This window comes from Legionella jordanis (assembly GCF_900637635.1).
Taxonomy (GTDB): Bacteria; Pseudomonadota; Gammaproteobacteria; order Legionellales; family Legionellaceae; genus Tatlockia; species Tatlockia jordanis.
Genome location: NZ_LR134383.1, coordinates 1,084,557 through 1,142,227, shown reverse-complemented (window position 1 = coordinate 1,142,227; position 57,671 = coordinate 1,084,557). Strand labels below are relative to the sequence as shown.

Below are 57,671 nucleotides of genomic sequence, written 5' to 3'. Positions count from 1 at the left end.
TGAATTGTCAGCTTGCAGGCTGATTGACACTTGATTGATTGCTCTTTAGGCAATAAACAGCAAGAAGAGGCTGAGTGTCTATCACTTTGCGAGTGCAATCAAAGTCAAAACCAGAAAACACAATAAATTGAAACGAGATAAATTATCATTGAAAACCAATGAAACGGGATCATCTATATCCGCACCCCGGGTACTCAGCCAAGCAAATCTCCAAATACCTATTGCTGCAAAAGGAAGGGTTAATAAGAAATAGAAGGATTCTTCACGAGCATAGATGGTGTATAAAAGGTAAGTCGCAAAACTTGCGACAGCCGTAATCGCTATCAGGATATCTAAAAAACGCGAAGAATATTTTTTAAGTACGGCCCGTGTCGAGAGTAAATGCAACTGTTTTTCAAGACGACGTTTGCACAAGGCAATAAATAAGCTGATTAAAGTGGCACTCACCGCCAGCCACAAGGAAATGGGCAAACCAATGCCGATGGTTCCAGCCAGCACCCTGAGTAAAAAGCCGCTGGCGATACACAGAACATCCAGTACGGGGATGCTTTTCAACAGATGGTTATAGGCTAAGTTTATTAATAGATAAATGCCTAGTAAAGCGGCCAGAGTGCTTGAGATTGCCCAGGCAAGAACCAGGCCTCCTATCAAAAGGATGGCCAGCAGGCTTAGGGCAAAATCAAGAGATACTTCTCCTGAGGCCAGTGGACGTTCACGTTTTTGCGGATGCAAACGATCTTCTTCTCTATCTTGAAAATCATTATAAATATAAACTGCGCTGGCTATTAAACAAAAAGACAAAGCAGCCAACAAAGCATCCGGCAAAAACTCCGGAGCCCCTGCGTAAACAACACCAAGCAATACAAAGGCGGCTTTCGTCCAATGAGACAATCTTAGTAATTTGAACAGATTTGTTAGCGACGTCATAAACCTTTAGCCCGATGTTTCTTATATAAGTTCCGTCACTATAACATCGGTTTTTCAATAGGTTAATAGAAAAAATATTGAAATAGCCATATTAAATTTGCTATGAAGTCGTTAAAAATTATTCATACTTTTTTTGCTTAGGCCGATAATTAATAAAAATTAACCACTTCAGATTGCATTTAATCAAAGATCTCGTAATATAAAAAATTAGGACGATATTTCAACACATGGAATGAGGTGACTATGCATTTTGTACTCTCAGATCAATTTTTAACACTGCTACAGTCGGTTCGAGCAGACTACATAAGTCTCACCAAAACTAACCTGGATTCTGAAGGTCCCAATCGCTTCAGCATGTTTTTAGGGGCTAAAGATGTAAAAACACGGAATAAACAGATTAATTTTATCGAACAATGGTTAATTGCATTGGATAAAGAGCTGCATCCTGAAAGATTACTGCTTGAAAAACTAGCTTCCATTAAAGGAACTCCAACTGACGAACACTCCGACTTGTCGCAAGAAGAAAAAAGCATTTCAGAAGAGCAAATGATACAAATAATGGAGTATCTGAATTCCGCCGAATGGAATTCAGCCATGGAAGAGAAGTTAACCAGTTTACAGGTGTTGGTCACTATTGTGCTTTACATTAACTCACAAATTGATCCCACTTACTACATGCGTTCCCCCGAGAATGCTGTCTTAACGCAACTTCTGAATAAGTGCTTAGGAATTACACAAACAAATATCTTTGATGAAGACACTCGAGCTTGTTGTTTATTAGCAGCCAAACGGTTGCTGAATGAAAAGGGACGTTTTGAAGCAGTCAATGCACTCATTGAGCCTCGATTTAGTGAAAAAGAATGGGATGGCCTTCTAAATTTCGTCATTAGCCAGTGTGATGGCTTACATCCAAAATATAAACAAGATTTCCCCATAATGCATGCCATGAAACCCCTCCTCGGGAAACCTCTGGAATTGGCAGGATACACCACTGGCTACATCATGGGGGAAATGGTAGGAAAATCGACAAAACTCGTCCGCAGTCGGTTGGCCATAACGGCATTTTTAAGCAGCAGCCTACTATACTTCATGGGACCGCCTGCAGCAGTTGGAATTATGCTTCTGGCTCCCACTTATGCCGATCGTATCGTTAATACATTTTGTGGAATTACTTTCGCCTGGGTTCTAGGCCAAGCAGGGAGTATTGCAGGACAGGGAATCGGGATGGGTCTCGGGTTATCCCTGGATCTCAGCTGGAAATTAGTTTCTAAAACTTGTAACGTAATCAGCCAGATTTACTCCACGGGTGAGAAACAAAAACCCAGTGGGGTCTGTTTGGTCAATGGCCATTATGTCATTGATGGAATTGAAGTTCAGCAAGTTGATCCCAGTGTTTTGGAATCATTGAGAGACTGCAATATGGTTCATGTTGAAGCGAATAATGACGCTTTAGAAATTACTTATAATGGTGAGAAAACCACTCTTCCATGGAAAGGACAAACACCTGCCTATCTAGAGGAATTGAAAAAAGTCCTTCTGGCTCATCAAACTCCCATGTCAGAACCATTATCATTAACGGATAAGGCAGCAGTAAATGATCATGTTCCCGAATTAAGTGAATTTTTACTGGACAATTATCAGGCTAAGCAGGAAACAACCCCACCCTTGGTTATTAATTAATATTCTCGGCGGCTTAAGCCGCCAGCCAAACTCTGCTCATTGGCGTTTAGCCAGGTATTTTATATCTTTTGCAAAATTAGATGCTTTAGATGGGATTTGGACTGTCAATAAATTGCTGTTTCACTTGAAATTGAGACTCAAGGTGTTCACCTAAAGCTTGAATGCCGTAGCGTTCGGTGGCGTGATGACCGCAGCTGAAATAATGCACCCCTAGCTCTTTGGCTTGATAATAAGTCCGTTCGGAAATTTCTCCACTGATAAAAGCATCTACACCTAATTTATATGCCTCTTCGATTAAATCCTGTGCGGCTCCGGTGCACCAGGCAATACGTCTAATTTCATGAGGACCTGAGTCAATGTGTATGGGTTTTCTCGCGAATTTTTGCTCAAGTTCAACAGCAAACTCTTGGCTGTCTTTCGCTGCTCTAAACTCGCCAGCCCATAATAGATTTGCTGTGTTCCCAACACGATGCATTGTAACGGCATCTGGATTCAAAAGCTTGGCCAAACAAGCATTATTCCCCAGCTGCAGGTGACAATCCAGGGGTAAGTGATAGGCAAATAAAGAAATATTGTGCTGAAGTAATTTGGCGATGCGCTGGCGTTTCATACCAACAAGAGCTGCGTCCTCTCCACGCCAGAAATAACCATGGTGAACCAACAAAGCATCTGCCTTTTGGGCAATAGCTTGCTCGATCACATCGGCTGACGCTGTAACAGCCGTACAAATGCTGTTGATTTCGCTTTTTCCTTCCACTTGCAAGCCGTTGGGCGCGTAATCTTGATAATTAGCGCAAGCCAACAGTTCATGCAAGTAAGAAGTCAATTCTTCACGTTCTATCACCGGGATGAGGCTCTTCTGATATCTGCGCCCAGACTTGAGAATTTTTCCTCAATGCGCTCATAACCGCGGTCTACATGATAGACGCGCTCCACTGTAGTTTCACCCTCGGCCGCAAGGCCTGCTAAAATCAAGCTGGCTGAAGCTCGTAAATCCGTCGCCATCACGGGGGCACCCGTTAGCTTCTCCATGCCAGTAATCATAGCGGTATTACCATTCAAGCGGATTTGCGCACCCATTCTTTGCAATTCCTGTACGTGCATGAAGCGGTTTTCAAAAATATTTTCGATTACCGATGAACTGCCTTCCGCAACAGCATTAAGAGCCATAAATTGAGCTTGCATGTCCGTTGGGAAAGCTGGATAAGGAGCTGTGGATATGTCTACTGCTTGAGGACGTTTGCCATTCATATTTAAAGTAACCCAATCCTCTCCAATCGCTAATTCAGCGCCAGCCTCTTCAAATTTGCACAGCATGGACAGTAAATTGTCGGGTTTCACCTTACGTACGGTCACCTTGCCTTTGGTTATAGCTCCAGCTGTCAAATAGGTTCCAGCCTCAATCCGATCGGGCATGACGCTATAAGAGCCGCCCGATAAAGCTTCTACGCCTTCAACTTCAATGGTTCCAGTACCAGCCCCTTTGATTTTAGCTCCCATATGATTTAAGAAGTTAGCTAAATCCACGACCTCAGGCTCACGTGCAGCATTTTTAATTACCGTCTTCCCTTGAGCAAGTACAGCCGCCATCAACACATTTTCAGTGCCTGTGACAGTAACCGTGTCAAAAATCAGTGTTTTGCCTTGCAAGCGCCCCTTTTTACATCGGGCTTTGATGTAGCCATTTTCCACAGAAATATCAGCACCCATCGCTTTTAGCGCTTTCAAGTGTAAGTCCACAGGACGAGTACCAATGGCACAACCTCCGGGGAGTGACACATCAGCCTGCCCAAACCGGGCGAGTAAAGGCCCCAACACCACTATTGAGGCGCGCATAGTTTTGACCAGCTCATAAGGAGCTACATAATCATTCACTTTAGAGGCGTCAACCTGGACGCTCATTTTTTCACCTACGGTGAGTTGTGCACCCAGCTGCCCTAACAGCTCCATCATGGTCGTGACGTCTTTTAGATGAGGCACATTGGCGACAGTAACATTGTCACTTGCCAGAAGAGTGGCAGCCATAATGGGTAAGGCTGAATTCTTTGCTCCTGAAATGATCACGTCACCGTGTAAGGCTTTGCCACCATTAATAATAAGCTTATCCATGATCGTTCTCCCACTCTTCCTTCGTTAAAGTCTTCATACTGAGCGCATGAAGACTACCGGTCGTAATGTATTCTTTCAATTTGGCATAAACCCATTGTTGTCTGGCCACTTTTGTCTTTCCCTGAAAAGCATTTGAGACAATAGTCAGCTGATAATGGTAGCCATCCCCCTCTACCCGCACGTATTCCACTTCGCCTGTTTCCAGCAAGCGGTTTTCCAATTCTTTATTACTTATCATACAACTTTTCCCGCGGAATTTAACTTTGCCCTAAGATCGAACCCACACCACAAAACTCGGCCAATGTTTCGACCGCCTTAGGTATATTGTGAATCTCACAGCGTTTCTTTTTGGTTGCACTCAATCGTTTGGCCTCAATTAGTAAAGCCAAACCAGCACTATCGCAATGCTTTACGCCACTTAAATCGAGCTGAATAACATCCTCCTTCAGCTCCCGAAAATATTTGACCAAGCGTTCACAATCTCTTGAAACGGTTGAAAAGGTCATTTCCGCTGATGGTTTAAAAGCTTGTTTATCCACTATGCTGCCTTTTTCCCTGATTGCTGGTGCAATTGTTTAATAATATCCTGCATACTTGAGCTTCTTAACGCTTCTGCAAATTGGGAGCGAAAGCTTTGCAATAAACTCACCCCTTCAACACTGAAATCATAAATTTTCCAGCTGCCATTTTTAGAAACCAAGCTGTAGCTTAAAGGAATGTTTTTACCCTTTGAGCGGACAATTACGCTATTGACGCGTAAAAATCGACCATCAAGAGAACCTCTCACCGGTAAAAATTTAATGCTTTCATCGGTGTACTCGGATAAAGGACTGGCATAAGTGCGAATGACTAATTGAGTAAATGCCTCGGAAAATTCTTGCCTTTCACTGACAGAAGCTTTGTTCCAGGCTTGACGTCCTAATACAGAACGAGCCATGCCATTAACATCAACATTGGGCAGTAAATAGCGCTGCACCGCCTGCTGTATAATGCGGGGATTGGATTTTAAAGAAGCCTTATTTTCCTTCAGGGTCGCAATAATTTGATTGGCTGTATTTTCCAACATAGGTATCGGAGATGCCTCTGCCCAAAGAAATTGACCAAATGCCAAAGCCATAACAGCGGTTAATACCCTAATCGCTCTCATAATTCACCTTATTTTTTATTAATATTAAATAAAAGTTGACCAATTAAATTTTCCAAAATCACAGCCTCTTGTGTCTTAGCAATAACATCACCATCACGTAAATAAGGATGTTCGTGATTTTCATCCTCAAAACCCGGGACAATGCTCACGTAGTTGGAGCCAATTAAGCCTTCAGTCAAAATGCGGGCTGAAGCATCTTCAAAAGGAATGGGTTTATCGTTGCGTAGCCGCATGGTTACTTTGGCATTTAATTCACCTGGCTGTAGTTCAATGTTGGTGACTTCACCAATTTTAACACCAGCCACCGTTACCGGAGCCCTGACCCTTAATCCACCAATATCCGTAAACTCAGCTGTTACGGAATAACCTTTTTGTGAAACCAGGGTCGTTAACCCGCTCACCTTCATCACCAGAATAAGTAAGGCAAATAAGCCTAGCGCCATAAAAATTCCTACGCTTATGTCTATATAACGCTGCCTCTGATTATTCATTTACCAACCTCCGATCATCATCGCCGTCAAAATAAAATCAAGACCAAGCACTGCCAAGGACGAATAAACTACAGTGCGAGTGGTTGCCTGACTTATGCCTTCCGCGGTAGGAATACAACTAAAGCCTTGAAATACAGCTATCCATACAACAACAAAAGCAAATACTACGCTCTTTATAATGCCGCTTAAAATATCTAGGCGAAAGTTAATTGAGGCCTGCATATTAGACCAAAAACTTCCAGCATCAACCCCTAACCAATCCACGCCGACAAAATAACCTCCGTAAATAGCCACGGTAGTAAAAATTAAAGCGAGCAGAGGCAAGGAAATGAGTCCTGCCAAAAAGCGCGGGTAAATTACCCGACCGAGAGGGTCTACACCCATCATATCCATACTGGCCAATTGCTCGGTGGCTTTCATCAACCCAATTTCAGCAGTTAATGCTGAACCAGCTCGACCAGCAAACAAAAGCGCACTGATGACTGGCCCTAATTCTCTTGTAATGCTTAAAGCCAAAAGTTGCCCCAGTTGACTGCTGGCGCCAAATTTTTGCAGGGTATTATACCCTTGCAAACCAATCACCATCCCTACAAATAAGGCGGAGACCACTATAATCAGGCAAGACAATACGCCCACGAAATAAAGCTGCCTTCTTAAAGAAGGCCATAATCTCGCTAAATCAGGGTTTCTGAAAAACATTCTTAATAAAAAAAACCCTGAATTGCCAAGTACTTGTATATTATTAACACTACGCTGCCCCAGCCGTGCGAAGCCTTCAAGCATCGAGTAACTCCTCTGTATATGGGCGAGCAGGATAATGAAACGGCACAGCGCCATCCGCTTCCCCATGCATAAATTGTTTAACTTGAGGTTGAGTTGATTTTTTTAATTCAAGAGGCGTGCCATGTCCAATGATTTTCCCTTCAGCAATGAGATAAATGTAATCTGCAATCGAACAAGTCTCTTCCACATCATGGGACACAATAATGGTCGTAGTTTGTAACAGTTGATTCAATCGTTTGATTAAACGAACTAAAACACCCATGGAAATGGGATCTTGCCCAGTAAATGGTTCATCATACATCATCAACTCAGGATCCAGGGCAATGGTCCTCGCCAGTGCCACACGCCTGGCCATTCCGCCAGACAATTCATCAGGCATCAAATGGGCAGCTCCTCGAAGGCCCACCGCTTCCAACTTCATCAAGACGATGTCTCGCAGCATGGATTCGTTTAAATCCGTATGTTCGCGTAAAGGAAACGCAACGTTTTCAAATACCGATAAATGGGTAAACAAGGCACTGCTTTGAAACAGCAGGCCCATTTTACGGCGAGCGAGATAAAGTTCCTTGTTCGACAACTGATGGATATTGGTAGCATTGACTAATATTTTGCCTTCATGCGGATACAGCTGGGCTCCAATCAAACGCAACAGAGTAGTCTTCCCGCTGCCACTTGGTCCCATAATTGCTGTGATTTTACCGCGCTCCATCACCATATCAATAGCATTAAAAATGGCACGATCACCTCTTGAAAAACTAAGATTAGTAATTTCCACCAGATTATCTTGCATTATTCTTATTCCGGATGAAGGGAAAAAAAAGATTATACACTTGATATTAAGGTTTTTGCGAATAAAAAGCTGAATTTATAAGGACTGGCAATTTTTGCTTCAATGGTCGAATTCCCTCTGACTGTCAAGGCATCAATTACTGTGTTACACTTTGCCACCAGTCAAAGATCATACTTAGAGAATGAATTTTTGCAAACTAGGCCTTGCCGTCATCGAAACCGAAGCTCAAGCGGTATTTAATTTAACCCAGCGAATCGACGAGCGCTTTGAAAAAGCCTGTGAATTATTATTAGATTGCAAAGGACGGGTTGTGGTGACGGGTATGGGCAAATCCGGCCATATTGGCAATAAAATTGCTGCCACTCTTTCCAGCACCGGAACACCGGCTTTCTTCATGCATCCTGGTGAAGCCAGCCACGGTGACTTGGGGATGATTACAAGGCAAGATAGCGTGATTGCCATTTCAAACTCTGGCTTTACCAATGAAATTGTTACCCTGCTCCCCTTGTTAAAAAGACTTGAAGTCCCTCTGATTACGTTAACCGGCAACGCTGAATCCACCATTGCCAAATCAGCCGATGTGAACTTGGATGTTAGTGTTCATCAGGAAGCATGTCCTTTAGGCCTTGCCCCCACCACCAGTACTACGGTTTCTCTGGTAATGGGTGATGCTTTGGCCATTGCCCTGTTGCAAGCTAGAGGCTTTAGCGCTGAAGACTTTGCTTTGGCTCATCCTGGTGGGGCTTTGGGCAGAAGGCTTTTACTGCGTATTGATGAGTTATGTCACGAGGGGGATGAATTACCCGTTGTGCTTGAACAGGCAACCATCCGCGAAGCCTTGATTGAGGTGACCGCAAAAAAATTAGGCATGACTTGCGTGATTAATGAAAAAGGCTATCTTGTAGGGGTCTATACCGACGGTGATGTTCGAAGGACTCTTAATCAGAATTATGATATTAATACTACTTCTCTTTCAGCAGTCATGGGTCGAAACTGCAAGACCATTAAAAAAGGATTACTAGCTGCCGAAGCACTAACGATTATGCAAAAGCATAGCATCACCTCGCTTGTGGTAGTTGATGATGAGAACAAACCCATCGCCGTTGTCCATTTACATGACCTGCTTCGTGCTGGTGTTTTTTAGAGATAACTATGAATGAATTGATTAAAAAAGCTCAAAAAATTAAATGCCTTGTTTGCGATGTCGACGGGGTTCTTACCGACGGCCTTCTTTACATTGATAATTACGGCAATGAACTTAAAACTTTCCATGTCCAGGATGGCATGGGTTTAAAATTGCTCATGGCAGCTGACATCCAGGTTGCTGTCATTACCACTGCGGTTAATGCAGTTATTGATCACCGCATGAAACAACTTGGCATTAGTCATTATTTTACCGGCCAGGTGGACAAACGCAACGCGTTTGAAAAACTGAAAGAAACCCTTGGTTTTGAATACGACGAATTTGCTTACGTTGGAGACGATTTACCCGATTTACCGATTATTCAAAAAGTAGGCTTGGGAATTGCCGTAGCAAATGCCGTGGAACAAGTTAAGGAATTCGCCTTTTGGCAAACTGAAGGATGCGGCGGGCGGGGGGCTGTGCGCGAAGTCTGCGAGCTCATTTTAAAAGCACAAGGCAAACAGGAGATTGCCCTTACAAGGTATCTTGCCTCATGAATGCTGCAAAGCAAGCTTTTTGGTTATTCAGCACCTTAATTGTCCTGGCTTGCTCTGGATGGTATTTTGCAAGCTCAAACAATCTTGTGCAACTGAATGACCAAGCGCTCTCGCAATCTCCAGACACCATCGTAACGAATCTTGTTGTGCGTCGATTTGATGAAGAAGGTAAGCTTATCAATTATCTGCATTCTCCCGAAATGAAACATATTCCTGCTGATAACACCAACCTGTTTAAAAGTCCAAATATTTTAATCGTCCAACCGGGGCAACCCGCTTGGGAAATTAGCTCCAAATACGCCAAATCCATCCACGGTGGGGATAGGATTATTTTTCGTCATCAGGTTATAGTTCACCAGAACCAGAGCGAACACACCCAGGAAAGTACAATGAAAACAGAAGAACTGTTATACTTCCCTAAGGAAAAGCTGGCCACAAGCGATTTAGCCGTTCTGTTTGAGCAACCGGGTACGGTGGTAAAATCAAACGGCATGAAAGCTTATTTGGCCGAGAAGAAAGTTCAACTATTAAGCAGAGCCCACGCAACCTATGAACCCAAACAAGGTTAATCTAATCAGCTTTTTGCTTATTCTTTTATTGGGAATAAGCTTGAATAGTTTTGCTTTACCGGATGATCGCGAAAAAGTAGCTGAGTTATCTGCCGATACTGCTGATTTAAATCAGCAAAACCATCGTGGCGTATACCAGGGCAATGTCAGTTTTGATCAAGGAACAACCCATTTAAGAGCGGCTAAAGCCATTACGGAAGGCAATGCCCAAAATAAATTAAGTTTAGCCATTGCTATGGGGGATGAAACTGCTCAAGCGCATTATTGGGTAACGACTGCTTTGGACAAACCTCCACTACACGCATACGCCGACATGATTCGATATTACCCGGATCGCCACTTGGTGGAGCTAATTGGCAATGCCAAAGTTAGCCAGGGCGACAATTCTTTTTCAGGTCCAAAAATCAGTTATGATATAGAAAAACAACAAGTTATCTCGAAAGGGGATGGTCGGAACCGTACAAAAATCATCATTCATCCCGAGAAAAAAACATGAGCTTGTTGTCAGCAAACAATTTAAAAAAATCATTTAAAACCCGCACCGTAGTCAATGACGTTAGCATTCATATCAATCGAGGAGAGTGTGTCGGTCTCCTGGGTCCGAATGGAGCAGGAAAAACCACTTGTTTCTACATGATTGTCGGACTTCAATCTTGCGATAAAGGGCAGATTATTTTAAATGACAAAGACATCACCAAAGCGCCTATGCATCAAAGGGCTCGATTAGGTATTGGTTACCTGCCGCAAGAAGCATCGGTATTTCGTAAAATGACTGTGGCCAATAATATTCTATCCATCTTGCAATTAAGAAAAGACTTAGACGACAAAGGCAGAGACAGTAAACTTCAGGAATTGCTGCAGGAATTTCATATATCCCACATTGCCAATAGCCTGGGAATGAGTCTTTCAGGCGGTGAGCGCCGCCGGGTTGAAATTGCACGCGCCCTGGCCATTGAGCCTGATTTTATTTTATTAGACGAACCCTTCGCCGGGGTTGATCCGATTTCAGTATTAGACATTAAAAAAATTATTATTCACCTTTGCGACAAAGGCATTGGTGTTTTAATTACTGATCACAATGTGCGTGAAACTTTAGACATTTGCGATCGCGCCTACATTGTGAGCCAAGGGAAAATATTGTGCGAAGGGACGTCAGAAACCATTCTCTCCAACCAGCAAGTTCGAGCTGTTTATTTAGGCGAAGAGTTTTCTTTATAACCCGGCCATTCCTAAAACAGCATAGAATGAAGGATAAATCAGAGGCTTTGCTAATCTCTGGCAAGCCTCTCAATTAAACCTCTGGCGCTTCAAAGTAAGATCTAGAACTGTAATTCAAACTCGCGCTCATGAGAAGAAGAGTTCTCTAGAGTATATTCTTCGGGATTAAGTCCATAATGTTGTTGCAAAAACTGATTTATTTCATCCTCCAGTCTTGAACCATCTTCAGTAGCATGTGGTTTGAATTCAAGGGATAAGCTGGTTTTCATCATCGCTGAGGCTTCTTCTGCCGTGATGAATTGATTGCCTATGAATCTAAAATTATGCCGGGAAACATTAGTGATGCTCTTATCGCTGTAATTGCTTATTTTGCCCCTGCTTGAAAATTTAGAACAGAATTGCTTAAAAAAATTAAGTTTCAAATTTGCATCATCACCGCGTTTAGTAATTGAAATTTTCACATCATTTCCTTTCATTGAATTACACAATAGATGAAAGCAAGGTGCAGACCTTGCTTTACAGTTTAAAGAAAAAATTTATTACTGTTTTCCTTTTGCTTTTCTTCATTCTCCAATAAATGGGAAGGCCTTGGAAAGAATCGATCCCTGGCTTCTGTTTTATAGCTAAATAGAGCCGACTCCTCCTCCGAAGGACAAGGCGAACAAGATATCCCTTCTATGCGGCTTATTAAGAGTGATTCTAATTGTTCCAGAGGCATATTTTCATCTACTTTCTCATCGGAATGACAAGCTGTAGGTTGATGCAAACCTGCATTTTTTTTGTAGAACTGGTTTCTTTTAATCTCTGCTAAAGCGGTTAGTAACAAAGCCTGTTGGTTAAGCGCTTCAACAGGTGGGTAGGTCAGGTATAGGGAACTTAAAGCAATTTTTTTATTTTTGAGCAATTCTCTAATTCTCTCTAACTTACTAGACTCAGGCATAGGGTAATTAAATAGCTCTTTCACAATAAGATGAAAAGAAGCCTCTGGACTGCAATTCTCCAACAATGCTATTGCCCCTTCATACAGAGAGGTCGTTACCCTACCCACGGATGCATTAATGTGATGCGAAGATAACACAAGCCTCTCAAGGTATGCCGGCAAGTTGCGTCCCAATTCTCTAAACGGTTCCGGGTTTTCGCAAAAATCCAATCCTCCCAGGGTCAGCGAAGACAATCTTTGGCAATCTTTTAGTTGACTGAGTAAAGGTCGTGGGAAAAATCGACTGGCAATAAAAACAAAACATTCAAGTTTTTTCATTGTTTCCATCAATAGACGGAATGAATCTTTAGAAGGTTCTACACTAAAATTGATAAGATGCAGGGTTGTAATTGCATTTTTAACGGTTAAGGCGCCCTTATTATTCCCTTGGGCCAGCACCTCAAGTAGACCCGATAAATGATCTATCCCAAGGGCAAGAAATTCAAAAGTCGCTAATCTTAAACTGTTGAGGGAATTATTTTGCTTTAACGCTTGCACCAAAGGCTGCAAATCTGTTTTGGGTAAAATCGAAATCTCAAGGGATTCGATTGAACAGGTTGGCAAAAGTAGAACTTGGCTGAGCTCTATGAGGGCCTGGTTTAATTCATTAACACCATTCAAACCAAAATTTAACTTGATGTTCCTAACACGCTGACTTTTTTTTACCTCTTTAAAAAGAGCTTTCATCAGGGATTGTCCGAGTGACTTAATCTCAATTTCAACCGGTGCCTTGCTCTGTTTCAGAGTCTCCTGAAATAAGACAATACTCCCCTCATCTTGAGAATTTAATTCATCGGAATCTTGAACATAAACTGTGGTAAAATTCCGATCTTCTCCTGCAGGAAAAATTTTTAAAACCATACTCTTAATCAATTGAATAATTTTGCTGTATTATCCTTTCAAGTGCACAACAAATTCAAGCCATAAGCAGTATAACCAAAAAAACCTAATGATGCTTAACGCAAATCTCTAATCCATCCATTCCCTATGATAAAATGCAGCATAAAGCTTAACCTTCACCATTGGATCCATTTGCCATGTTGCTTGTCATTGATAATTACGATTCATTTACCTACAATTTGGTACAGTATTTTCAATGCCTCGGGCAAGAAGTATTGGTGTATGCAAACGATGGCATCCTCCTTGAAGCAATTGAGCAATTATCACCTGAATACATTGTCATCTCCCCAGGCCCAAAAGGCCCGAAAGATGCCGGAATTTCTTTAGCCGTCTTGGAGCATTTTTACAAGCGGTTGCCAATTTTGGGAATTTGCCTTGGACATCAATGCCTCGGGCATTTTTTTGGTGCCTCAGTGGTTAAAGCATCGACCATCATGCATGGCAAGACCTCTGCCATTGAACATCACAAACGCGGGTTATTTCGGGGCCTACCAAGTCCTTTTCAAGCCACACGCTATCACTCACTCATGATAGATCCGCCCACCCTTCCAAGCTGCCTGTCAGTTGACGCCTGGGCAGATGATCACATAATGGCAATTTCCCATCGTCAATATCCCCTTTATGGTCTACAATTCCATCCGGAAGCCATTCTGAGTGAGTATGGATTTGAATTATTAAAGAATTTTTTAGAGCATGAACATCAAACCGTTTTTTGAAAAATTAATCGCTCATCAGGACCTTAATGTTGAGGAAATGCAATCCTTTATGCGCGCCTGCATGAGAGGTGAATTGAGCGATGTACAGATTGCAAGCTTTCTTAGCCTCATGCGCATGAAAGGCGAGACTGTAGAAGAATTAACATCCGCAGCTACAGTCATGCTGGAACTCGCTCATGTCATTGAATTGGGTGACGGTTTAATTGATATCGTAGGCACCGGTGGCGATGGTAAGAATACCTTCAACGTCTCCACGATCAGCAGTTTTGTCGTTGCGGCCGCTGGAGTTAAAGTAGCCAAGCATGGGAATCGCTCTGTGTCGAGCAAAAGTGGTAGTGCCGATCTCCTCTCACACGCCGGTTTTCAAATCGAATTGAGTGATGAGGCACTTCAACTGTGCATGCAGGAATGCGGTTTAAGTTTTTTATTTGCCCCTCATTTCCACCGGGCGATGCAGCATGCCCGCAATGCCAGGCAGCAACTGGGCATTCGTACACTGTTTAATCTCCTTGGGCCATTGATCAATCCGGCTGGCGTAAAAAGACAGGTGGTTGGCGTCTTTCAATCGCGCTGGCTAGAGCCTCTGGCTAAGGTTTTGGCGAATTTGGGAAGTGAGCGTTCGCTCGTCATCAATTCACAGGACGGCCTTGATGAGGTGAGTATTTCAGCCCTAACGGATGTAATCGAATACCGAGGCGGCGAATTTAACTCCTGGCAAATTAACCCTAAATCGTATGACTGTTTTAGTGAGAATCTTAATGCCATTATCGTGGATTCACCCGCCCAAAGCCTTTTTTTAGCCGAACAAGTTCTAAATGGAGAAAAAGGCCCCGCCCGCAATATCGTTTTATTAAATGCAGCAACGGCTTTATATTGCGCGAATGATCAATTAGCATTTGAGCAGGCGCTCGAACAAGCAAAGCAAGCGATTGACAGTGGCGAGGCAGCCAAGCGATTTAAGCATCTTAAAGAACTAACCCAAAGGGCCGGTCAATGAGTATCCTCGACAAAATAGCAGAACGAAAAAAACAAGAAGTAGCCGAAGCAAAACAGCGCCACCCCTCCATTCAATTAGATGAAGCTTCTCCCCCGAGAGATTTTCTTGCCGGATTATTGACCAAAAAACCCTCAATTATAGCGGAAATAAAAAAGGCATCACCCAGTAAAGGTTTGATTCGTGCAGATTTCGATGTCGCTGCTATCGCCAAAATCTATGAGGAAGCAGGTGCGAGTTGCCTATCGGTGCTTACAGATAAAGATTTTTTCCAAGGTGACTCTAGTTATATCAACATTGCTAAAAACCATGCAAGCCTTCCGGTATTACGCAAAGACTTCATCATTGATGGTTATCAAATTGATGAAAGCCGCGCTTTGGGAGCCGATTGCATTCTATTGATTGCAGCCATGCTGGATGATTATCAGCTTAAGGATTTTTGCAGGCAGGCGATTGAACTGGGTATGTCTGTCCTGGTTGAAAGCCATACTTTAGAAGAACTGGAACGTGCAATCGAACTTCCAACCCCGTTAATGGGTATTAACAACCGCAGCCTGCACAGCTTTGTCACAGATATCCATACGAGCCTTGAGCTGGTTAAACACCTGCCAGAGGGCAAAATCGCCATCACCGAGAGCGGTATTAATACCAGAGAGGACGTCAGGCTGATGTTAGAGCACGGCATTCAGACATTTCTAATTGGTGAGAGTCTAATGCGCGCTGAAAACATTGGCGAAAAACTTAGAACACTGCTCATATAATTCCCGGTCATGCCTTTTATTTGTATTACTGTGCTAAATTTAGCATAATGCAAAACCATTTTTTAAGACCTGAACAGTCTATGACCGAAAACAGCATAACGATTGATCTTCTAAAACAACTGGTTAGTAAAGCAGAACTCAACCAGGATGGCGAGACGGCCAACTACATTCCTGAGCTGGCAAACGTTAACAAAGATCTTACCGCCATTGCCGTACAAACACTAAATGGTGAACAGTTATCCTACAGCAATGACTCTTTGGCTCCTGTAACCCTGCAAAGTACTGGCAAGATGATTACTCTCATAGGTCTTCTTGAGGAATTTGGCCTTGAGCAGGTGTTCCAGTGGGTAAAAGTTGAACCCTCGGGTGATGATTTTGCCTCCATTACCCGACTTGAGCAATTTGGCCCTAAACCATCGAATCCGATGCTCAATGCAGGCGCCATCACCTTATGCTCCCACATTCCTGGCAAAGGGGAACAGCAATTTGCCTGGCTCGAATTTTGGGTTCAAAAACTGTTTAACCAAAAACTGAGCATTAATCCACTGGTTTTCGCTTCTGAAAAAAGAACGGGTAATCGCAATCGCTCACTGGCTTATTTACTTAAAAGCCGCAACAATTTAGCCGCTGACGTCAATGAAACGCTTGATTTGTATTTTGCTCTTTGCTCCTATGAAGCAATGCTTGAGCAAATGCTTTATCTGCCTACTTTGCTTGCCAATCTTGGCAGAGATCCCATTACACAGGAGCAGATCATTTCAGGTGAGACTTGCAAAATTACCCTCGCCATTATGGCCACCTGCGGCTTATATGATGAGACGGGCACACATATGGTTAGAACTGGAATGCCTGCCAAGAGTGGCGTTTCTGGTTATACCATCGCAGTAGTACCTAAAAAAGCAGGAATTGTTGTGTTAAGCCCTCGGGTCAATGCTAAAGGAAATAGCATCCGCGGCGAAATTATGCTTGAAGAGTTATCCAAAACAATGGACTGGCATTTTGCAACTCCCTAACCCTCGCTTTAGATTTCCGTAGCTTTACTTGGCTACGGTTTTACTATACGGAAGCATCAAAAATGCACCCATCCCAGATGGTTCAAAAAGTTCCTGTTTTATTTAGTCTCTATTAATCACCAGGCCCCACCTATTAAGTATATTAAAAACAAATATTGATCTTCGTGGTAATAAAATTATATTTTTGAGCATAATACATACATTTAGATGGTTTATTGCTATAGTTAAGGGATATTTTTGAGCAATAGGTAGAATGATGGGTGTATTTTTAGATGTATATCATAAGACCGGAAAAAATATTCAGCAATTTCAAACAGCACTAGCCGCCAATCGCATTAATATTCAGGATCTGATTCACACTGAATCAGCGGAGTCCGATCTGTTCCTGGCTTGCGATTTTGAGTATTTGGATCTCATGCAATTTTTATTGGAACATGGCGTAAATGCAAACGCTCAAAGAAGCAATGGCCAAACGGCTTTAAATAAAGCAGTAGAACGCAGGAGATTGGATATCATTGATCTGCTGCTTGCCCACGGTGCAGATGTTAGTATAGAGGATAAAAATCATCTAACTGCAATCGATCATGCCAAGAAAGGGCGAGATAAGACCTACTATCATGACCAATTTCCCTATGCGAAACAATTAAAACAATATTCCTGGCTTATTGATGATTATCAGCATCTGCAAACCATTATTCAACGCTTGCAAGCTCATGCAAAACCATCCACTCCCCCTGCTCATTTGAAAGATTTTAAAACCTTGGTCCAAGAAGGAATTCAGATTGCCAATATGAGTGAGTTGAGTACTTCAGCATTGGAGCGCTTGGCAATCGAACTGCAATATAGTTATCGCCATACGGCAACAACTGAACCAATCAATTTACACCTGCATTCGAATATGTCACCTGTAGAACTGATTCAAACTGTGTTTAAGGATTACCCCGGGGTCATATTGGGTGAAAATCACGAGGCTAAATCATCCAAACGATTCATCATTGAACATTTGGATGAAATAGCCGCTCAAGGGGTCAGCGTCATTTTTTTTGAACACATTTTGGTGGAAGAGTGCTCACAAATTTTGGATGAGTACTTAAACTCAAACAACAATGAACCAATTCCTGAGCCACTCAAAACCAAACTGGAATTGCAGGACTTTCATCGCAACCTAGCTGAAAGCCCTTATAACTTCACAAGCTTGGTGACAGCCATTAAGCAATTTAATTTAGCCAATCCAGATAAAAAATTTCGTATGGTTTTGTTTGATACTGAGCAATCTTATAAAATAAAGAGCGAAAACCCTTCCAACACTACCCGCCAATTGGTGATGAATTATGTTGCTCATGTAGCGATTGAGAAAGAGAAATTGCGCCATGAGCAACTTAACACCGGGAGGCCCTTCAAATATCTTGCTTTTGTAGGTGAAACTCATTGCAACACCTATCATCAAGCAGTCGGCCTTGCCAATTATCAACAGGTTCCAGGCATTGTTCTTAGCCAACTGGATGAAACATCTTATCCCAGCAGAGCCCCTCTTGTTGTCCCCGATTACCGGTATTGGATGTATTCAACAAAAGAGGTAGAAGACTCAGTGAATCTTGGGGCTAAAATTAACTATTCCTGCATCAAAAATCTATTGCAATACATAGACAGGATTGCTCCCCTACTGGCAGAGGACGAAAAGCTTCGGGTTAGTCTTGAAGGGATCCAAGTCAAAGCCATGAAGTTGAAAATTAAATGTGACAATTTGGATTTTGGAGCATATCAAACCCTGATGCAGCAGCTGGTTAATATTTCTCCTGGCGAATTGAAAGCTGAGTACACCCACAATTTGGAATTAAGCAATCGATTAAACAACATCATGCAAAAAGGCCTGTGTCGAAGTGAAGAAGAAAAGCAAGAGGCCTTAAAATGGATGTGGTTTTTAAACCGTAATCCTCTCAGGACTAAAGACAATGCCAATGAATTTAAGCAGCTAATAAAAATGATAGAACAGTTTGAACTAAGGGAATCCTTGAGAAATGAGCAGCAACAAGTCTTGTTTTTAATCCATTTGATAGAGCAAGAAATGATTCAGTGTATTGAACAACCTGGATACGCATTGAGTACCCTGTATCAGACTCAGCAAAACTTGTTAAGCCAGGAATTGCTTAAGCACGCTAATGCTTTAGCGATGCAAACCGTTCCTGAAGGGGAATCGAGTATTGCTGTGGATATTAAAAATTACTACCAGCAAATTAACAGTATGATTAAATCATCAACACAGAGAATCAAACCATTAACGAGCGTCCCTCAGCCAAAGACTTTTCCCGTCCGAGTATGGGCGAGCGCCATTGTGGAAGATTTTCACCGTATTTTAGCCAGTGAAAAGCAATTAAATGAGCTGGACATTGAAATGGCCGATCAAGCGCATGCACGATTCCTATTCCCTCTGTACCATGTTGATGCAGGTAAAAGACGCGAAGTTCTCGCAGCGGCTGTACAAATGATTCTGCAACGCTACCCTGAAAAGCAAAAAGAGTATTTGCACTATTTTCATTGGCAATTAAGCAAGCAACAGCAAGGAAATGCTGAGCAGATTAAGCAGGATATCAATTTTCTAATTGCTTGCGCAAAGCAATCTTCGATAGAAATAAAACCGGAACAACTAACAGATGAGTGGCAGTATATTTTTGCAAATACTGGTGCTCGGCCTATGGAATTATTTTCTTTAATTGTGGAAGCCGATGTCCATCGCGAACGCTCGCCTAAGCAATATCTGGAAGTTTATGCCACATTGGAACAAGACTACCTGCGCTTGGCAGGCGAAAGCAATGCCTCTTTTGCAAAGCAACAGATTTTTGGCAGAATTCAGGAGTTATTAGGTATAGCAGTGAAAAACAGCCAAAATTCAACCAATACCAATCAATCGAATGTTACGATCGGCTTTTTTGGGCAAAACCTCCAGGCGGCTCAAATTCAAAGGCAATGCTTATTAGTGAGATCCTTCTTGAGCCAACACTATAATGAACTTGCTTTGGCCTTCCCGCAGTTAAATTGGCCATTTATTGATAATACCAATGTCAGACTAGTGAATCTTTCGATTAGTCTCCAAGACAATCAGTGGCTACTCCATTTATCCATGCAGGTTTTAAAACCTGTAGCGAATTCCAATAACAATAATGCCCAGGCTTTTGTAGATGAAACCGTCTCATTTTTCATACCTCCGGCGATGATCACTGCAGTACTCAACCTGCAAAAACCCGAGGCTATTATGAACGCTATGTTTAATGCCCCTATTGGTGCAATTTATCTTGCGCAAGATGCAGACAACAACAATATGGTTTTATACATTAAACACGCTCAAGGCATTGCAAATTACTCATTTGCAGTTATGGCCAACCAGCAATTAATTGATCAGGCTCATCAGCAGAGTTATGAAAGTCTGAACCATTTTCTTTCTTTAGCTCGTAATTTTTATCAACTTCCCGGGCTTTTTCAGATTAGTACTGTTCAACTATTTAGCAATTCTGTTGCTACGGATTTCGTGCAATCATCATCTCATCGGCCAGGTTAATCTCTTCCAGCCAAAGCAGCTTTCATGCTCTGGCTGGATTCAGTCGAATAAGTGATTACCCCATGAATTTAACATTAACCAATAAGTAGCTTTAAGAAAGTAATTCTAGGTCAGTTATTCTCAAAAAAATAAAAAAATTATGAGACAATCACGAGAAGCCTTACTAATCCCTGCTTTATCAATTGAATCTTTGCCGGGTTATTTAGTTTTGGAAAATTTTAACCCATGTTTAATTGAGTGCGACTATGACTATTTGGATAGATGGTGATGCCTGTCCCAAGGCCATTAAAACTGTTTTATTCCGGGCAGCCGTAAAACGGTCTGTATTGGTAATTATTGTAGCTAATCATTTTGCTCAAATACCATCTTCAGAGTTTATAAAAAGCATCAAGGTGGAATCAGGCTGTGATAGAGCCGATCAATACATCATTTCACAGGTCAAAGCGAATGATTTGGTGATTACAGCCGATATTCTGCTGGCAGATCTCGTGATTGCCAAGGAAGCTTTTGCCTTAAATCCTCGAGGTCAGCTCTATTCATTGAATAATATTAAACAGCATTTAAGCATTCGTAATTTAAATCAAACACTGAGGGAAGGCGGCATAATTGGAGGCGGAGAAGATAAATTGAATGCAAAAGACATACAATGCTTCTCAAATCAGCTGGATCGAATCCTCACTCAGCGCACAAAAATTCAATCATGATGTTGGGGCACAGAAGGGAATGCGAGGGGATTATTTAATCTGGACTATTCAAAAACAAGGACTAATATGGTGGGCGATGCTAATTATTTCGACCATGATGCAGACATCGGTATTATTGGCCGCGGCAACAGCATGGAAGAAGCTTTTGAAGAAGCAGCCCTCGCCATGTTTTCCCTGATGGCTGATTTATCAGCCGTCTCCTCAAAACAAGCCATTAAGATGACCTTCGAAGAAGATGATAAGGACTTGGCCTTTGTAACCTGGTTGAATCTTCTCATTGCCGAGGCACAAGCAGAGAACCTCATTCTGTCTTCGTTTAAAGTCAAAACACAAGGACATATCTGGTATGGTGAAGCAACAGGAGAGCCTTGGAGGCAGGAAATAGAACGAGGAATTGACGTTAAAGGCGCCACATTAACCTCTTTGTCTGTTAAAGAGGTTAATGGAAAATGGGAAGCTCGATGCGTAGTGGATGTATAGACTAAACGGTAATAGCGCTTTTGGGGAACTGAATCCATGGACATGACAAGAGTAAAACAAATCGATGATTATCGTTGGGTTCCAGTTGAAAATCCGGAGAAAGTTATGATTTATGGCAGCGAAAGCTTGGTTCGCGCCCTTGATGAAAAAGTTCGGGAACAGATTGTTAATGTGGCGGGCTTACCGGGATTGGTTGGTCGCGCAATGACCATGCCGGATGCGCATTGGGGCTATGGTTTCCCAATTGGCGGTGTCGCTGCATTTGATGCTAACCAGGGGGGGTTATATCCGCCGGCGGTGTGGGTTTTGATATTTCCTGCGGGATCCGCTGCTTACGCAGCAATCTGTTTCTTGAAGATATATTAGGCTCGATTGAAGAGGTCGCAGAACATTTGTTTTCTGCAGTTCCTTCCGGAGTAGGCTCTGAGGGGAGTATTCGCTTATCTTTGCACCAGTTGGATGAGCTGATGACCCAAGGCGCACACTGGGCGTTAAACCAGGGATATGGAGTAGAGGATGATTTGTTGTTTATTGAAGAAAACGGTTGCGTTAAAGATGCTTTGCCTCAATACGTCTCAGAACACGCCAAAAAAAGACAATTGCATGAAATGGGGACACTTGGTTCAGGAAATCATTATTTGGAAATTCAGCTGGTAAAAACGATTTATGACAAAGAGACGGCGAACGTTTTTGGCCTTAAGGAAAATCAAATCCTGTTGGCAATTCATTGTGGCTCACGAGGCTTAGGGCATCAAATCGGCTCCGATTACCTTGTTTCACTTGCCAAAGCAGCCAAACAATTTAATCTTCATCTGCCGGATCGAGAACTGGCTTGTGCCCCTATCCTTTCAGAAGAAGGGCAACGCTACTTAGGAGCCATGCGTGCAGGTATAAATTGCGCTTTAGCCAATCGCCAAATCATCGCCCATCTTGCCCGCGAAGCAATTAATGAAGTCCTCCCTCAAGCCAGGCTAGACACTCTGTTCGATGTATCACACAACACCTGCAAGCTTGAAAGACATATGGTTCAGGGCAAAGAAAGAGAGCTTTATGTTCATCGAAAGGGAGCAACGCGTGCCTTTGGACCTCATCATCCAGCCCTGCCCTCTCGTTATCAAGAGGTTGGCCAACCCGTTTGCATTGGCGGCAGCATGGGCACAGGATCCTACATTCTAGCTGGAAATTCGCCACAGGAAAACGATGCGTTTGCCTCTGCCTGTCATGGTGCAGGTCGTCAAATGAGCCGAAGGCAAGCCTTAAAACATTGGCAGGGAAAAACGTTGATCGAACAATTGAAGAAAGAAGGGATATATATTCGCAGTTCCTCCATGCGAGGAGTCGCTGAAGAGGCTCCGGGAGCTTATAAGGATGTTGATGAAGTGGTTAAAGCAACCGAACAAGCTGGTTTAGCGCGTCGGGTGGCTTTTTTAAAGCCACTGGCCTGCATCAAAGGCTAACGTTCTCTTGTCCAACTGCTATACTACGACTAGTTTTATAGAATTTAGTCCATGACCATTTCTCATTCTGAACATTTAGCCTGGGCTCACCCATTGGTTCGCGAATGGTTCCTTAGCAAATTTTCCCTTGCCACAGAACCTCAAAAAATGGGTTGGCCGTCTATTTTAGCTGGCAACACTTGTCTAATTTCTGCCCCAACCGGATCAGGAAAGACATTGGCTGCCTTTTTGGTTTGCATTGATCAATTGGTTCGCCAGGCCATTGCAGGTGACTTGCTTAATCAGACGCAGGTGATATACATCTCTCCTTTGAAAGCACTGACTAATGATGTTCAGAAAAATCTTCTTGGCCCTCTGGATGAAATTTTGACCCTGGCTAAAGAACGGAACTATTCCATGCAGGAGATCCAAATCGCCGTTCGTACAGGGGATACGCTTGCGAGCGAAAGGCAGGCGATGCTGAAAAAGCCACCTCATATTTTAGTCACAACACCCGAATCATTTTATTTATTGCTCACGGCGGAAAAAAGTCGAGCTTTGCTGAGAGACATTCAGACGGTCATTGTTGATGAAATTCATGCTCTTGCAAACAGCAAACGCGGAACCCATCTGTCTTTGTCACTGGAGCGTTTGGAATCCATCACCGCAAAGCCCCCTTTGCGCATAGGTTTATCAGCAACCCAAAAGCCTTTGGATACAGTGGCTGCTTTTCTGACAGGCAATAACAGGCCACAGCCAGCCATTGTTAACATCGGCCATGCAAGGCAGCTGGATGTGCAAATTGAAGTGCCTTCCAGCGAATTAGCCCCCGTCGCATCCAATGAAATGTGGGGTGAAATTTATGATCGTCTCGCCGAGTTATCGCGTCAAAATCGCTCTACCCTTGTCTTTGTCAATACGAGACGTTTGGCTGAACGTGTTGCACATCATTTGTCAGAGCGATTAGGAAAAGAACAAGTTGCCGCACACCATGGGAGTTTATCACGCAAATTAAGATTGTCTGCCGAAACCAAATTAAAAAATGGTGAATTAAAAGCATTAGTTGCCACGGCCTCTCTCGAATTGGGTATTGATATCGGTAATGTGGATTTGGTTTGTCAAATCGGCTCCCCCAGAGCGATTGCCGTGGCCCTGCAGCGAATTGGACGTGCAGGCCATTGGCATGGGGCCATCTCTAAAGGTAAATTATTTGCAACCACCAGAAATGAGTTGCTGGAGTGCGCCGCCTTAGTTTATGCCATTCGCGATGAAGATTTAGATACACTCCTAATACCAGATGCGCCTTTGGACATTTTGGCGCAACAGATAGTTGCCAGCTGTGCGACTGGAGATTGGCAAGAAGAAGACTTGTTTCAATTAATAAAAAAAAGCTATCCCTATCAACATCTCTCAAGGGAACACTTCGATGCCATTTTGGAAATGTTGGCAGAGGGCATTGCCGGCTCGCGGGGACGTTACAGCGCCTATTTGTTTCGCGATCGGGTCAATAACATTGTAAAGGCTCGCCGGGGAAGTCGCTTAGCTGCAATAACCAGCGGAGGGGCAATTCCTGAAAATGGCCTTTTTAGCGTTATCGCTGAACCTCACAATGCCATGGTGGGCACCCTGGATGAAGATTTCGCTGTAGAAAGCAACCGGGGGGATGTCATCCTTCTCGGAACCACTTCCTGGAAAATTAAACGCATTGAAAGTGCAAAGGGGCAAGTCCTGGTTGAAGACGCGCATGGAGCGCCCCCAAGTGTCCCCTTCTGGCGTGGTGAAGCACCAGCCCGTACAGATGAATTATCACTTAGAGTGTCCAATTTAAGAAAAATCCTCGACAAGATGTTGCCTGCAAGCCTGAATCCAAAGGAGGAAATTCAGCACCAAAGCGAAGCCTCCCAAGCCATTCTCTGGCTAAAAAAGCACTGCGGATTAAGCGATGCTGGGGCCGAGCAGGTGATTGAATACATTCTCGAAGGACGCGCGGTCCTTGGGACTGTACCGAGCCAGGATACTATTATTGCTGAACGCTTCTTTGACGAATCTGGAGGGATGCAGCTGGTTATTCATTCACCCTTTGGTGCAAGAATTAACAAAGCCTGGGGGTTGGCCTTAAGAAAACGGTTTTGCCGCTCTTTTAATTTTGAATTGCAAGCTGCAGCAACCGATGATGGTATTAATATTTCTTTAACAGAACAGCACAGTTTCCCTTTAGCCGACGTGTTTAGCTTCCTCCATCCTAACAGCATCAAAGAGGTCCTGACACAAGCCATTTTGCAATCTCCGCTTTTTCCTACCCGTTGGCGCTGGGTTGCCGTTAGATCCCTTGCTTTGCTGCGCTTTAGAAATGGCAGGAAGGTTCCTCCCAATATCCTTCGTATGCTTGCAGATGACTTGTTAGCAGCCGTATTTCCGGATGCGGCCGCTTGCCAGGATAACCTCGCTGGAAAAGAAATTGAACTGCCTGATCATCCTTTAATTGTTGAGACAATGAAAGATGCATTGACCGAGGCCCTCGACATTGAAGGATTTAAAAAAGTGCTACATGGAATCAACAATGGGAGCATCAAATGCCTCGCTGTAGATACAGCAATACCCTCAGTTTTCTCCCATGAAATTTTAAATGCCAACCCTTATGCCTTTCTGGACGATGCTCCATTGGAAGAGCGAAGGGCCAGAGCAGTTGAAATGCGCCGAGTTCTTCCGGAATCCATTCTTAGGGAAGTGGGAACCCTTGATCAGGCCGCTATTGCTGAAGTTCAGCAACAAGCCTGGCCAGATTTAAGAGATGCCGATGAATTGCATGATTTATTACAAACCGTAATTGCATTGCCCATTGAAAATTTTCTACAAGGTAAGAATGCATTAGCTATCACACCGCTATCTAAAACAGAAATTGATCTTAAAGCCTTCGAAAGATTCAAAGCCTTGTCCTCGTGGGAAGAGTTTTTTAAACAATTGCTGGCTCAAGGTCGAGCCGGAAGAATGCAATATCAGAATAAGGAATTTTGGCTAGCTACTGAACGGAAAACCAGTGTCAAAAGCATTTATCCAGATGGCCAATTTTTAGATGCGCTGGTTAATTTAAAAGAAAAAGACATTGAGCGCAGTGAGATTATTCTTAACATGGTTAGAGGCTGGATGCAGCAACTAGGTCCTATTCAATCTCAGGAATTGGCAAACATGCTGTCCCTGGATGATAAGGATATTGAGCAAGCTTTACTCCAACTTGAAGCCAATGGAAGCATTTTGCGGGGCCATTTTAGACTAGGTAAAGATCAGGAGATTGAATGGTGCGAGAGACGTCTTTTAGCACGCATACATAGCCTTACCATTGGCAAACTACGCAAAGAAATTGAACCGGTCAGCCCAGCCCAATTCATTCATTGGCTTACTATTTGGCAACACGTGAGTCCTGGAAGCCAATTACGGGGCGAACATGGCTTGCTTGAAGTGATTAAACAATTGCAAGGTTTTGAAATTCCAGCCAATGCCTGGGAAAAGCAAATTTTATCCAAACGGGTTACGGATTATAATCCAGAGCTCCTTGATCGTCTCTGCCTAACCGGACAAGTGGGTTGGGGCCGATTTTCAATGCACCCCGCCCTGGTTACCCAGCTTGCAAGTGGGATTGACGAGAACAGGTACAAACGCATTTCGCCCACCAGTGTAGTCCCTATTACCTTTTTTGTGCGGGAAGAAGCACATTGGATGGCGGCGTCTTCTTACTCGGATGATGAAATTCAAGCCGTTTTAAGCCATGTGGCGCAGACTATTTATCAGTATTTAAAAGAGCGAGGTGCTTCATTTTTTGTGGATATCGTTCACGCTGTCAATCGCCTTAAAAGCGAGGTGGAAACGGCTTTATGGGAGCTGGTTTCAGCAGGTTTAATTACCGCCGATGGTTTTGACAATTTGCGTTCGCTAATTGATCCTCAACGTCGCACCGGCCGACGCGGGAGAAGTCTATTCAGACATGCCATGGGCAGGTGGTCCTTATTGAATGGCCAAAAGGCAAGCTCTAGGGAGCAGCAAATTGAAGCCATCTGTTGGATGTTGTTAAAGCGTTACGGTATTTGCTTTCGTGAATTGCTAGCTCGCGAGAAGATTTTGCCAAGCTGGCGAGATTTATTATTCGCTTTCCGTCGTTTTGAAGATCGAGGGGAAATCAGAGGCGGTCGTTTTGTCAGTGGTTTCTTAGGTGAACAATTTGCACTTCCCTATGCGGTGGATTCACTTCGCGCCATTAAAAAGAAAATGCCTGAAGAGCAGGTAATTAGCATTTCTGCTGTTGATCCATTAAATTTACAAGGCATTGTTTTGCCAGGCGAGCGGGTTGCCGCTTTTTCAGGCAATAGGCTTCTTTTAAAAAATGGCGCAGCTTATGACGGAAATAGTCAGACCTAACCGGGCTTATACAAATTTTTCCGAGTTTGCTACTATAGCCCTTCCATGATAGACAGTTAAGACAACATGCAGTCTGAAGTTTCAGCCCTTTCGGTTAGCCAACTCAATCGTCAAATTCGTTTTTGGCTAGAAAATGAAGTAGGTGACGTTGCAGTGATTGGTGAATTATCCAATCTGAGCAAACCTGGTTCCGGACATTTTTATTTCAGCCTTAAAGACGAAACAGCACAGTTGCGCTGCGTGTATTTTCGAAATTACCATAAAACCGACAGCAAGCTATTTAAAGATGGCCAACAAGTCCTGGCTAAAGGCCGGCTAAGTCTTTACGAGGCCAGAGGGGATTACCAACTTATTGTGCATTCATTAAGCGACGCGGGTTTAGGCGAACTCTATCGGCGCTTTGAGGAGTTAAAGGAAAAACTTAAAGCCCAAGGTCTTTTTGATGCGCAAAAGAAAAAAGCCATTCCACGATTTCCCTCAGCAATTGGCGTTGTCACTTCAAAAAATGGTGCAGCACTCCATGATATTTTAACCACTTTAGCCAGGCGTTATCCACTTGCCCAAGTGAAAGTCTACCCGAGTGAAGTCCAGGGAAAAGACGCAGCCCCTCAATTGATAAAAGCCATTGAACGAGCAAACCGTATAGGGGAAGTAGAAGTGTTGATTCTGGCTCGAGGTGGCGGAAGCATGGAAGATCTTTGGGCATTCAATGATGAGACATTGGCATTGACCATTAGCCGAAGCCATATTCCTGTAGTTTCTGGCGTCGGACATGAAACGGACTTTACCATTGCTGACTTCGTGGCCGATTTAAGAGCGGCAACACCCACTGCCGCAGCCGAAGCAGTCACACCGAATAAACTGGAATTACTAGCCTCAATCCGCGCATTGCAGCAACGAGCCATCGCTTCCGTTCTAAGCTGTACCCGCCATAAGCAACTGTTACTTTCCAATCGCATGGCTAAAATCTCCTCTCCCCAGCAATTAATTTCCAAGCATTGGCAAACCTTGGACTTCTTAGAACGACAATTGCATCAATGCTTGCGAAGTTTTATTAATCGTAAAAACAATTCAATTAATCTTCTCATGATGAGGTTAGAGGCTAAGAATCCCAAAATTTTACTTCAGCAATGGAGTATAAAAACACACAACATTGAACAGCGCTTAACGCAAACTATGAAAAACAGGCTGCAATCGGTGAAACAAGAATTTACAAGCCAATTGTCCACATTGCATGCCGTAAGCCCTTTGGCAACTCTCGATAGAGGGTATGCAATTGCCAGCTTTAAACAACACGTTCTCTTCAGTGCGGATCAGGTGAGAAAGGGAGATACAATTCATGTGCGATTGGCAAAAGGAGAATTGGAATGTGAGGTTTGCAGCGCTAAGGAATAATACGTATCCCTTGGTTGCTGTCGTCTAACTCTATTCGGGAGAAACTGATGCTTGAAGATTTAAATAGCAGTTTGGCTTTGATCATTCAGCAAACTCAAGCCAACATCAATGTTCTTATGATTGTGCTGGCTGTGATTTGGCTAGTCTATTTTTTAAATATTTTTTTAAACAATCGGCTGAATTATTTAGGCATTATCCCAAGGCGTTTATACGGACTCCCCGGCATTCTTTTTGCCCCTTTCTTACATGCTAATTTTAACCACCTGTTTTTTAATAGCATTCCCTTATTGGTACTAAGCAATTTTCTGCTGATTAATGGCCTACATTATTTTTTATGGGTAAGCTTTTTAATTATGGTTATCAGTGGCTTCCTTGTTTGGGCTTTTGGCAAACCAGGAATTCATCTTGGTGCCAGTGCTGTTATCACAGGATATTGGGCTTTACTCGTCACTGACATTGTCCATCGGGGCGGGCTTACTGCCATCATTCTTGGTTTAATTAGCCTCTACTATTTCGCTGGTATTTTTCTAGGTATCTTCCCAAGTCGCAAAGGCGTTTCCTGGGAAGGGCATTTGTTTGGCTTACTGGCTGGCCTAATTACCAGTTATCTGATGAGCATTAATATTTAAAGCCCAGGCCAATTACAAAACAAAGGATGTGCCAAGCTTGTTTTTCACCGCATTTTTATAAACGGCTTCGGCAATACTGATGTCTTGAATGGCTAAGCCAACGGATTTAAATACGGTTAATTTTTCTTTATAAGTTGACGTGTTTTTCATTAGCAACAAACGCCCCAACTCCTTGAGGTCAGTTTTGCTGATGGTTTTACTGCCCACTGCAGCAATGATTTCGCCAGCTTCAGCCAAAGCGGCTTTCTTTTGATCAACAACAATTAATGCTTTGGCCAAAACGTCTGCCGAAATTTCCTGCATCTCGCGAGTATGGGAGCCGATGGCATTGATATGGGCATTTGGTTTAATGTCGTTTAAATGAATAAGCGGTTCGGTGCTGCTGGTTGCAGTACAGATGATATCAGCTTCCTTAAGTGCTTGTTTGAGTTCGGAATGGGCTTCCACCTCAAAATGATCTTTTATTGTGTCTGCAAATTGCTCAGCGGACTCCAAGTTGCGCGACCAAATGGATATTTTTTTAATGGTTCTAACCGCAGCCACGGCTTGAAGTTGCGTAGCTGCCTGCCCTCCAGCACCAATAAGAGCAAGGTGGCAATCCCTTTCAGGGCTTAAGTATTTGGTAGCAAGGCCGGAAACAGCGCCAGTTCTCAGAGCAGTTAAATAAGTTCCTTCCATAATGGCTTTTAACTCACCTGTTTTGGCATCCAACAGCAAAATGGTACCAAAAATGGTCGGCAATTCCTTATCGCGATTTTTGGGGAAAACCGAGACCACTTTCAAACCCAACGCTTCTTGTTCAGGTAAATAAGAAGGCATACACAAACTCATGCCCTCTTCTTCTTTGATGGGCATAGCAGTTCTCAACGGCAATATCACTTCATCTCTTGCCAGCTGTTTAAATGCCACTTCCATACAATCTATGGCTTCTTTCATATTAATGCACTGCTTCACGTCTTCAAGGGAGAGTGATAAGGCCATAGTGTTCTCCAAAATTATGCTGGGTGCCTTACTAGTTTTTAATCAATTAGCAACAGGTATATACTATTATGGCTAATAACCACATAAGGAAATACTATGAAGATTAAAGCGATTGCGGGTGTCGTTGCAACCCTGTCTTTGTTAAGTTTTTCAGTTCATGCCAATTGGGTATGTAATGTAGCCAACAAACGTGGACAACATTGGACGTTTACAGCCCCTGACGAAGCGGGCGCCCAATCCATGGCAAAAAATGCCTGTGATGCGAACAGCATTAATCCAAGCAATTGCAATCCTAATTGCTATGACAATGGTGTTGCTGCCGGTCGTTGGCACTGTGTGGTTAGCAATAAAAAAGGACAGCACTGGTCCTTCTTTGCCCCTACTCAAGCACAAGCCACCTCTCTGGCGAAAAATGCTTGCGATGCAAACAGTATTAATCCAAATAACTGCAACCCTTCCTGCGTTCCTGAATGAGCAAACAGCGGACAGTTGTCCGCTATTTGTATTGGTAATGGGCTGCTTATTGGTTAAATTGAACCGTCTTTAACGGTTCTGGTTCCAGTTTTTTTTCAGCAAGCAAGTAAGCCAACTCCATCTTTAAACTTCCGGCTAATTCACGATTGATGAATCCTTGATGCCTTTCATAAAGAGCAAGAGCTTGTTTTAGCAACACTCCTGTTTTTTCTAACGCTTCAGGAAGGCTGTTTTGCCCCTCCTCGTATGCACATTTGATAAGATTGAATAAAATTTTCTTTTTCGTATTCACCGAACAAGAGGATTCTTCATTTAAAATTTCCTCAGCCAATGTGAAGCCCAAGCTTGGGCAGTGAAGTTTGCGATAAATAATTATCAGATTGGCTACTATTGAGGCCTCAGCTTCATGATCCTTTGTCCTGGACAATCGCTGCAGCAACAAAGCATCTTCATAATTGGCCAAAGCCAGTTCAAATTTACTTTGAGCGAAGCAGTTTTTGCCTATGTCTCTTAAAGTTTGGGGGTCTCCAAGAGCAGCCCTCATTTTGGCTAAACAATCACCTAGATCCTGAGCCAGGTATTGGTCTATAAAAAGCAGATGCCTAAAGTAGAAGTGCGTTGCTTTTCTCAAGAAGGTTTTATCAAGCGTCCCTTGTTGCAAATCAATGAGTTCAGAAACGGCTTTAAACCCGTTAAATAATAGTTTCTTCTTTGCAGCAACAGGAAGTGCATGCTCGTCGTTTAAAACACGGTTTGCAATCAGAAAAGCCCTTTCCGGTTGCCCCAATTTCCGGTGGGTCAAAATGATGTTGGAATGCAGGGTCGATTCCAGCTCTCTATCCCTGGTGGTTTCAGCTTCAGCCAGCAACAAAGCTTCTTCGAAACATTGCAGAGCTAAAAGAAAGTTGTTTTGACTAAAAGATTGCTTGCCAAGATCTTGTAACCTTAATGTTTTCTTCGCAAAACGTCCAATGGCTTGTAACTCGAGGTTTAATTCCTCTAAATGAGTTTTAATGAACTCATCATTTTCAGCACACAGAGTTTGCACTTCTTCAACCATTTTAATCAGTTTATTGGAATCCATTTCTTGCGACTTAATGGCTTCTGCAGCAGCAGAAATTAAGTTAAAGAGAATTTTTTTGCGGTAATTGTCAACGATTTGGCCTTGAAAATCCAAAGCAGTTCTTGCGGTTTTTACTACATCTTCAAGAGCTTTAAGTTTTCGATAAGCTAAAACCATATTGGCATAAATTGGCATTGCCGCAACAACATCCCCCTCCAAACCTGAAAGTTTCTGCACGAGCAAAATGGTTCCGTAACAGTCAAGGGCAAGTTTAAACTGGCCTTGGTCGAAATGAACTTTTGCTGAAGTTTTTAAAAGGTCCGGCTGTCCTAAGGCAGAAGCAAGTTCGCTTGCGATAGCTGGCCAGTCATGCTCTAAATGACTGTGGATAAATTCCCTATGTTGCAGATATAGAATAACCGCTTGATTGATTAGGCCTGAGTCTTTATCCAAAACAGCAAGATTCTCTAAAACAGCTTTAAAGGCGTTGAACAATATCTTCTTCTTAAGCTCAATTGAGGCGGAACCCGCATCCTCAAGAGCTTTTCCGGCCATCATAAGCGCTTTTTCAGGTTGTAATAGCTTGCGGTGGGTTAAAATAATGTTGGATTTAAGAGTCAATGCAAGCAGTTCATCCCTATGCTCTTCTTTTTGTGCGAGCAATAAGGCTGCTTCATAAAACCCCAGGGCATCAGGGAAGAGTCCCTCAGCAAATTTCTGTTTTCCTCGGTCTTGTAATTGCAAAATTTTATTGTTAAAACGCTGAATTTTTATTAAATCGCCCTTCAATTCAGGCATACATTCATGTATAAAAGCCTCAAACTTACAACATAACCCTGCCAATTCCTGCATTTGCTCTTGAACACGAAGTGAGGCTTGGCAAGCGTCCAATTTAAGCGTTGCAGCCCCTGCAGCAATAAGGTTAAACAGAATTTTTTTAAGGATTGCTTCGGGAATAGTATGGCCTTTTAACAGTTCACCTGTTTTTTCAAGAACTTTATCCAACTGGTTCAGCTTACGGTAGGTTAAAATAAGGTTTGAATGGATGTTTAAAATCTCTGATTGATGGGCTTTTTCATCTAGGCTTTTATAAAGCAGCAATGCCTCTTCATAACATTGTAGAGCGAGATCGAATTTACTTGCTTGATAATATTGATTGCCAATTTCTTTAAAATCAGCAGCCAATTGCGTTAATTTCGATTTTGCATCATTCACCTCATCTTGAAAAAGCGCAGGTAAGCCAACAATCGCCTTGAATAATAAATCCTTAGCCTTAAGTAAATCAGCAATTAAACGAGCACCATTAAATTGTTTGCTATATATTTTACCATTAGTCTTTTTCTCCTGAAGAATGTTCAAGGCATTAAAATAATCAATTCTTGACCTTACTTCATTTAAACGCTCTTCATAAACGGGCTTGGGGTTTAATTTTAAAGCTTCTTGGTATTTAGCTTGGGCCTTGTCTAGTGAACGTATAAAATACTCCCTGCGTTTTCTATAATGCTGGATAATTGCCTCTTGATGGTCTCGAAGCGCTTCTTTGACATCCTCTTGATAATCTTCTTCATTAAAATAAGCTATAGAGCCATTGATGATCGCAAGGCCTTCTACGAATGCATCTGACCTATCAAACCCGCCCACAATTCCATGCCCAAGAACATAATTGGGTTCAACTTGCACATCTCCTTGAGTAATTACATAGGGCAAACCTTCTCCTTTGTAGGTGAAGCGATTCAATTGATGCGGATCAACCGTGAACGTATTAAATCTGGGTTTAAATTTATACTTTTTGGATTGAGGTAAGTACTGAAAACTTATGGTTGAATCATCACTCCAACACTCAAGTACAGTCTGAAGCCAGGCTTCCTTTTTTGCATCGGAAAGTCCATCTGGTGCCTCCATATAAAGGCAAGCTTTATTTTTACCAAATGGCATAAAATAACAACGTGGAAACCCCATTTCACGCCAACCAAATTGACGCAAACGCTCCATTGCGTCGGCAAACTCGGTGGCTGTGCGGCCTTCAAGGTCGTAGATTTTATTCTCCAGAAGGTAATCCAGAATGGCTTGATGTTTTATGCTCATTTTTACATAAGCGAGCATATGATTTCTGACCATCACATCGCCAGAAATCGGTGAAATTTGAAAGGGTTTTGGCAGGTTCAGCCCTGCCCTGGCATTAATTGCATGCACTAAAACGCGTTTTGAACCCGTGCAGTCGAAGACGTAATCACAAGCTAGAAATTTTTGCTCACCATTAGCTTCTTTAATAAAAATTCCCTTTTCTTCAGTCGAAAAATCAACAAAGAGGCCTTCTTCTACGGGAATATTTAACTGAAGTGCGAGCTTATAAAGCGCACGCTCAATATCCTTGATATGGACTGCATTTGTGCTTGGAGGTGCTCCTAAACCAATGCTTCTTTCAGCCTTCCTAAAAACGGCTAAATTAATGTTTCCAGGTCTTACATAACTTCCAGCATGATGACCAATTACTTTGATATCCTTTACCCCTGCCCGTCTCAACTTAATGGCCGCGTACAAGCCATTTGGACCAGCACCAACAATGACAATAGGCATGTTTTTAAAACCTGACAAAAAATTGCCTATTATAAAAATTTAACCTTAAGAGAAAATTAAACGCTTCATGGGTCTTTTTTGGCAATATTAAATTTGCTGAAAAACAAGCCTCCACGAAGTTTTTTAGTCAGTATAAAAATGTTTTATCCTATACTTTGTTGTATACTGGCGCGCCTTGATTAAGAAGCATTAAGTTCCATGGTTTCACTGACACTCAATCCGCCTGCTGTTGCCAAAAAACAATTCTGGGGCCAGTTAGCAGGTTGCAGCTTACCCTTGGCTTTGGCTGAATACTGCCAGCAGAGAACTGGAATCACTCTACTCATTGCACCGGATAATTTAAGTGCCGGGCAATTGATGGATGAATTAAAGTTCTTTCTTGGGGATGAAGCTCAAACGCCCGAGCTGTTATTTTTTCCAGACTGGGAAACGCTCCCTTATGATCAGTTTTCACCTCACCAAGACATTATTTCTGAACGTCTAGCGACATTGAGCCGTTTACAGCAGGTAAGCAATGCCATTGTGGTCAGTTCTGCAAGCACCTTGATGCACCGTCTTTGCCCACCGCAATTTTTACATCACCATGCCCTGCTGCTTAAAGAGGGGCAGACCCTAAACCTTGAGCAATTTCGAGAGCAACTGCAGCAAGCGGGTTACCGCTGTGTGAATAAGGTATTGGAACATGGGGAATTCGCCATTCGAGGTGCCATTATTGATGTGTACCCTATGGGAAGCGTCAGTCCGTTTCGCATTGAACTTTTTGATGACGTCATTGAAAGTTTAAGGGAGTTTGATGCCGAATCGCAACGCACCATTACCAAGATCTCTGACATTCATCTGTTGCCAGCCCGGGAATTCCCGCTTAATGAGCAAAGTATTATGGTGTTTCGCCGTGCCTTTAGGGAGCATTTTTCGGGAAACCCCAGCCAGTCCCCTATTTATGAGGCGGTCAGTGAAGGTCAATTTCCCTCTGGGATTGAGTATTATTTACCTTTGTTTTTTGAAAAAACAGCGACTTTTTTCGACTACCTTCCCGCTAATGCAAGCGTCTGTCTCATAGCCGACATCCAGGAAAAAGCAGAGCAGTTCTGGCAAGAAGTCAATAGCCGCCACCAACAAAGAAGTTATGACATTTCTCGTCCTATCCTGAAACCGGACTTAGTTTTTATAGATCCCCAAGGCCTATTGACCCTGGTGAATCAATATCAACAAATTCGTTGCCGTCAAGAACACATTGAAAAGAAAGGCGCGGTATTTAACTTTAACATCAATAAAGCACCTGCCCTGCCGCTTGAGCGGCAGGCTGAAAACCCTCTGAACAAGCTCAGTAACTATTTGGTTCAGCCTGATCTGCGCTTTTTAATCGTTGTTGAAAGTGCCGGCCGGCGTGAAGTTTTATTGGATTTGCTGAAGCAAGCAAGCATTTATCCTCAAATTCAGCACTCATGGCAAGGATTTTTGAATGATTCAGCGGTCATTAACATCATTACTGGCCCCTTAACGGCCGGTGCGGAATTGCTTGACCAGGGCCTTGCAATCATTGTTGAATCGCAACTTTTTGGCGAACAGGCTGTCCCACAACGTCGAAGCGTCCAAAAAGCCATTGATCCTGATCTGGTCATTCGCGACTTAGCCGAACTGAGGCTGGATGCCCCTGTCGTGCATCTGCAATTTGGTGTTGGGCGTTATAAGGGATTGAAAACGCTGGAGTCGAATGGCACAAGCAACGAATTTCTGGTTTTAGCTTATGCCGGAGACGACAAAATTTATGTTCCTGTTACTTCCTTACACCTAATCAGTCGTTACACAGGCCTAGACAGCGAACATGCCCCCTTGCACAAACTGGGTTCAGACCAATGGCAAAAGGAAAAGAAAAAAGCAGCGGAGAAAATCAATGACGTTGCCGTTGAATTGTTGGAAATTTATGCCAAACGTGAAGCAAAACCAGGTTATGTGTATGAATTTCAAGCCTCCGAATATCAACGGTTTGCCAGCGGCTTCCCGTTTGCAGAAACCATCGATCAATTAAGTGCGATTGAGCAGATTATTAAAGACATGCAATCACCAAAACCCATGGATCGTTTAATTTGTGGTGACGTGGGCTTTGGTAAAACCGAAGTTGCAATGCGGGCGGCTTTCATCGCAGTACAAAATGGCAAGCAAGTTTGTGTTTTGGTGCCCACTACACTTTTGGCAGCACAACACTTTGAAACATTTCGCGATCGTTTTGCCGATTTCGCAGTAAACATTGAATTATTATCACGTTTCCGCAGTGGCAAAGAAAGTAAAACAGTCATCGAATCTTTAAAAAACGGCAAAGTCGATATTGTAATTGGCACTCACAAACTGTTTTCCAAGGACATTGAATTTAAAAACCTTGGTTTGTTAATCATTGATGAGGAACACCGCTTTGGGGTTAAACAAAAAGAATACATCAAATCGTTACGTACTCATGTGGATATTTTATCCATGACTGCCACACCTATCCCGCGGACACTCAATATGGCCATGGCGGGAATTCGGGATATCTCACTTATTGCCACCCCTCCTGCAAAACGCCTGGCGATTAAAACATTTTGGCAGGAAAAAAGTGACTACATTTTACGGGAAGCCATTTTACGGGAAATTTTACGGGGCGGTCAGGTTTATTTTCTTCACAACAACGTTGAAAGCATTGAAAGGGTTCGCGAAGAATTACAACAGTTGGTTCCCGAAGCCAAGATTCGAAGCGCCCATGGCCAAATGCGCGAGCGTGAACTTGAGCGCATTATGTCAGATTTCTACCATCATCGTTTTAACGTTTTGGTATGCACCACCATTATTGAGACCGGAATCGACATCCCCACTGCCAATACGATTATTATTGACAGGGCCGATAAATTTGGTTTAGCACAACTTCATCAATTACGAGGGCGGGTGGGCCGCTCCCATCATCAGGCTTATGCCTATTTGCTCACTCCCAATGAGAAATTGTTAACAGGCGACGCCGTTAAACGTCTGGAAGCTATTGTATCTCTGGAAGATCTCGGCGCTGGATTTACACTGGCTACCCATGACTTGGAAATTCGCGGAGCCGGCGAACTGCTTGGTGAAGAGCAAAGCGGCAACATGCACGCAATCGGTTTCACCTTGTTCATGGAAATGCTTGATAAAGCAGTGAGTGATTTAAAAGCAGGAAAAACTCCAGAACTGGCAACGCCAATGCATCAGGGACCTGAAATTGATTTAAGGGTGAGTGCTATTCTTCCTGAAGATTACATATCAGACATCCACACACGCTTAATCATGTACAAACGAATTGCCAATGCCAAAAACAGGCAACAGCTGCGTGATTTGCAAATTGAAATGGTTGACCGCTTTGGTCTGCTACCTGAACCGGCTAAAAATCTTCTTCTTCTAACCGAACTGAAGCTGCTCGCCACCAAGCTCGCTATTAATAAAATTAATGCAGCTCAGCAAAGTGGTAAAATTGAGTTTAGTGAACAACCTCAAGTTGACCCTGCTGTATTAATCAGTTTGATTCAAGTGCATGCCAAACGTTACCAATTGGAAGGTCCAACTCGCCTGAAGTTTAATCTGGACAGCATCACCCCTCAGGAACGAATCCATGAAATTCAATCCTTGCTGTTAAAGCTGGCTAATCAACAAATCGATTGGTAGATCAACTATTTTACACTTTGCCTATTTTAGTGATTTTATGTAGAATAGGCAATCTGTGGAATTTTTGATCACATTCTTAACGGAGTGCTTATGCCTGTCCCGCATGTGGATTTTTCTGCCTTTGCTGTAAAAATTCAAGAAAAAATCTCATTTCTGGTTGATCCTGCATCGTTTGAGATCCCCGAAGATCCAGTTTTAGTTCATTACCAAAACTCTGATCTTCGCATCATGTCAGAAGAGACCCTCAGGCAATTGCATCAAGAATTTGATGAATGCCACAAAATTATTGATGAATTCGATAGGGATCCAAGCGGCGTGCGCATCGCTTTGAAAAGGCCCGAGAACTGGTCTGAAATGGAAGAAGTTTATGCGCAATTGATAACTAGCTTACTTGAGAAATATAATTTTACCACCGAAGGCTTACTGATTTACTGTTCCACTCTTTGGGCCGTGATCGAAAGAACTTTGGAAGATAGGAGTTTTTTAAAAAATAAAAATTTACCACCGCACTTAATTAATTTCATTTCAAAAAACAAAGAAATTATTATCGATTTGTTAAATAACATATACGGTTTTCAAAGAGACCACTTACCACAACTGGTTCACTTTTTTCAAAAATTGTTTTATACCCAGCTGCTTCTGGTGAACAACAGTGAAAAAAAACTAATCCAAAATGGAATAAAGCTTGAGTCAAAGGAAGTTTTTTGCCCCTACACAAGGGAAAAAATAGACTTAAGCGCCACGTTGGCTTCTCAGATAAGATCTGGACACTTCCTGGCGATTTTTATTGGCTTCAGTCAATTCGCAGCTGTGAAAGAAAGTGAAATTGATGATTTTCTCAAGCAAAAGGATGAGTTTTATTTGCAAGAAGCCCAAAAGACTTTCGTCAAATTTTTGTTTTCCCCCAACCATTTTTCTTTTTCCCAATCCGAGAAGAACTTTTTAAATGATCTTGGGATTGCTGAAATCAGACAAAAATGGCTTCATACACACAGTCGCTCCTATGAAGCCTTGTGGGCTTCCGCTGATCTCAAAACCAATGTATTAAAGATTCTGAGGGACTATAATAAGGAAAACCTATTTGGTTCCAAACTAGGTCTCTTTTTTACCGGCCACTGGAATCGCCACCACCAGAAACTGGTGCATAGAGCAATTGCAAGTATTGAGTCCGGGGAAAACATTCAAGTCGCGCTCAATAACTTACTGAATGACGCGAAGAATCATCCCAATTTTAATGTAAAAGGTGCTTTAGTTTCTCGGCTTGAGTACATCAGTTTGAAATCAGGAGTCCTCATCGAATCCCTGTTAAATACTGGTTTTGCTGAGCCTGAAGAAAAAAGCTATGAACGTCTTCCTTCATTTCCCTGGATAAACATTATTCGTCCTTGATGTTGTTTGATGACTGAATTTAGCGTAAAATGTTCATTATTTTTACATATGCTATCTATTATACAAGCCTGAGGTTGCAGTGGAGCTTTTTAAAAAACTTGATTTAAGCGCGTTTCGCCAAAAAATTCAGGACAGGATAACGTTTTTTACCGATCCTGTTTGCCTTGAAATTCCTGATGATCCTGTGCTGCTCAGTTACATTGTTCCTGACACGCCCCGCCTCATGTCTAAGGAGTCCATCAAAAGGATGCAGCAAGAGAATGAAAGTTCTCGGGCTCTTATCCAACGCCATGAAAGAGACGCCAGTTGTATAGCGATAGCTTTAGAAACCTATGAGCCCAGTAATGATGCAGAAGAACTCCTTAAAGTTATTTTTCTAAGCCTTACCAATAAAACAGCTGCAGCGATTCAAATCTTTTCAATGACCTTGGGAGTTCTTACCCATTTAGCCCTAACCAATCCCGGGCAATTCCAGCGCATTTTCGAAATGGGTGATACTTTTCTTGAACACATTGAAATTATTTTACTGTTAAACGATGTTTATTCAGAAAATAGGAAAAATAATCAGCCCATCCTTCTCCCACAACATTTTTTTGAACTGCAGGTCCTCAGGCAGCAGGCTATAATTGAGGAGAATAAAAAAAAGTTAAAAAATGGCGAGGAAACATTATCCTCCAATGAGATTATTTGTCCTGTTACCCGAAACAATATCGCCTATGCAGAAACACTTGCCAGCGAAGGGAAAGCAAAGCATTTTCAGGCTATTTTTATTTACTTAAGTCAATTAGCGCAGGTAAATGATGATTCTCTTAATGAATTTCTCGAGAGCAAGAGTGATGATTACGTTCAATTCGCCCACTCAACCTTTATGAGATATCTGAGGTCCCCAGGAGAATTTCATTTCAGTCCACAAGAAGCATCGTTTCTGGATGAACTTGGGCTGGCTGAAGCCCGAGCGCATTTTCTCCCCATCTTCAAAAGAGAACAACAATTGCAGCGAGCCTATGCTCATCTCTGGAGTGAGAGCCAATCAAGCCGAGAAAATGCCCTTAAGGTGCTTATTGATTACAACAAGGAGGATTGGCGTATTCCTTCCTTAGGTTTATTTTTCACAGGTCACTGGAATCGACATCACCATGGTTTAGTAAGAGAAGCCATATTGAATTTGAACGTTGGAGCTAATTTAAGCGACACATTAAAAAACCTCTACGAACGCGCCAAAACAAATGAGCACTTCAATCCCAAAGGCTCTCTGGTTTCAAGGCTGGAATACATCCTTTACAAAAGCAACCTGCATATGGAGCCAGAACCCTCGACAACTCCACATCAAATCACAATTTGAGGCCCTTTTTATTGTTCTCTACTGCATGGAAGCATGAAGAACATTTTGGCTTATACGTGGCATGGCTCTTGCCTCTTCAAAGATGAATTGCTTTTCTCCTGATTCAAATGATTTGCAGTGCAGTTAAAGTAAATACTCATATGAACGATATGATAAGGCGAATGGTCAGGTTTTATCTTCCATGAGTCGACTTACAGCAAAAACTTGGCCTAGATATATACTTTAAACCAGGACTATTAGTATAAGGTTTCGATCATGGACATCAAAAAATACATATTATCAATTTCACTGAGTACCCTATTACTAACGCCCCTACATGCAACAACAGAAGAAGGAGAAGCGGCCTATAACCAGCAACACTATGAAAAGGCCTTTCTTTTACTCTCAGACGAAGCAGCTAAAGGCGATGCCAAAGCTCAGTATTTGCTGGGCAAGATGTATTACTATGGGCAAGGTGTTAGCTACAATGCTGATAAAACCGAACAATTACTGTTGGCTTCCGCCAATCAGGGTAATGTTGATGCAATGGTATTATTAGCCGGATTTTACTGGTACCAAGAAACCCCTGACGGCTACAGCAAGGCCCTCTCCTGGTATCAAAAGGCTGCAGCTCAAAATAATCCGGATGCAGAATACGCCTTGGGCTACATGTATGATCACGGTACTGGTGTGGCCCAAAACTATGATACGGCCTTAAATTGGTACAAAAAGGCCGCCACCCATGGAAATTCTGAGGCTGCCCTGTCCATAGGTTTTATGTATGACACTGGCACAGGTGTACCAAAAGATTTAAATGAAGCTTTAAAATGGTATAGACAAGCCGCCGATCAAGGCAATCCGGGTGCAATGTATAATCTTGGCCTCTTGTATAAATTTGGCGAGGGTTTGCCTAAAGACGAAGCGAAAGCGTTTGAGTATTTCCAAAAAGCTGCGGATAAAGGACATGCAAAATCCCAATTGGAAGTGGGTTATTTCTATGATTCTGGCAAGGCAGGTACAACGGATCTGCAAAAAGCCGCATATTGGTACCAAAAATCAGCGGATCAAGGCAACGCCAATGCTCAGTTTAATATTGGCGATATGTATCTCTACGGAGATGGCGTAACAAAAAATCTTGAACAAGCCGTTAGTTGGATTCGCAAGTCAGCTGAGCAGGGCTATGCCAGAGCTCAAAATAAAATGGGAGTGTTTTATCGCGACGGCATTGGTGTAACAGCCAACCCAGTAGAGGCTTATGCCTGGTTTACTGCTGCCGCAGCCAATGGCTTTAGCGATTCTGGTAAATACCGTGACGAACTGGAAAAAACATTAACACCTGAGCAACTTCAACAAGCCAAAGATCTTGGTAAAAAATATTCAGATGAATATAAAAGTGAGCAACAGTAATGCTAAAGGATGACTGCTCATGCAGTCATCGATATCCAGGGTTTAGAAATATTTTTTATTCCCAAATTATAGTTTGGGGTTGTTTAATCGCACCTTTGATGAAATCTCGATAATAGGATTCAATAAGACGTCGTTTAACTTTCATCGTCGGCGTCAACAAACCGTTTTCGGTGGTCCACTTGTCCTTTGTTACAATCACGTGACTAATTTTTTCGTAATTTTCCAATTCACTGTTCACTCGTCGTAAATTTTCTTGCAGTCCCTGCTTAATATTTTCCTTATTTTGCTGCCTACCTGCTTCACTTAAACTTACAATCAGAACATTGTTTGGCAACTCCCGGCCGACGATGCACAATTGATCAATCAGGGAATTACTGGCAAAGCGCTCTTCAATCGGCGCGGGAACAATAAATTCCCCTTTTTGATTTTTAAAATTTTCAGAAATACGGCCAACTATTCTTACATTGTTGTGCTCGTCCAATTCAGCAATATCACCTGTGTGTAACCAACCGTCTTCAGTTAAAGCCGCCGCTGTGGCTTGCTTGTCTTTATAGTATCCTTGCATTAAGCAAGGCGATTTGATTAGCAATTCATTTTCGTAACCCAGTTTTATTTCTACACCCAGCCTTGGGCTACCCACATATCCAGGCCGCCGATGCTTCAGCAAGGAAAATGTGGCATACGCCAAATCTTCAGTCTGTCCATAACCCTCTTGAATTTTAATTCCCAGTCTATCGAAAAAATAGTAAATAGGCTCTGGCAAATGGGATGCACCCGAGAAACAATTTTTGCAGTGAGCCAAGCCCAACTGCTTTCTAATTTTTCGTTTTATCAGGGTTGATACAATAGGTATCCCAAGAAGCAAGTTCAGTCGATGAGGCGGCAATTTTTGTTCTATCCTTTGTTGAAATACCCCCCAAATCCGAGGAACCGCAGTAAAAAAGGTAGGTTGCACCTGCTTTAAATTGTCGGCAAATTTTTCAAGGCTTTCTACAAAGGAAACGTCACAAGGAAGCATCAAGCTTCCCAATTGAATTGCCGAACGCTCGTATACATGAGCCAAAGGCAGATAGGAAAGCAGATGATAATGGTTTAAATTCCTCATCCGTCTTATGTCTTTTGGAAACAGTGACAAATAATTGGCAATAATACCATGGGTATAAACGGCGCCTTTGGGTTGTCCTGATGTGCCCGAAGAATAAATAATTGTATACAAATCCTCTGGGCTAGAGTCGACGACATCCTCAACAGGTCTCTTATCCAGTATGTCGCCCCAAGAATAAGTGGTATCCAAATTCTTATGGTAATTAAAGTTTACCGTGACCAAATGGCTAGGGATATAACCTCTGACTCGTCGATGCTCATCCAGTTTTCCTACAAAAACCAATTTAATTTCAGCGTGTTCCAGCACAAACTTGATGCTCTCTTCATGCTGGTTGGGAAATAAAGGCACATTAACCATGCCTGCCAGACTTATGCCAAAGTCAGCAATGAACCACTCTGCACAATTTTTAGAAAAGATCGCGACGTGATCACCTTTCTTTAATCCAACATCCAAAAGCAAGCGTGCAACTTGCCTGGCTTGGTGAACCACCTTTTGCCAGGTGAACTCATGCCATTGCCCCTGGCGTGGTTGCCTCAGATAAACGTTTGGCCCTTTTTGCCTTTCATTGTCTAACAGGATGTGGTTTAGAGTCTTAGCATTCATAGGAAATTTTGGCAGTTTAGTCACTGATATTATTATTTAATTGTAGCCAAAATACATCCATGAGAGACCCTTAGGCACAGTTTTTGAATAGTAGACTGTAGAAATTTGGAGAAAGGATCATAAACATGAAAATGAAAAAAGCGTTTATAAAAATTTTTCCGTTGGCTTTATATGCAGTTATCTCTATTTACCACAGTGCAATCATCCTCTGTTAGATGGGCTGCAGACCGCACGTTTGTGGTCTGCTGCTTATTAGGCAAGTTCTTAACAGTTAAATTAGTGGTCAATCGCTTTCGCGTAAAATAATAATTTTCCTAGCTTCAATATCTCTCATTTTTTTACCCACCTATTCAAAGTTTGCTCCTCCTATGCAGCGGATAAATAGCCATTGTTAGAACAGAACTAATGCGAGTAAAATGTGAGCATTAATCAAACCAAATTGTGCACATAATGAAATTAACAATTGAGGATGTTGAATATGAAATCGAGGATGTTTTCCATCTTATCGCCATAATAAACACTTCTGCCAGCTACTCACATCAATCCATTATTTTGCAATTGCTTGAATCTTCTGATTTCAGCAAAATTATTACAAAGCACAGCCATCTAAGGAGCTTGTTTGGCTCGCTAGAGGACCATGAAATTTTTAAAGTAATAAAATATATTTTGTCAGAGCCACAGGAATTTCAGAGACTAATTTCCACGGTTTATGAATTAAATGAACTTGTCACAGTCCTTAAACCAGATCATGCACAATCTGTCATTGAACATATTTTAGATACCCCAACTGAAATCAATCGTTTGATTAAAGATGAAGAGGGATTTCAAACATTTATAAATTTTCTGGATGCTAATGGATCAAACATAATCGACAGGATTTTTTCAGCAATACCGGGTTTGGATCAAGATGAATTTAACAGATACATGGGGTATTACAAAAATTTACTAATTTTTTCAAAAAAATACCCTCATTTGCAGGGTCGCCTGCTCAATAAAACAACCCTTTCCAATGCAAACTTTTCGCAATTACTTGAGTTCATTAAATCAATTAGAATTTATGAACCAATAGATGAATCGACGAGGCAAAGAATGCTTACTTCGCTTCGAAATAGAATAATGCAATTCATTTTAAATGAACGGCAAGCTATTCATTTTACTCTATTTATTGAAATCGCAAGCAATTTTTTATCCGATGAGGATAGAACATCTCTCTTTAAAATGATGGAAAATAATAGGCAATTTTTAAAAGCAAGGATTAAAACCTTAGATGAATTAATAGGTTATTTAAAGTGTTTACCAGCCCAACTCTCCTATCGCTTATTCCATCTTATTTTAAATGATAGTGAACTATTTAGACACTTCATCAGGAATAATGACACTCTTTATTCTCTCTATCCGCAGACAGAATTTTCTAAGCCTGAAAATGCACTATTAGCGACTAGAGAACAGTTATCAAACCTAAAATCGTTTAGCATTTTTAGTGGAAAACCGATGGGTTCTCATCTATGGCAAAGTACTTTACAATACGAGAAAGTTTCCCCTGACTTAAAAAGCAAATTGCATCTACAAAGCGTCACAAGGGGGAAACCGAAGGCCTTAGCCGAAATCATTGGCGATGTGGTGGCCGAGGAAGAGACTCATTTTTTAAATACTCTTCAAAACCGACACAAACATGTGTTGACTGAGATTGTAGAAAAGGCCATCCCAGATCACTTTCGGCTGGAAAGGATTTTTAATTGTTTCCTCTTAAAATCCCGCCCTTTTCCATTAAAAGAATTATTTAGCCTGATACCAAATGATTTGGCATGCAAACTGGTCCAGTGCATAGTTCAGAATGAAAAACTGCATGCAACTGTAGATCTCCTAAGCCTTATTCCTCTACCCAGTTGCCATGCTTTGAAAGTAGCCATTGATGAAAGTGAAAGTGATTTTAACTTTGCTCGCCTGAAAGATGAAATTACATTTGGAATAAAAAGAAGCAGGTTTAGATATGCAACATTGAACTTACTGTTCCGTATTTTATTAGAAAAAAACAAAAGAATTCCAGCTCTCTCTCCAATTAAGCCTCCTATAACGGATTTAGTTGATTTTGTTAAACTTAAACTTCGACTTCTAAAATTGTATGTTGCCACCCTCTTCTATGCCCAATCCTATGAGAAATTAAAAGTTCAAGCAATCAGACTTAACGAAACAGTGGCCTGGATAGAAGGATATAGGCGAGGATTGTTAAATGGTGAAGGGATGGATTTTGAAGAGATAGTTCAAGATTTTTGTGAAAACAATACTATGTTTATCGAAGACAGACAACTTGAAGAACAATCTGCGTTCAAAGAGGTGTTGCGGTTGCTTGAAACTGAACCAGATTTGACTTGCTCCCTATTAAGATGCCCACAGTTTAGAACCCTATTTACTGGCAAGGAGTTATTAGGATTTGCTTTAATTGATGAAACAATAGCGAATTGCCTTCTCGATACATTAATCGCTCAATTTAAATCCAGAGAACTTTTTTTGCAGGATATTAAGGAACTTCTTGCAGTGTATCCTCATTTCACTATTCACTTTATTGATACAATAATCTTGAAATATGAGTGTAAAGAAATTAATTTTAAAAATATTGAAACTTTAATTACTGTTCACCCTGATTTGACATATACATTTCTCCAGCGCTTGAATTTAGGCTGTTTTCAACTTCTTTCAATAGCAGACTGCCACCCAAAGGCAGCCAAAGCCATTTTACAAACAGCTCATCAATTTAAATTATTAACCGATCTTTTGGGACTGAATGATTGCCTGGTTCTCTTGGCTAAAAAACATCGTGAAACTGCGAAATATATCTTCAGTGACTCGACATTAAGTGAACAATTAACCGAAGGTAATGTGCTGGAAATAGCCGCTTTTGCTCCCCAAGTAATTGAGTATCTTCTAGCGAATAAGGTTATTATGGGTCGAGTCAGTGAAAAAGCCAAAGCTGTTCTAAATGAATTGTTTGAGCAAAGCGGATTAAACCCAGAAATGGATTTCCAGTCCTTAAGGTTAGGATGAATCCATGATTACTTCAGTGTAGCTGCGTTTGCACTACTGCTTTATCCAAATTCACTTGCTTAAGCTTAGTGTTCTTTAAGCTTAACTCTTGAACCTCTCTTTGCAAGCATTAAATTTAAAATAAAACTGGCAAGTCAATAAAATCCGGTCTATAGCTCTACATAGTAGGAGGTTTTGCATGTGTGGTCGATTCGCATTGGAAACCGATTTGGAGGCCATTTACGAGCAATTCGGCATAAAAGATACAATAACTTTGCCCGCAAGTTACAATATAGCCCCAACGGAACAAGCTTTATGTTTAAAAAAAGCCGAAGGCGGGTTGATTGCCCTCACTATGAAATGGGGTATTACCCCCTGGTATTCTCGAGGTAAAGCAAAACCTAAACTTTTAATTAATGCTCGCGCCGAAAGCATTGCAAGTAAACCTACTTTCCGTCAAAGCCTAAAATATCGCCGCTGTTTACTCATTATGAGCGGTTTTTTTGAATGGCAAGATCAATCGAAGAATTTAAAAATCAAACAACCTTATTATTTTAAACGGGAAGACAACAAGCTCATGGCTGTTGCTGCCGTCTATGATAATGAACGGATGACCGATGGCAAAGTTATACCAAGTTGCTGTTTGCTAACGACTGAAGCCAATGAAACAGTAGGAAAACTGCATGACAGAATGCCTTGGCTTTTAACTGAAAATCAGCAAAAGCAATGGCTTTTGGAGCAGGTTTTTGATGAGCATTCCTTGAAAAAAATGATTAAGGAAAGAGGGAATATTCCGTTGAGCCTTTATCCTGTTACCCCAAATGTAAATAGTGCTTTATACAAGGAATCAGATTGCATTAGCTCCATTGATGGAACCACTCCATAATTTTTTCAATTTTTATCAGTTGTCAGGTTTTTTATACTGTAATGTTGCTCAAGCTTCTCAATGGGGGTTTCTTTTTCCCTGATAATCTCAGAGGCATCTTTATCCTTTCGCAAGCCTTTGAAGCTTGGATGCCTTAAACGACCTTCTTTTGTCCATTCCGTGAACTCAACCTCCACCACCAATTGAGGTAGGACCCAGGTGGCGGTTTTTATCCCTGGAGGGCGAGAATTAAAGGGATTATGCGAACTGATGCAGTTTTTAAGCTCATGATGAAGCTCAGCCAAAGAGTTTTGAGTAAAACCAGTCCCTACATTTCCACAGTAAATCAGTTCCTTGTTTTTATTAAAATAGCCAAGGTACAGAGAACCGAAATAAGCACGCCCTCCTTTGGGTGGTGTAAACCCACCTACAACCAATTCCTGACGATGACTGCATTTGATCTTAAGCCAGGTTTTGGCCCGGCCACCCATATAAGGACTGTTTATTTTTTTAGAGATAATACCTTCAAGCGATAAAGCGCAGGCCCGCTGGAAAACAGCTTCCCCTTTATCAAGAATGTGCTCACTATACTGCAGGGTAATTGCAGCTTCGGGGAGTAAGGATTTCAAAATCTCCTTGCGTTTAATCAAAGGTAAAGAACGCAAATCGTATTCGTCGTAATAAAGTAGATCAAAAACATAGTAAATGAGTGACAAATCGAAATTGGTCTGTAGGCGGTTCTGCAAAAGTTGAAAGTTAGAGCGGTTGCTATCATCCAGAAAAACGAGTTCCCCATCGAAAATGGCCTGTTTCACAGTTAATTGCGAAATAGCCTCTCGAATACTTGGAAATTCATCAGTCCAATCTTTATTATTACGCGATAGTAATTGTGCATGTTTGCCGCATTTAATAGCAAGAATGCGATAGCCATCGAATTTTATTTCATGCAGCCAATCATCACCGCATGGAGGATGATCAACTAAGGTCGCCAGTTGAGCTGAAATGGTTTCAGGCATCCCAGAGGGTTTAAGGTGGGAATGATGTGCCTTTTTATCTTTGGATTTCGCCACTTTATTCTCCCGATTAAGTTAATCATGCGCATAACATTATTGATTATGGATTAAGAAAAGAATTCTTTTTTCATTTCATTGCTTTAATAATAAATTCTTTTAAAATGATGCGCTGAAATTGTATTCAAGGATTGGAATGAAGCATTTGTTGGGAGTTTCAATTGCTGCAGGATTATTGACTGTGAGTAGTCTGCCTGAAGCCCATGCAACCACTCTCTATGGTTGGCCTAAATCAGGACATATCAGTGGACACGCTCCTTTTTATATCCAACTGGCAGCCTTTAAAAATTACAAGGCTGCCATTCAGTACAGCCAAAAAATTCAGAAACAGTATTCATACCCTGTTAGCCTGCAAAAAAAGGGAAATTATTACAAGGTAATCCTAGGGCCAATATCCGATTTAAAAAAGCTGAAACATCATAACAGAGCAATCAAACCAATCGAGTCATCCATTAACTCCCACACAAGAAATCAAACCAAGTCATTTCCAGCCCCTTTACCGTTACATCCTTCTTCATCCATAAAAGAAAATCCCTCGTTGAGTGCCGTTTTACCGACCACAGGCTGGATTTTTACTGCGGGTATTGGAATTTCGCAACCAGACATCAATAAATCCATTTACGTGAACAATGGCTCAGAAATGCCGCCGTACAACCTAGACACATTAAGTGTTAATAAAAAAGACATGACTACCGCTTTAGGTGCAGTTAGTTATGGTTGGTTTAGCGATCAGCTCTGGCTCCCTGCCTATTCATTAGGAATCCGCTACCAGCATCTGTTCTTAGAAAATATGGGAGGCACTGTCACCCAATACTCCATACCGGAGTTTCGAAATTACCGCTACAATTGGGAGCTCAGTAGTGACGTTTGGTCCCTATTTGGCAAAATCAATTTGGTTCAGCAGTACCATTTATCACCCTATATCGATGGCGGCATTGGAGTAGCGGCCAATAAGGCAGGAGCCTATCGAGAAACTCCTATAGCGGATGTAACTCCGCGGGTCAGCCCAGGGTTTGAAAAGCATAGCCATACAGATTTGGCCTACCATGTCGGTGCTGGCATTGATGTGGCTTTCAGCAATGCCATTTCCCTGTCCTTAGGCTATGAATTTCAAGATTTAGGTTCAATTTCCTCTGCTTCCGGCAATTTTTCATGGGCGGGGGAGCGATTAAATCTTGATAAATTTCAAACCAATAGCGTTTTTCTTAGTGTAAGTTATGTATTCGGCAACACGGCAGCTGTAGAACTGACAAAATAATTTCTAAGAGAGCATCAATGAATAAAAATTCTCCTCTTTTTGGCCTTGCACTAACGGGATACCTTGGCCTACTTAATGCGGCTGACCCTGTATCCTGGAGCCTCAATCCGGCAACAGGTTTTACAGCGACGCAAGTAGGACAGCAGTCACAAGTTAGTTACACCTTAAGTAATAATTTACCCTTTGCCGTTACAATGCTTACAGACTATCGGTTTACAGGGAGTGGGTTTAGTACTTTTGACAGTTGCAAAAATAAAACCCTCCCACCTAAAGGACAATGCCAGGTTAATTTTTTATTTAAACCTCATTCCGGAGGGATTTCGACTGTACAATTAACCTATGGATACAATCGAAACCAAATTGCACTACCCAGTCTCCAGGCCGTTGCTATAGGTGCTCCTGCCAATGCGGTGGTGGGATCAATTTTTGGCCTTCCAGCCGTTATCACTTTAACCCCCCTGCAACAACCCGATTTCGTAGCGACTTATAGCAACAGCAGCGATATTCCTGTTACTGGCTATGTCGGTGATACAACAAGCTCCAACCTGTTTACCATATCTCCTTCCTCCAATGCCACGGTTAATATTCTTAGTAATACTTGTGGAACTTTTGCAGCCCCCATCACCTTACAACCGCATCAAGATTGCCAAATACAAGGTCAGCTTACTCCCCTGGCCACCGGCTCAATAACCCTCACCAGCCGATTCAATTTTGATAGCATCCACGTTAGCCCCATTTCAGCGAGCTCAACCATTACACAAGGCGGTGGAGGAAGTTGCTCTGTACACGGTCAAACCCAATTACCCTTACCTACTACGACTTACCAATATGCAGACAACCTGGTGAAATTTGTGTTTGAAAACGAGTGTACTGCCGCCTCCACGACATTAGGGCCGGTAGCAATTTCTGCAAATTTCACACCGAATACTGGTCAACAAGCCGTAATAACCGCTTCAGCACTCTATGATAATTGCTCAGGTAAAACACTGCCACCACAAGGTAATTGCTCAGTGCTTGTCTCTGTAAGCCCTCAAAATACAGCCACACAAATGACCGTGTCGGCCACAGTAACTGCCGGAGGAGTAACCAGCATTGCTTCAACTTCCGCTCCAGTAAATGCCAATAACCAGACGGCTAACCACACGGTGCATTTTATCAATCAATGTCCATTCAATGTATGGTATGGCATTGCCAATGGGACCGGCGTAAGTTCCCCAGACCCAACTCCCGGAAGCCAATCTCCGCAAGGAGCGCCTGCTTCATCTTATTTCCTTGCTGAACAGCAAAATGGGCAAGCACCTAGCAAAATTGACCTGTCAGCCTCTGTCTATGTGAATGGAGCTATTTGGGCGAGAACGGGTTGTGCTTCAAATGGCAGCAATTTCGCTTGCGAAACTGGAATGTGCAACACCCTTTCTCCCACCTCAGGTACCTGTGTACAATCAGGACAACCTTTGAATCAGCCTGTCCCTCCCTATACCAAATTTGAATTTACATTAGCCAGTACTCCAGGTGGAGATGGAGTCTATGATGTTTCCCTGGTCAATGGTTTTAATGTTCCCGTAGAAATAAAAGGACTTGGCCCCGTGACCAGTACTAATCCATTTCAATGCACGGGTTCAGGTGCTGTACTGCAACCGAACACACAACTTGGAGCTTGTAGTTGGTCATTTAATCCGGCGTTTTCTGGATTAAGCCGCTTTGACTTTGTATGGGTCAACCCAGGCCCAAGCACCAATTGTACATCCGATGCAGATTGCAGTGGCGGTGATGTATGCGGGATGGCTTTCAGTAGCTCACCTGCGAATGCACCCATTAATCGACGCTGTGGACGCTTTATAGGTTATTCTACCTTGGCCAACTATTATGGATACCCTGCTACAGGTCAATGGGGAAGCCCCTTGTTTAACTTATACAGCAAATATAATATTGGTACTCCCATGAGCAATATTTCAGCGCAAAACTACGGTACAGGGGCAATTTTTGGTAATTTGCTGGCTTGCGTACAGACCAGCAATAACTCAGCAAATACCTGCTACAATTCATCCTCTAACCTGCCAACTTGCTGTGGCTGCGTTGATTGGGAAAGCAGCGGGGTACCAACGGCCACTTCATCGTCCTGTTTGGGCATTAACCAGGATTGGACAGCTACTGCCGGAACAACCGCGACAGCAAAAAATGCCATTTTGTGGTTAAAAAATACTTGCCCTACAGCGTATTCCTACCAATTTGACGACCCTTCCAGTTCTTTCACCTGCAATCCGAGCCCTATCAGCAAAACGGATTATCAAGTGACATTTTGTCCTGGGGGTCAAAGCGGTTTACCAACCGGCGCCGTGGATGGCCGATGAAGGCTGGAGCTTGTGGATAATGGGAGAGTCATTATCCACGGCAGGCTTACATTCCACTGAAGTTAACGAGTTCCACCAATTGTTAATGCATCGATTTTAAGTGTAGGCTGGCCTACACCAACAGGGACAGATTGGCCATCTTTGCCACACACGCCAATACCATTGTCCAAAGCAAGGTCATTGCCAATCATGCTGATTTTTTTCATCACTTCAGGACCATTACCAATAAGGGTTGCTCCTTTTACTGGTTTAGTTATTTTACCGTCCTCAATGAGGTAAGCTTCGCTCGCTGAAAAGACAAACTGACCGGAAGTAATGTCTACCTGTCCACCACCAAAGTTAACTGCGTATAAGCCACGCTTCACGGTACGAATAATTTCTTCGGGACTGTATTGACCGGCAAGCATATAGGTATTCGTCATGCGTGGCATAGGGAGGTGGGCATAGGACTCACGACGACAATTGCCAGTAGCAGTCATCCCCATCAATTTAGCATTAAGCTTATCTTGCATGTAATTAACTAAAACTCCATCTTCAATCAGCGTTGTACATTGCGCAGGCGTCCCCTCATCATCAATGGTGATTGAACCACGTCTGTCTTTTAAAGTCCCATCATCAACAACTGTTACGCCTTTTGCCGCAACTTGCTGCCCTAGACGCCCCGAAAATGCGGATAAACCTTTGCGATTAAAATCCCCTTCCAGACCATGGCCAACTGCTTCATGCAACAATACACCAGGCCAGCCTGGACCTAACACCACCGGCATCGTACCAGCGGGAGCGTCTTCAGCTTCAAGATTGATTAATGCTTCTCTAACCGCTTCGCGGGCATAGCTTAAGGCTCTATCTTTTTCGGTGAAATAGGAGTAGGCAACGCGACCGCCTCCCCCTGAGCGTGCGGACTCACGACGACCATTTTTATCCTCCACGATCACACTGACATGGATGCTGACCAAAGGCCTGATGTCAGCTGTCATCTCACCATGCATGCCCGCCACCATAACCACTTCAAAGCAACCGCTTAATGACGCATTCACTTGAATGACCCGTGGATCTATACGCCTTGCTTCTCTATCAATCGCTTCAAGTAAAGCAATTTTCTCCTGTTTGCTCATTCCTTCAATTGGATTTAATGGAGCATAACGACTGATAGGTGAGCCAGGAATTTGGATCGCTTGAGCGGTTTTTTTTCCCGTAAAAGCGATGGAGCGAGCCGCATCAGCAGCCCTTTGCATGGCTGGTAATAAAATATCATCGCAATAGGCATAGCCGGTTTTGTCTCCACTAACGGCGCGAATACCCACTCCCCGATCAATTGAATAACTGCCACTTTTCACCTCAGAATCCTCGAGATACCAGGATTCATAGCTGCTGCTTTGAAAATAAAGATCAGCGTCATCAACGTGTTGAGTGATCATTGAGCGAATCAGCTTTTCAAGGGTGGATTCGTCCAAAGATGCGGGCTTTAATAGTAAATCTTTGGCGAGGGCTAATGCCTGAGTCATAATTTTACCTTTCTCTTTTAGTAGATAATACGTGATGTTCATTACAGGGAAATTGACGGCGTAAATGATTCAATCGGTGCAAATCAACTTCTGCTGTAATCATACCAACACCAGCTTCCTGGTGCGCTATAATTTTTCCCCAGGGATCAATAATCATGCTGTGACCATAAGTCTCGCGACCATTTTCATGCTTCCCCCCCTGTCCCGGAGCAATGATATAGCATAAATTTTCAATGGCTCGAGCCCTTAACAGCACTTCCCAGTGAGCAGCGCCCGTTATGGCAGTAAAGGCTGATGGTACCGCGAATATTTCAGCTCCCCTTAATACTAATTGTCGGTATAATTCTGGAAAACGCAAGTCGTAGCAAACACTCAATCCCATTTTACCAACTGGCGTGTCTACAACGACGATTTCATCTCCTCGTTCAACTGTGGCTGATTCCTGATGCGCTTCATGCTCAGAGACGCGTACGTCAAAGAGATGGATTTTATCATAACGAGCCGCACATAGGCCTTGATCATCAAAGACTAAACAACTTGAGCGCACATGGTTTTGTAAGCCTTTCAAAGGTATCGTTCCAGCTATAACCCATATTCCATATTTTTTTGCCCAACGGCTTATGTGACTCTGGATTTCTCCTGCCCCATAAGTTTCGGACTTAGCCAGTTTGTCTTTATCGTCTTTAGCCATTAAGGCAAAATTTTCTGGAAACGCGAGTAACTCAACATTCCCCTCTTTGGCTTGCGCGAAAAAAGTTTCTAACTGTTTTAAATTGTTAGTGACGGATGCAGAAGAGGTGAGTTGTACCGCAGCAACTTTGGGCATTAGTGAGTCCTTTAAAATGCATGGGAAAGATCGTTAATTATCAACGATTCACTTTATTGCTTTCAACTTTATTCTTGCCAAAAAGAAAATTGTTAAAAATTAATAAAGCTCATGAGAAGATTCTTGCTACTTTTTTTCTCTGCCTTTAGACTTGAAATGGGAAAAGCTCACCTATATATGTGCTAAACTAGCAATATAAACTTGGAGTTATTGCATGAACAAAAATGATGTGACTTTTTTAAGTCGACAAAACGAAGCGGTCCTTAGCACCAATAAGGTTTTGCGTAATACCTATTTACTTTTAGGTATGACTTTCTTATTTAGTGCCTTGACAGCCTATGCTGCATTTGCTTTGAACACTAAGCCAATGAATCCCCTTCTGATGATTGTGGGTGTTTATGGACTGATGTTCTTAACTCATGCCTTAAGAAATAGCGCTTTGGGTCTGCTTGCCGTGTTTGCCTTTACCGGTTTTCTGGGATATACCTTAGGCCCCATTCTTAACCTCTATGTGGCCAATTTTTCCAATGGTCATCAATTAATTGGCACGGCCCTTGGCGGAACAGGTATTATTTTCTTTGGTTTGTCTGGTTACGCTTTAACCACACGTAAGGATTTTAGCTATCTAGGCGGTTTCCTGTTTGTAGCGGTTATGGTGGCTTTCCTAGCCATGATTGCTGGGATCTTTTTCCAAATGCCTGCCCTACAATTGGTCATTTCAGCGGCTTTTGTACTCATCTCTTCTGGCTTAATTTTATTTCAAACCAGTGAGATTATTCACGGTGGAGAAACCAACTACATTTCAGCTACAGTTGGGCTTTTCGTGTCCATTTACAATTTATTTGTAAGTTTACTGAATTTATTAAGTGCCTTTTCAGGTCGCGATTAACCGTCTCCTCAACCTAGTCCCGGCATTAGCCGGGATTTTTTTATCCCTTATATTTCAGGCTTTAATCCATTTGAATCCAGTAAAGCCTGCTAGACAGCACTTTCATTCCCATCAGCTATTCGCTGAAATGTAACCTATTTGAACATCCAGCTCTTGAGTTCACAGAGATTGATCAGCTGCTTGCTTCGGCCTAATGCAACTAACAAAGCTGGTTAGATGAACCCAGGATTGCACATCATGCCGAGACCAGTGTGCTACAGATGATGGTTGTGGGCTTCACCATAATACGTTACTACAAAGAAGTGAGGCTCTGGCATGGCAAACCTAACTTCAATTAGAAAGAGAACTCATTGGGAATTTTGGAACTCATTCTTTTGATCGCCATCTTTTTTCCCGCCTGAAGAACTCTGAAAGGTATCCATGAATCACAGCTGGGTTCATAATTAATTGGAAAAATAAGAAATAAATAATAAAACCCAGCACATTCCTTCTTACCTGCAAAGCTTGAACATGAAACGATTTCCGTTGGCCAAGAAAAAAAATTAGATTGTTTAATAAACTGATAGGCAGAACACATAAAGTCATTGGACCTGCAACAAAATAATATCCAAAAAAGGCAAGGACAAGTCCAGGTATAAAGATGAAGAAAAAGACGCTATCGAATAAAACGACCCCCATATTCCAGTAAATGTAAAACATCGAAAGTCTTGGTGTGGTTAATATTTTAGGATGATGGCGAAAAGCCTCTATGAGACCTCTTGCCCACCGACTCCGTTGGAAAAAAAACTGCTTATAGGTTTCAGGCACGTAAGTAAAGCAAATGGCCTTTTCAGCAAAATCTACCCTGTAACCTTTAGACAGGATACCCCAGGTTAAAACAATATCCTCACCTACTGTATTCTGCCATCCCCCCATCTCAAGCAATACTTTCTTTAAATAAATAGAAAAAGCGCCTTGCGCAACAAGAGTTCCTTGAAAAAGGCTCTGTATACGTTTAATCACAGCGATGGCGTGAAAAAAATCCCACTCCAGGATACGCGTCATCAAAGTATTACGACTGTTTTTCACATAAATGGCCCCTGCAACTGCAACTGTTTCCGCATTCGAAGGTCCAGAGTATAATTTTTTAACTATTTCTTTGATGGCATCCTTTAAAATATAGGTATCAGCATCCAAGGTAACAATGAGGTCATGTTTTGCCCTTTTCAAACCTTGATTTAAAGCCGTGGCCTTTCCTCCATGCTTGCCCTTAATAATTTCCAAATTTTTTAGTTCTAAAGATTTGGCATTAACAATAGTATTATCAACAGAACCATCATCAATTAAAATAATTTGTAATTCACCTGGATAGTCCTGTTTCTGCACGGCCCTGAGAGTTTCAGCAATGCATCTTTCTTCATTGTAAGCCGCGATTAATACACTTACGCCGGGATAATTTTTAAGCTCTATAGAAGGTTTTCGTTTGTCTATTAAATAGCTTACAAGCATAAATGCGTACATAAATCCCGGAAATAAAGCAATGGAGAAAACAATAATATATGCAGGGACTATTGTGACATATACCGCTAAATCAAATATCCAGGGTATGGAAATCCAGAAACAAAAAGCCAGCCATATAAAAGACGTAAGGAATGCAAAAGCAAATTTAATTTTTACAGGGATGTACACTGTTACTCCTGTATTAGATAACCAATACCCTTCCTACAAGAACTAAGAAAAATAAAGCAAACGGCTACAGATTAGGATAGTAAAACAATTAAGCTCTTCATATATTAAACATCTTTTAGTATTGTAAATACAATTCATGATTAAATGTAAGTTTCAAATAGGAGTACATGGATTTGTGGAAGCGGCAAAAATATAGGGTTGTCCTTGCTTCTGTACTGTACCTGAGTACGATTTCTTATGCTGATACAGATACTCAATACTGGAACAATTTTTC

General features: G+C 42.2%; 45 protein-coding genes and 1 pseudogene (1 of these 46 only partly in view). 28 read left to right on the top strand and 18 right to left on the bottom strand.

Features of this window, described 5'->3' with window-relative positions; all coding sequences use genetic code 11:
- Window positions 1-81 precede the first annotated feature (81 nt).
- Window positions 82-927, bottom strand: coding sequence for a decaprenyl-phosphate phosphoribosyltransferase (locus EL203_RS05175; RefSeq protein WP_058470187.1), 846 nt, complete (start codon window positions 925-927; stop codon window positions 82-84).
- 243 nt (window positions 928-1,170) lie between these two features.
- Here EL203_RS05175 and EL203_RS05170 point away from each other — a divergent pair, with 243 nt between their 5' ends.
- Window positions 1,171-2,607 (top strand): hypothetical protein, encoded by a 1,437-nt coding sequence (locus EL203_RS05170; RefSeq protein WP_058470188.1) that lies wholly within the window; start codon window positions 1,171-1,173, stop codon window positions 2,605-2,607.
- A gap of 85 nt (window positions 2,608-2,692) precedes the next feature.
- Here EL203_RS05170 and EL203_RS05165 read toward each other — a convergent pair whose 3' ends face one another.
- From EL203_RS05165 to EL203_RS05130, 8 genes are read right to left on the bottom strand one after another with little or no spacing between them, the layout of a single operon-like run.
- Complete coding sequence (locus EL203_RS05165; protein WP_058470189.1) at window positions 2,693-3,451, bottom strand: Nif3-like dinuclear metal center hexameric protein; 759 nt, start codon at window positions 3,449-3,451, stop codon at window positions 2,693-2,695.
- On the bottom strand, window positions 3,448-4,716 hold the full coding sequence (murA, locus tag EL203_RS05160) for a UDP-N-acetylglucosamine 1-carboxyvinyltransferase (protein WP_058470190.1): 1,269 nt from the start codon (window positions 4,714-4,716) through the stop codon (window positions 3,448-3,450). Before murA ends, EL203_RS05165 begins: the two co-directional genes overlap by 4 nt.
- Window positions 4,709-4,954 (bottom strand): BolA family protein, encoded by a 246-nt coding sequence (locus EL203_RS05155; protein ID WP_058470191.1) that lies wholly within the window; start codon window positions 4,952-4,954, stop codon window positions 4,709-4,711. Before EL203_RS05155 ends, murA begins: the two co-directional genes overlap by 8 nt.
- Before the next feature lie 19 nt (window positions 4,955-4,973).
- Window positions 4,974-5,255, bottom strand: a complete 282-nt coding sequence (locus tag EL203_RS05150; RefSeq protein WP_058470192.1) for an STAS domain-containing protein — start codon at window positions 5,253-5,255, stop codon at window positions 4,974-4,976.
- Window positions 5,255-5,863 (bottom strand): MlaC/ttg2D family ABC transporter substrate-binding protein, encoded by a 609-nt coding sequence (locus tag EL203_RS05145; RefSeq protein WP_058470193.1) that lies wholly within the window; start codon window positions 5,861-5,863, stop codon window positions 5,255-5,257. The genes EL203_RS05150 and EL203_RS05145 overlap by 1 nt, the downstream gene beginning before the upstream one ends.
- A gap of 8 nt (window positions 5,864-5,871) precedes the next feature.
- Window positions 5,872-6,354, bottom strand: coding sequence for an outer membrane lipid asymmetry maintenance protein MlaD (gene mlaD / locus EL203_RS05140; RefSeq protein ID WP_058470194.1), 483 nt, complete (start codon window positions 6,352-6,354; stop codon window positions 5,872-5,874).
- The gene (gene mlaE / locus EL203_RS05135; RefSeq protein ID WP_058470195.1) at window positions 6,355-7,137 is read right to left on the bottom strand and encodes a lipid asymmetry maintenance ABC transporter permease subunit MlaE; all 783 of its coding nucleotides are present in this window, start codon (window positions 7,135-7,137) and stop codon (window positions 6,355-6,357) included.
- Window positions 7,130-7,927: an ATP-binding cassette domain-containing protein gene (locus tag EL203_RS05130; protein WP_058470196.1), complete on the bottom strand. Its 798-nt coding sequence runs from the start codon at window positions 7,925-7,927 to the stop codon at window positions 7,130-7,132. The genes mlaE and EL203_RS05130 overlap by 8 nt, the downstream gene beginning before the upstream one ends.
- 181 nt (window positions 7,928-8,108) lie before the next feature.
- On the opposite strand from EL203_RS05130, the gene EL203_RS05125 reads away from it, so the two are divergent.
- From EL203_RS05125 to lptB, 5 genes are read left to right on the top strand one after another with little or no spacing between them, the layout of a single operon-like run.
- Window positions 8,109-9,071, top strand: a complete 963-nt coding sequence (locus EL203_RS05125; protein WP_058470197.1) for a KpsF/GutQ family sugar-phosphate isomerase — start codon at window positions 8,109-8,111, stop codon at window positions 9,069-9,071.
- A gap of 8 nt (window positions 9,072-9,079) precedes the next feature.
- Window positions 9,080-9,607: a KdsC family phosphatase gene (locus tag EL203_RS05120; RefSeq protein WP_058470198.1), complete on the top strand. Its 528-nt coding sequence runs from the start codon at window positions 9,080-9,082 to the stop codon at window positions 9,605-9,607.
- A complete protein-coding gene (lptC, locus tag EL203_RS05115; RefSeq protein WP_058470199.1) occupies window positions 9,604-10,176 on the top strand; it encodes an LPS export ABC transporter periplasmic protein LptC in 573 nt (190 codons plus the stop codon). Before EL203_RS05120 ends, lptC begins: the two co-directional genes overlap by 4 nt.
- A complete protein-coding gene (lptA, locus tag EL203_RS05110) occupies window positions 10,157-10,672 on the top strand; it encodes a lipopolysaccharide transport periplasmic protein LptA (RefSeq protein ID WP_058470200.1) in 516 nt (171 codons plus the stop codon). The genes lptC and lptA overlap by 20 nt, the downstream gene beginning before the upstream one ends.
- A complete protein-coding gene (gene lptB, locus EL203_RS05105) occupies window positions 10,669-11,394 on the top strand; it encodes an LPS export ABC transporter ATP-binding protein (protein ID WP_058470201.1) in 726 nt (241 codons plus the stop codon). The genes lptA and lptB overlap by 4 nt, the downstream gene beginning before the upstream one ends.
- 101 nt (window positions 11,395-11,495) lie before the next feature.
- Here the strand turns inward: lptB and EL203_RS05100 are convergent, their stop codons facing one another.
- Together EL203_RS05100 and EL203_RS05095 are read right to left on the bottom strand one after the other, a co-directional pair.
- On the bottom strand, window positions 11,496-11,855 hold the full coding sequence (locus EL203_RS05100) for a hypothetical protein (protein ID WP_126320094.1): 360 nt from the start codon (window positions 11,853-11,855) through the stop codon (window positions 11,496-11,498).
- 62 nt (window positions 11,856-11,917) lie between these two features.
- Window positions 11,918-13,234, bottom strand: a complete 1,317-nt coding sequence (locus tag EL203_RS05095) for a hypothetical protein (RefSeq protein WP_058470203.1) — start codon at window positions 13,232-13,234, stop codon at window positions 11,918-11,920.
- A gap of 176 nt (window positions 13,235-13,410) precedes the next feature.
- Here EL203_RS05095 and EL203_RS05090 point away from each other — a divergent pair, with 176 nt between their 5' ends.
- The 11 genes and pseudogenes from EL203_RS05090 (at window position 13,411) to EL203_RS05040 (ending at window position 29,364) form a co-directional block, all read left to right on the top strand.
- Window positions 13,411-13,989: an anthranilate synthase component II gene (locus tag EL203_RS05090; protein WP_058470204.1), complete on the top strand. Its 579-nt coding sequence runs from the start codon at window positions 13,411-13,413 to the stop codon at window positions 13,987-13,989.
- Entirely contained in the window at window positions 13,967-14,986 is a 1,020-nt protein-coding gene (gene trpD / locus EL203_RS05085) for an anthranilate phosphoribosyltransferase (RefSeq protein WP_058470205.1), read from the top strand. Before EL203_RS05090 ends, trpD begins: the two co-directional genes overlap by 23 nt.
- Complete coding sequence (gene trpC / locus EL203_RS05080; protein WP_058470206.1) at window positions 14,983-15,744, top strand: indole-3-glycerol phosphate synthase TrpC; 762 nt, start codon at window positions 14,983-14,985, stop codon at window positions 15,742-15,744. Before trpD ends, trpC begins: the two co-directional genes overlap by 4 nt.
- A gap of 80 nt (window positions 15,745-15,824) precedes the next feature.
- Window positions 15,825-16,757, top strand: a complete 933-nt coding sequence (gene glsA, locus EL203_RS05075; protein ID WP_058472151.1) for a glutaminase A — start codon at window positions 15,825-15,827, stop codon at window positions 16,755-16,757.
- Between the two features lie 256 nt (window positions 16,758-17,013).
- Entirely contained in the window at window positions 17,014-20,310 is a 3,297-nt protein-coding gene (locus tag EL203_RS05070; protein ID WP_058470207.1) for an ankyrin repeat domain-containing protein, read from the top strand.
- Between the two features lie 245 nt (window positions 20,311-20,555).
- Window positions 20,556-21,014 carry a YaiI/YqxD family protein gene (locus tag EL203_RS05065; protein WP_058470208.1) on the top strand — a complete coding sequence of 153 codons (459 nt, stop codon included), beginning with the start codon at window positions 20,556-20,558 and terminating at the stop codon, window positions 21,012-21,014.
- A 66-nt stretch (window positions 21,015-21,080) separates the two neighbouring features.
- Complete coding sequence (locus tag EL203_RS05060; RefSeq protein ID WP_058470209.1) at window positions 21,081-21,494, top strand: archease; 414 nt, start codon at window positions 21,081-21,083, stop codon at window positions 21,492-21,494.
- A gap of 105 nt (window positions 21,495-21,599) precedes the next feature.
- A pseudogene (locus EL203_RS05055) lies at window positions 21,600-22,951 on the top strand (RtcB family protein).
- Window positions 22,952-23,002: 51 nt separating this feature from the next.
- On the top strand, window positions 23,003-27,340 hold the full coding sequence (locus tag EL203_RS05050) for a DEAD/DEAH box helicase (protein ID WP_058470211.1): 4,338 nt from the start codon (window positions 23,003-23,005) through the stop codon (window positions 27,338-27,340).
- Window positions 27,341-27,406: 66 nt separating this feature from the next.
- Window positions 27,407-28,735: an exodeoxyribonuclease VII large subunit gene (gene xseA, locus EL203_RS05045; RefSeq protein WP_058470212.1), complete on the top strand. Its 1,329-nt coding sequence runs from the start codon at window positions 27,407-27,409 to the stop codon at window positions 28,733-28,735.
- 47 nt (window positions 28,736-28,782) lie between these two features.
- A complete protein-coding gene (locus tag EL203_RS05040; RefSeq protein ID WP_058470213.1) occupies window positions 28,783-29,364 on the top strand; it encodes a rhomboid family intramembrane serine protease in 582 nt (193 codons plus the stop codon).
- Between the two features lie 12 nt (window positions 29,365-29,376).
- Here EL203_RS05040 and EL203_RS05035 read toward each other — a convergent pair whose 3' ends face one another.
- The gene (locus tag EL203_RS05035; RefSeq protein WP_058470214.1) at window positions 29,377-30,345 is read right to left on the bottom strand and encodes an ornithine cyclodeaminase family protein; all 969 of its coding nucleotides are present in this window, start codon (window positions 30,343-30,345) and stop codon (window positions 29,377-29,379) included.
- A 96-nt stretch (window positions 30,346-30,441) separates the two neighbouring features.
- On the opposite strand from EL203_RS05035, the gene EL203_RS05030 reads away from it, so the two are divergent.
- Window positions 30,442-30,819 (top strand): hypothetical protein, encoded by a 378-nt coding sequence (locus EL203_RS05030; protein WP_058470215.1) that lies wholly within the window; start codon window positions 30,442-30,444, stop codon window positions 30,817-30,819.
- Between the two features lie 46 nt (window positions 30,820-30,865).
- On the opposite strand, the gene EL203_RS05025 is transcribed toward EL203_RS05030, so the two are convergent.
- A complete protein-coding gene (locus EL203_RS05025) occupies window positions 30,866-34,459 on the bottom strand; it encodes a hypothetical protein (protein ID WP_058470216.1) in 3,594 nt (1,197 codons plus the stop codon).
- Between the two features lie 198 nt (window positions 34,460-34,657).
- On the opposite strand from EL203_RS05025, the gene mfd reads away from it, so the two are divergent.
- From mfd to EL203_RS05005, 4 genes are all read left to right on the top strand, one after another.
- A complete protein-coding gene (mfd, locus tag EL203_RS05020) occupies window positions 34,658-38,119 on the top strand; it encodes a transcription-repair coupling factor (RefSeq protein ID WP_058470217.1) in 3,462 nt (1,153 codons plus the stop codon).
- A 90-nt stretch (window positions 38,120-38,209) separates the two neighbouring features.
- The gene (locus EL203_RS05015; protein ID WP_058470218.1) at window positions 38,210-39,508 is read left to right on the top strand and encodes a DUF5617 domain-containing protein; all 1,299 of its coding nucleotides are present in this window, start codon (window positions 38,210-38,212) and stop codon (window positions 39,506-39,508) included.
- A 79-nt stretch (window positions 39,509-39,587) separates the two neighbouring features.
- Window positions 39,588-40,850, top strand: coding sequence for a DUF5617 domain-containing protein (locus tag EL203_RS05010; RefSeq protein WP_058470219.1), 1,263 nt, complete (start codon window positions 39,588-39,590; stop codon window positions 40,848-40,850).
- Window positions 40,851-41,105: 255 nt separating this feature from the next.
- On the top strand, window positions 41,106-42,236 hold the full coding sequence (locus tag EL203_RS05005; RefSeq protein WP_058470220.1) for an SEL1-like repeat protein: 1,131 nt from the start codon (window positions 41,106-41,108) through the stop codon (window positions 42,234-42,236).
- Between the two features lie 55 nt (window positions 42,237-42,291).
- Here the strand turns inward: EL203_RS05005 and EL203_RS05000 are convergent, their stop codons facing one another.
- Complete coding sequence (locus tag EL203_RS05000) at window positions 42,292-43,944, bottom strand: AMP-binding protein (RefSeq protein ID WP_058472152.1); 1,653 nt, start codon at window positions 43,942-43,944, stop codon at window positions 42,292-42,294.
- Between the two features lie 450 nt (window positions 43,945-44,394).
- Here EL203_RS05000 and EL203_RS04995 point away from each other — a divergent pair, with 450 nt between their 5' ends.
- Together EL203_RS04995 and EL203_RS04990 are read left to right on the top strand one after the other, a co-directional pair.
- Window positions 44,395-46,986 (top strand): hypothetical protein, encoded by a 2,592-nt coding sequence (locus EL203_RS04995; protein WP_058470221.1) that lies wholly within the window; start codon window positions 44,395-44,397, stop codon window positions 46,984-46,986.
- A gap of 178 nt (window positions 46,987-47,164) precedes the next feature.
- On the top strand, window positions 47,165-47,851 hold the full coding sequence (locus EL203_RS04990) for an SOS response-associated peptidase (protein ID WP_058470222.1): 687 nt from the start codon (window positions 47,165-47,167) through the stop codon (window positions 47,849-47,851).
- A 5-nt stretch (window positions 47,852-47,856) separates the two neighbouring features.
- Here EL203_RS04990 and ligD read toward each other — a convergent pair whose 3' ends face one another.
- Complete coding sequence (gene ligD, locus EL203_RS04985; protein WP_058470223.1) at window positions 47,857-48,900, bottom strand: non-homologous end-joining DNA ligase; 1,044 nt, start codon at window positions 48,898-48,900, stop codon at window positions 47,857-47,859.
- Between the two features lie 136 nt (window positions 48,901-49,036).
- On the opposite strand from ligD, the gene EL203_RS04980 reads away from it, so the two are divergent.
- Both EL203_RS04980 and EL203_RS04975 read left to right on the top strand, forming a co-directional pair.
- Window positions 49,037-50,158, top strand: a complete 1,122-nt coding sequence (locus EL203_RS04980; RefSeq protein WP_058470224.1) for an SPOR domain-containing protein — start codon at window positions 49,037-49,039, stop codon at window positions 50,156-50,158.
- Between the two features lie 17 nt (window positions 50,159-50,175).
- On the top strand, window positions 50,176-52,509 hold the full coding sequence (locus EL203_RS04975) for a thaumatin family protein (RefSeq protein ID WP_058470225.1): 2,334 nt from the start codon (window positions 50,176-50,178) through the stop codon (window positions 52,507-52,509).
- A gap of 62 nt (window positions 52,510-52,571) precedes the next feature.
- Here the strand turns inward: EL203_RS04975 and tldD are convergent, their stop codons facing one another.
- Both tldD and EL203_RS04965 read right to left on the bottom strand, forming a co-directional pair.
- Window positions 52,572-54,014, bottom strand: coding sequence for a metalloprotease TldD (gene tldD, locus EL203_RS04970; RefSeq protein ID WP_058470226.1), 1,443 nt, complete (start codon window positions 54,012-54,014; stop codon window positions 52,572-52,574).
- A gap of 4 nt (window positions 54,015-54,018) precedes the next feature.
- Window positions 54,019-54,840 carry a carbon-nitrogen hydrolase family protein gene (locus tag EL203_RS04965; RefSeq protein ID WP_058470227.1) on the bottom strand — a complete coding sequence of 274 codons (822 nt, stop codon included), beginning with the start codon at window positions 54,838-54,840 and terminating at the stop codon, window positions 54,019-54,021.
- A 214-nt stretch (window positions 54,841-55,054) separates the two neighbouring features.
- Between EL203_RS04965 and EL203_RS04960 the strand changes: the two genes are divergently transcribed.
- On the top strand, window positions 55,055-55,729 hold the full coding sequence (locus tag EL203_RS04960) for a Bax inhibitor-1/YccA family protein (protein WP_058470228.1): 675 nt from the start codon (window positions 55,055-55,057) through the stop codon (window positions 55,727-55,729).
- Between the two features lie 366 nt (window positions 55,730-56,095).
- On the opposite strand, the gene EL203_RS04955 is transcribed toward EL203_RS04960, so the two are convergent.
- Complete coding sequence (locus EL203_RS04955) at window positions 56,096-57,397, bottom strand: glycosyltransferase (RefSeq protein ID WP_058470229.1); 1,302 nt, start codon at window positions 57,395-57,397, stop codon at window positions 56,096-56,098.
- 167 nt (window positions 57,398-57,564) lie between these two features.
- Here EL203_RS04955 and EL203_RS04950 point away from each other — a divergent pair, with 167 nt between their 5' ends.
- Window positions 57,565-57,671, top strand: the 5' end (the start) of a protein-coding gene (locus EL203_RS04950; protein WP_058470230.1) for a tetratricopeptide repeat protein. The gene runs 3,082 nt beyond the window's last position; 107 of the gene's 3,189 nt are visible here — the first part of the coding sequence; the start codon lies at window positions 57,565-57,567; the stop codon falls past the right edge of the window.

Excerpts from the sequence above, each read along its gene's own strand:
- trpC (WP_058470206.1), top strand. The coding sequence starts at position 14,983 with ATGAGTATCCTCGACAAAATAGCAGAACGAAAAAAACAAGAAGTAGCC.
- mlaE (WP_058470195.1), bottom strand. The coding sequence starts at position 7,137 with ATGCTTGAAGGCTTCGCACGGCTGGGGCAGCGTAGTGTTAATAATATA.
- mlaD (WP_058470194.1), bottom strand. The coding sequence starts at position 6,354 with ATGAATAATCAGAGGCAGCGTTATATAGACATAAGCGTAGGAATTTTT.
- EL203_RS05030 (WP_058470215.1), top strand. The coding sequence starts at position 30,442 with ATGAAGATTAAAGCGATTGCGGGTGTCGTTGCAACCCTGTCTTTGTTA.
- EL203_RS04990 (WP_058470222.1), top strand. The coding sequence starts at position 47,165 with ATGTGTGGTCGATTCGCATTGGAAACCGATTTGGAGGCCATTTACGAG.
- EL203_RS05130 (WP_058470196.1), bottom strand. The coding sequence starts at position 7,927 with ATGCAAGATAATCTGGTGGAAATTACTAATCTTAGTTTTTCAAGAGGT.
- EL203_RS05120 (WP_058470198.1), top strand. The coding sequence starts at position 9,080 with ATGAATGAATTGATTAAAAAAGCTCAAAAAATTAAATGCCTTGTTTGC.
- EL203_RS05065 (WP_058470208.1), top strand. The coding sequence starts at position 20,556 with ATGACTATTTGGATAGATGGTGATGCCTGTCCCAAGGCCATTAAAACT.
- EL203_RS05005 (WP_058470220.1), top strand. The coding sequence starts at position 41,106 with ATGGACATCAAAAAATACATATTATCAATTTCACTGAGTACCCTATTA.
- EL203_RS05070 (WP_058470207.1), top strand. The coding sequence starts at position 17,014 with ATGGGTGTATTTTTAGATGTATATCATAAGACCGGAAAAAATATTCAG.
- lptC (WP_058470199.1), top strand. The coding sequence starts at position 9,604 with ATGAATGCTGCAAAGCAAGCTTTTTGGTTATTCAGCACCTTAATTGTC.
- EL203_RS05035 (WP_058470214.1), bottom strand. The coding sequence starts at position 30,345 with ATGGCCTTATCACTCTCCCTTGAAGACGTGAAGCAGTGCATTAATATG.
- xseA (WP_058470212.1), top strand. The coding sequence starts at position 27,407 with ATGCAGTCTGAAGTTTCAGCCCTTTCGGTTAGCCAACTCAATCGTCAA.
- EL203_RS05060 (WP_058470209.1), top strand. The coding sequence starts at position 21,081 with ATGGTGGGCGATGCTAATTATTTCGACCATGATGCAGACATCGGTATT.
- EL203_RS04995 (WP_058470221.1), top strand. The coding sequence starts at position 44,395 with ATGAAATTAACAATTGAGGATGTTGAATATGAAATCGAGGATGTTTTC.
- trpD (WP_058470205.1), top strand. The coding sequence starts at position 13,967 with ATGAACATCAAACCGTTTTTTGAAAAATTAATCGCTCATCAGGACCTT.
- tldD (WP_058470226.1), bottom strand. The coding sequence starts at position 54,014 with ATGACTCAGGCATTAGCCCTCGCCAAAGATTTACTATTAAAGCCCGCA.
- EL203_RS04980 (WP_058470224.1), top strand. The coding sequence starts at position 49,037 with ATGAAGCATTTGTTGGGAGTTTCAATTGCTGCAGGATTATTGACTGTG.
- EL203_RS05090 (WP_058470204.1), top strand. The coding sequence starts at position 13,411 with ATGTTGCTTGTCATTGATAATTACGATTCATTTACCTACAATTTGGTA.
- murA (WP_058470190.1), bottom strand. The coding sequence starts at position 4,716 with ATGGATAAGCTTATTATTAATGGTGGCAAAGCCTTACACGGTGACGTG.
- glsA (WP_058472151.1), top strand. The coding sequence starts at position 15,825 with ATGACCGAAAACAGCATAACGATTGATCTTCTAAAACAACTGGTTAGT.
- EL203_RS05000 (WP_058472152.1), bottom strand. The coding sequence starts at position 43,944 with ATGAATGCTAAGACTCTAAACCACATCCTGTTAGACAATGAAAGGCAA.
- mfd (WP_058470217.1), top strand. The coding sequence starts at position 34,658 with ATGGTTTCACTGACACTCAATCCGCCTGCTGTTGCCAAAAAACAATTC.
- lptA (WP_058470200.1), top strand. The coding sequence starts at position 10,157 with ATGAACCCAAACAAGGTTAATCTAATCAGCTTTTTGCTTATTCTTTTA.
- EL203_RS05025 (WP_058470216.1), bottom strand. The coding sequence starts at position 34,459 with ATGCCTATTGTCATTGTTGGTGCTGGTCCAAATGGCTTGTACGCGGCC.
- EL203_RS04960 (WP_058470228.1), top strand. The coding sequence starts at position 55,055 with ATGAACAAAAATGATGTGACTTTTTTAAGTCGACAAAACGAAGCGGTC.
- EL203_RS05040 (WP_058470213.1), top strand. The coding sequence starts at position 28,783 with ATGCTTGAAGATTTAAATAGCAGTTTGGCTTTGATCATTCAGCAAACT.
- EL203_RS05050 (WP_058470211.1), top strand. The coding sequence starts at position 23,003 with ATGACCATTTCTCATTCTGAACATTTAGCCTGGGCTCACCCATTGGTT.
- EL203_RS04975 (WP_058470225.1), top strand. The coding sequence starts at position 50,176 with ATGAATAAAAATTCTCCTCTTTTTGGCCTTGCACTAACGGGATACCTT.
- EL203_RS05095 (WP_058470203.1), bottom strand. The coding sequence starts at position 13,234 with ATGGTTTTAAAAATTTTTCCTGCAGGAGAAGATCGGAATTTTACCACA.
- EL203_RS05125 (WP_058470197.1), top strand. The coding sequence starts at position 8,109 with ATGAATTTTTGCAAACTAGGCCTTGCCGTCATCGAAACCGAAGCTCAA.
- EL203_RS04965 (WP_058470227.1), bottom strand. The coding sequence starts at position 54,840 with ATGCCCAAAGTTGCTGCGGTACAACTCACCTCTTCTGCATCCGTCACT.
- lptB (WP_058470201.1), top strand. The coding sequence starts at position 10,669 with ATGAGCTTGTTGTCAGCAAACAATTTAAAAAAATCATTTAAAACCCGC.
- EL203_RS05170 (WP_058470188.1), top strand. The coding sequence starts at position 1,171 with ATGCATTTTGTACTCTCAGATCAATTTTTAACACTGCTACAGTCGGTT.
- EL203_RS05015 (WP_058470218.1), top strand. The coding sequence starts at position 38,210 with ATGCCTGTCCCGCATGTGGATTTTTCTGCCTTTGCTGTAAAAATTCAA.
- EL203_RS05175 (WP_058470187.1), bottom strand. The coding sequence starts at position 927 with ATGACGTCGCTAACAAATCTGTTCAAATTACTAAGATTGTCTCATTGG.
- EL203_RS05145 (WP_058470193.1), bottom strand. The coding sequence starts at position 5,863 with ATGAGAGCGATTAGGGTATTAACCGCTGTTATGGCTTTGGCATTTGGT.
- EL203_RS05155 (WP_058470191.1), bottom strand. The coding sequence starts at position 4,954 with ATGATAAGTAATAAAGAATTGGAAAACCGCTTGCTGGAAACAGGCGAA.